The sequence below is a fragment of the Prevotella sp. P3-92 genome (genome assembly GCF_002251205.1).
GTDB lineage: Bacteria > Bacteroidota > Bacteroidia > Bacteroidales > Bacteroidaceae > Prevotella.
In genome coordinates, this window is the sequence record NZ_NPJE01000004.1 from 1 (window position 1) to 57,671 (window position 57,671).

General features: G+C 46.2%; 46 protein-coding genes and 2 tRNA genes. 31 read left to right on the plus strand and 17 right to left on the minus strand.

Translation table 11 applies throughout. The annotated features are described in order from the left end of the window. The 5 genes from CIK93_RS13525 to CIK93_RS00555 form a co-directional block, all read left to right on the plus strand. Window positions 1-1,128: hypothetical protein (locus tag CIK93_RS13525; protein WP_094446268.1), on the plus strand; the 1,128-nt coding region annotated here is incomplete at its 5' end. 14 nt (window positions 1,129-1,142) lie between these two features. Beyond that, the gene (locus CIK93_RS00545) at window positions 1,143-2,075 is read left to right on the plus strand and encodes a CHC2 zinc finger domain-containing protein (protein ID WP_158214687.1); all 933 of its coding nucleotides are present in this window, start codon (window positions 1,143-1,145) and stop codon (window positions 2,073-2,075) included. A gap of 433 nt (window positions 2,076-2,508) precedes the next feature. Next, complete coding sequence (locus tag CIK93_RS00550; RefSeq protein ID WP_094390502.1) at window positions 2,509-2,727, plus strand: DUF4248 domain-containing protein; 219 nt, start codon at window positions 2,509-2,511, stop codon at window positions 2,725-2,727. Between the two features lie 533 nt (window positions 2,728-3,260). Then, window positions 3,261-3,371: a smalltalk protein gene (locus tag CIK93_RS13530; RefSeq protein WP_158214686.1), complete on the plus strand. Its 111-nt coding sequence runs from the start codon at window positions 3,261-3,263 to the stop codon at window positions 3,369-3,371. Between the two features lie 49 nt (window positions 3,372-3,420). Next, window positions 3,421-3,918 carry a hypothetical protein gene (locus tag CIK93_RS00555; RefSeq protein WP_094446269.1) on the plus strand — a complete coding sequence of 166 codons (498 nt, stop codon included), beginning with the start codon at window positions 3,421-3,423 and terminating at the stop codon, window positions 3,916-3,918. Window positions 3,919-4,283: 365 nt separating this feature from the next. Here the strand turns inward: CIK93_RS00555 and CIK93_RS00560 are convergent, their stop codons facing one another. Genes CIK93_RS00560 through CIK93_RS00570 form a run of 3 tightly spaced genes read right to left on the minus strand, consistent with a single transcriptional unit; the run spans window position 4,284 to window position 5,211 of the window. Next, on the minus strand, window positions 4,284-4,505 hold the full coding sequence (locus CIK93_RS00560) for a hypothetical protein (protein ID WP_005847932.1): 222 nt from the start codon (window positions 4,503-4,505) through the stop codon (window positions 4,284-4,286). A 2-nt stretch (window positions 4,506-4,507) separates the two neighbouring features. Beyond that, complete coding sequence (locus CIK93_RS00565; protein ID WP_254046699.1) at window positions 4,508-5,020, minus strand: DUF3990 domain-containing protein; 513 nt, start codon at window positions 5,018-5,020, stop codon at window positions 4,508-4,510. After that, on the minus strand, window positions 4,987-5,211 hold the full coding sequence (locus tag CIK93_RS00570) for a DUF3791 domain-containing protein (protein WP_094434045.1): 225 nt from the start codon (window positions 5,209-5,211) through the stop codon (window positions 4,987-4,989). Before CIK93_RS00570 ends, CIK93_RS00565 begins: the two co-directional genes overlap by 34 nt. Before the next feature lie 388 nt (window positions 5,212-5,599). Between CIK93_RS00570 and infC the strand changes: the two genes are divergently transcribed. The 15 genes from infC (at window position 5,600) to CIK93_RS00650 (ending at window position 25,155) form a co-directional block, all read left to right on the plus strand. Beyond that, window positions 5,600-6,286, plus strand: a complete 687-nt coding sequence (infC, locus tag CIK93_RS00575) for a translation initiation factor IF-3 (RefSeq protein ID WP_094390500.1) — start codon at window positions 5,600-5,602, stop codon at window positions 6,284-6,286. 73 nt (window positions 6,287-6,359) lie between these two features. Further along, complete coding sequence (gene rpmI, locus CIK93_RS00580) at window positions 6,360-6,557, plus strand: 50S ribosomal protein L35 (RefSeq protein ID WP_022159100.1); 198 nt, start codon at window positions 6,360-6,362, stop codon at window positions 6,555-6,557. A 37-nt stretch (window positions 6,558-6,594) separates the two neighbouring features. Then, entirely contained in the window at window positions 6,595-6,939 is a 345-nt protein-coding gene (rplT, locus tag CIK93_RS00585; protein ID WP_094390499.1) for a 50S ribosomal protein L20, read from the plus strand. Between the two features lie 1,313 nt (window positions 6,940-8,252). Continuing rightward, a complete protein-coding gene (gene abc-f / locus CIK93_RS00595; RefSeq protein ID WP_094446272.1) occupies window positions 8,253-10,193 on the plus strand; it encodes a ribosomal protection-like ABC-F family protein in 1,941 nt (646 codons plus the stop codon). Window positions 10,194-10,214: 21 nt separating this feature from the next. Further along, complete coding sequence (locus CIK93_RS00600) at window positions 10,215-12,254, plus strand: M13 family metallopeptidase (protein WP_094446273.1); 2,040 nt, start codon at window positions 10,215-10,217, stop codon at window positions 12,252-12,254. 132 nt (window positions 12,255-12,386) lie between these two features. Continuing rightward, entirely contained in the window at window positions 12,387-13,328 is a 942-nt protein-coding gene (locus CIK93_RS00605; protein ID WP_094446274.1) for a zinc ribbon domain-containing protein, read from the plus strand. After that, window positions 13,325-16,288 (plus strand): protein kinase, encoded by a 2,964-nt coding sequence (locus CIK93_RS00610; RefSeq protein ID WP_094446275.1) that lies wholly within the window; start codon window positions 13,325-13,327, stop codon window positions 16,286-16,288. The genes CIK93_RS00605 and CIK93_RS00610 overlap by 4 nt, the downstream gene beginning before the upstream one ends. 2 nt (window positions 16,289-16,290) lie before the next feature. Further along, entirely contained in the window at window positions 16,291-19,599 is a 3,309-nt protein-coding gene (locus tag CIK93_RS00615) for an AAA family ATPase (RefSeq protein ID WP_094446276.1), read from the plus strand. A gap of 50 nt (window positions 19,600-19,649) precedes the next feature. Next, window positions 19,650-20,240: an FHA domain-containing protein gene (locus tag CIK93_RS00620; protein ID WP_094446277.1), complete on the plus strand. Its 591-nt coding sequence runs from the start codon at window positions 19,650-19,652 to the stop codon at window positions 20,238-20,240. 14 nt (window positions 20,241-20,254) lie between these two features. Continuing rightward, window positions 20,255-21,010 (plus strand): PP2C family serine/threonine-protein phosphatase, encoded by a 756-nt coding sequence (locus tag CIK93_RS00625; RefSeq protein ID WP_094446278.1) that lies wholly within the window; start codon window positions 20,255-20,257, stop codon window positions 21,008-21,010. A gap of 60 nt (window positions 21,011-21,070) precedes the next feature. Next, window positions 21,071-21,988: a homoserine O-succinyltransferase gene (metA, locus tag CIK93_RS00630; RefSeq protein ID WP_094390491.1), complete on the plus strand. Its 918-nt coding sequence runs from the start codon at window positions 21,071-21,073 to the stop codon at window positions 21,986-21,988. Then, window positions 21,985-23,811: a U32 family peptidase gene (locus tag CIK93_RS00635; RefSeq protein ID WP_094446279.1), complete on the plus strand. Its 1,827-nt coding sequence runs from the start codon at window positions 21,985-21,987 to the stop codon at window positions 23,809-23,811. Before metA ends, CIK93_RS00635 begins: the two co-directional genes overlap by 4 nt. Further along, window positions 23,792-24,763 carry a zinc ribbon domain-containing protein gene (locus CIK93_RS00640; protein WP_173815103.1) on the plus strand — a complete coding sequence of 324 codons (972 nt, stop codon included), beginning with the start codon at window positions 23,792-23,794 and terminating at the stop codon, window positions 24,761-24,763. Before CIK93_RS00635 ends, CIK93_RS00640 begins: the two co-directional genes overlap by 20 nt. A gap of 199 nt (window positions 24,764-24,962) precedes the next feature. Beyond that, window positions 24,963-25,049, plus strand: a tRNA-Ser gene (locus CIK93_RS00645). 31 nt (window positions 25,050-25,080) lie between these two features. Next, window positions 25,081-25,155 (plus strand) — tRNA-Glu (locus CIK93_RS00650). 449 nt (window positions 25,156-25,604) lie between these two features. Here the strand turns inward: CIK93_RS00650 and pheS are convergent. Continuing rightward, the gene (pheS, locus tag CIK93_RS00655; RefSeq protein ID WP_094435924.1) at window positions 25,605-26,642 is read right to left on the minus strand and encodes a phenylalanine--tRNA ligase subunit alpha; all 1,038 of its coding nucleotides are present in this window, start codon (window positions 26,640-26,642) and stop codon (window positions 25,605-25,607) included. Window positions 26,643-26,769: 127 nt separating this feature from the next. Between pheS and CIK93_RS00660 the strand changes: the two genes are divergently transcribed. From CIK93_RS00660 to CIK93_RS00670, 3 genes are read left to right on the plus strand one after another with little or no spacing between them, the layout of a single operon-like run. Next, the gene (locus CIK93_RS00660; protein ID WP_254046306.1) at window positions 26,770-27,612 is read left to right on the plus strand and encodes a DUF4348 domain-containing protein; all 843 of its coding nucleotides are present in this window, start codon (window positions 26,770-26,772) and stop codon (window positions 27,610-27,612) included. Window positions 27,613-27,631: 19 nt separating this feature from the next. Beyond that, a complete protein-coding gene (gene murB, locus CIK93_RS00665) occupies window positions 27,632-28,633 on the plus strand; it encodes a UDP-N-acetylmuramate dehydrogenase (protein ID WP_094446280.1) in 1,002 nt (333 codons plus the stop codon). Continuing rightward, window positions 28,630-29,388 (plus strand): MBL fold metallo-hydrolase, encoded by a 759-nt coding sequence (locus tag CIK93_RS00670; RefSeq protein WP_094446281.1) that lies wholly within the window; start codon window positions 28,630-28,632, stop codon window positions 29,386-29,388. Before murB ends, CIK93_RS00670 begins: the two co-directional genes overlap by 4 nt. Window positions 29,389-29,564: 176 nt before the next feature. Here the strand turns inward: CIK93_RS00670 and CIK93_RS00675 are convergent, their stop codons facing one another. Genes CIK93_RS00675 through CIK93_RS00700 form a run of 6 tightly spaced genes read right to left on the minus strand, consistent with a single transcriptional unit; the run spans window position 29,565 to window position 35,850 of the window. Continuing rightward, window positions 29,565-30,380, minus strand: a complete 816-nt coding sequence (locus CIK93_RS00675) for an SDR family oxidoreductase (RefSeq protein WP_094390486.1) — start codon at window positions 30,378-30,380, stop codon at window positions 29,565-29,567. Beyond that, a complete protein-coding gene (uxuA, locus tag CIK93_RS00680; protein WP_094446282.1) occupies window positions 30,373-31,605 on the minus strand; it encodes a mannonate dehydratase in 1,233 nt (410 codons plus the stop codon). Before uxuA ends, CIK93_RS00675 begins: the two co-directional genes overlap by 8 nt. A gap of 42 nt (window positions 31,606-31,647) precedes the next feature. Further along, window positions 31,648-32,124, minus strand: coding sequence for a hypothetical protein (locus CIK93_RS00685; protein WP_144007245.1), 477 nt, complete (start codon window positions 32,122-32,124; stop codon window positions 31,648-31,650). Window positions 32,125-32,134: 10 nt separating this feature from the next. Then, window positions 32,135-33,616: an ATP-binding cassette domain-containing protein gene (locus CIK93_RS00690; protein WP_094446283.1), complete on the minus strand. Its 1,482-nt coding sequence runs from the start codon at window positions 33,614-33,616 to the stop codon at window positions 32,135-32,137. Next, window positions 33,604-34,161, minus strand: a complete 558-nt coding sequence (gene ruvC / locus CIK93_RS00695; protein ID WP_094390482.1) for a crossover junction endodeoxyribonuclease RuvC — start codon at window positions 34,159-34,161, stop codon at window positions 33,604-33,606. Before ruvC ends, CIK93_RS00690 begins: the two co-directional genes overlap by 13 nt. A 36-nt stretch (window positions 34,162-34,197) precedes the next feature. Beyond that, entirely contained in the window at window positions 34,198-35,850 is a 1,653-nt protein-coding gene (locus tag CIK93_RS00700; protein WP_094446284.1) for a glycoside hydrolase family 10 protein, read from the minus strand. Window positions 35,851-35,957: 107 nt separating this feature from the next. Here CIK93_RS00700 and CIK93_RS00705 point away from each other — a divergent pair, with 107 nt between their 5' ends. The 4 genes from CIK93_RS00705 (at window position 35,958) to CIK93_RS00720 (ending at window position 42,241) form a co-directional block, all read left to right on the plus strand. Further along, window positions 35,958-37,421 (plus strand): carbon starvation protein A, encoded by a 1,464-nt coding sequence (locus CIK93_RS00705; RefSeq protein WP_094446285.1) that lies wholly within the window; start codon window positions 35,958-35,960, stop codon window positions 37,419-37,421. Between the two features lie 21 nt (window positions 37,422-37,442). Beyond that, window positions 37,443-38,291: a carboxylating nicotinate-nucleotide diphosphorylase gene (gene nadC / locus CIK93_RS00710; RefSeq protein ID WP_094390479.1), complete on the plus strand. Its 849-nt coding sequence runs from the start codon at window positions 37,443-37,445 to the stop codon at window positions 38,289-38,291. 50 nt (window positions 38,292-38,341) lie between these two features. Beyond that, on the plus strand, window positions 38,342-39,988 hold the full coding sequence (locus tag CIK93_RS00715; protein ID WP_094446286.1) for a dipeptidase: 1,647 nt from the start codon (window positions 38,342-38,344) through the stop codon (window positions 39,986-39,988). A 237-nt stretch (window positions 39,989-40,225) separates the two neighbouring features. Continuing rightward, window positions 40,226-42,241, plus strand: a complete 2,016-nt coding sequence (locus CIK93_RS00720) for a HAMP domain-containing sensor histidine kinase (RefSeq protein WP_094446287.1) — start codon at window positions 40,226-40,228, stop codon at window positions 42,239-42,241. A gap of 96 nt (window positions 42,242-42,337) precedes the next feature. Here CIK93_RS00720 and CIK93_RS00725 read toward each other — a convergent pair whose 3' ends face one another. Beyond that, on the minus strand, window positions 42,338-42,697 hold the full coding sequence (locus CIK93_RS00725; protein ID WP_094390476.1) for a hypothetical protein: 360 nt from the start codon (window positions 42,695-42,697) through the stop codon (window positions 42,338-42,340). A 303-nt stretch (window positions 42,698-43,000) separates the two neighbouring features. On the opposite strand from CIK93_RS00725, the gene CIK93_RS00730 reads away from it, so the two are divergent. Both CIK93_RS00730 and aroC read left to right on the plus strand, forming a co-directional pair. After that, window positions 43,001-43,633 carry a peptidylprolyl isomerase gene (locus CIK93_RS00730; protein WP_094446288.1) on the plus strand — a complete coding sequence of 211 codons (633 nt, stop codon included), beginning with the start codon at window positions 43,001-43,003 and terminating at the stop codon, window positions 43,631-43,633. A gap of 19 nt (window positions 43,634-43,652) precedes the next feature. Beyond that, a complete protein-coding gene (gene aroC, locus CIK93_RS00735) occupies window positions 43,653-44,729 on the plus strand; it encodes a chorismate synthase (RefSeq protein ID WP_094390474.1) in 1,077 nt (358 codons plus the stop codon). 213 nt (window positions 44,730-44,942) lie between these two features. Here the strand turns inward: aroC and nifJ are convergent, their stop codons facing one another. Beyond that, the gene (gene nifJ / locus CIK93_RS00740; protein ID WP_094446289.1) at window positions 44,943-48,521 is read right to left on the minus strand and encodes a pyruvate:ferredoxin (flavodoxin) oxidoreductase; all 3,579 of its coding nucleotides are present in this window, start codon (window positions 48,519-48,521) and stop codon (window positions 44,943-44,945) included. Window positions 48,522-48,556: 35 nt separating this feature from the next. After that, window positions 48,557-49,744, minus strand: coding sequence for an ATP-binding protein (locus CIK93_RS00745; RefSeq protein WP_094440683.1), 1,188 nt, complete (start codon window positions 49,742-49,744; stop codon window positions 48,557-48,559). A 118-nt stretch (window positions 49,745-49,862) separates the two neighbouring features. Here CIK93_RS00745 and CIK93_RS00750 point away from each other — a divergent pair, with 118 nt between their 5' ends. Then, window positions 49,863-50,948, plus strand: a complete 1,086-nt coding sequence (locus CIK93_RS00750) for a hypothetical protein (protein ID WP_094446290.1) — start codon at window positions 49,863-49,865, stop codon at window positions 50,946-50,948. Window positions 50,949-50,989: 41 nt separating this feature from the next. Continuing rightward, window positions 50,990-52,621, plus strand: a complete 1,632-nt coding sequence (locus tag CIK93_RS00755; protein WP_094446291.1) for a glycoside hydrolase 43 family protein — start codon at window positions 50,990-50,992, stop codon at window positions 52,619-52,621. A 639-nt stretch (window positions 52,622-53,260) separates the two neighbouring features. Here the strand turns inward: CIK93_RS00755 and CIK93_RS00760 are convergent. The 4 genes from CIK93_RS00760 to CIK93_RS13330 all read right to left on the minus strand — a co-directional run bounded on the left by CIK93_RS00760 (window position 53,261) and on the right by CIK93_RS13330 (window position 56,871). After that, window positions 53,261-53,905 (minus strand): MBL fold metallo-hydrolase, encoded by a 645-nt coding sequence (locus CIK93_RS00760; RefSeq protein ID WP_094446292.1) that lies wholly within the window; start codon window positions 53,903-53,905, stop codon window positions 53,261-53,263. Beyond that, complete coding sequence (gene rsmG / locus CIK93_RS00765) at window positions 53,899-54,522, minus strand: 16S rRNA (guanine(527)-N(7))-methyltransferase RsmG (protein ID WP_094435834.1); 624 nt, start codon at window positions 54,520-54,522, stop codon at window positions 53,899-53,901. The genes CIK93_RS00760 and rsmG overlap by 7 nt, the downstream gene beginning before the upstream one ends. 17 nt (window positions 54,523-54,539) lie before the next feature. Then, a complete protein-coding gene (locus tag CIK93_RS00770) occupies window positions 54,540-55,331 on the minus strand; it encodes an RsiV family protein (RefSeq protein WP_094446293.1) in 792 nt (263 codons plus the stop codon). 1,261 nt (window positions 55,332-56,592) lie between these two features. Then, window positions 56,593-56,871, minus strand: coding sequence for a hypothetical protein (locus tag CIK93_RS13330; RefSeq protein ID WP_144007559.1), 279 nt, complete (start codon window positions 56,869-56,871; stop codon window positions 56,593-56,595). Window positions 56,872-57,671 lie beyond the last annotated feature (800 nt).

Below are 57,671 nucleotides of genomic sequence, written 5' to 3' on the forward strand. Positions count from 1 at the left end.
ATAGATGCACTTTCGGCAGGTTCTGCAGGCGGAAAAGGCCAACTGCAGGGATATGTTGAAGCGATGATGCGTTTCGCGCGAAAGCATGATGAAGTGGAGTTACAGAAGCTCGTGGAATGGCAAAGAAACATGAAGTCGAAAGGTGCCAACAAGGAGAAACCTATTCGTCCTGATGTCTCGTTTTGGTTTCCACCTTCCGATGTGACCAATGCTGCCTTCATACAGAATGCGATGGCATGTGAACAGGGGAACGCACACACGCAATACTATAACATGCCGGAGGTAGAGATGGCTGACAAGATATGCGGCGGTCATAAGCAGGTGACGCAGACTATCCGCAACATCTATGACAAGGCCAGGGCTGGTGCACTTCGTGCCACGGCTGAGGGTGTGACGGGAAATCCGGTGCTGCGTGTCAACATGAATATTTCATGTACTCCGGGTGAAGCAAGGAATTTCTTCAAGCGCGACTTGTTTAACGGTACGCTCGGACGTGTGGCTTTCTCCTATAAGGCTCGCGGCAATCGCGATGGGCATATTCCACGACAGGGGGAGTATGATGAGGATTTCCTCAAGAAACTCGATGCCTATATCGTGCGCCTGCAGGCTTGCAAAGGACGCCATGTCGTGAAACCGCTCAACAAACTGGCTGATAGACTGGCGCTCGACATGGCGGCGCTGGCTGACCTCACGGATGATGATACCCTGTGGGATATGAGTAAGCGGTCTATCGTGAATGCATGGAAGAAAGGGTGCGTGCTCTATATCCTGAACGGCATGACATGGACTAAGGGCATGGGCGATTTCGTGGAATGGCTGGTGTATTACGACCTCTGGTCTAAATCGCAAATATTTGGAGATATGTTCAAAGAGGGTAGCGACAGTTTGGGTGACGCACAGAAGAGTGGTCCGAAGAACATGCTGTGTGACTTGCCTGATACGTTTAACGAGGCGCAACTGGAGGCTCTCCGCGTCTCTCTCGGCAAATCGAGGGAGGGGACCAGAGGCCAGTTGCATGTTTGGACTCACCGCAACTTCATCACCTATTCTGCCCAGACGGGGCTGTACTCCAAGACGCAGGAGTATCTGACGGGGAATGTTGCCGGACGTGGTACTAAAAGGAAATAGCCATGCTCGACAGAATGAAGATTGAAAAGCTTCGCGCACTGCCCATTGAGGCGGTGGCGGAGCGCCTCGGACTGCGGGTGACGCGACATAAATGTCTGTGTCCGTTTCATGATGACCATCATGCGAGTATGACGTTTCTCGCAAGGACTAATAGCTTCAGGTGTTTTGCCTGTGGGGCTCACGGCGGCACGATAGACCTCGTGATGCGCCACCTCGACAAGGATTTCCCCAGGGCGTGCCGTTGGTTGGCTGACGATGCTAACGTGGTGATCGACGAATACCGACCGCGCACGCCTGTGGCGGAGAAAGCAATGAGGCCGTTTGATGCCTCGCGCTATGCCCGCAACTTCGAACATCCGTGGTTGAGCAGCGAGGCGCAACAGTTCCTGTTTGCCGAACGGAAGATCAATCCGCGTGTGGTGCGCTGGTGTCGCCTGTCGTCATGGACCGACCGTCTGGGCATCCATTGGTTGCAGACGCCGTATTTCGACACGACGGGGCAGCTCATCGGTTTGCAGAACCGCAACCTCGACTACCACAAGGGGGACGTGACGCCTCGCTTCCGCTTCCCCTACGGGGCGCGCTGCACCATCTACAACCTGCCTGTGGTGGCGATGCTGCGGCCTGAGGAACCGCTCTACATCACGGAGGGATGCTCCGACTGTTGGGCGATGCTCTCGGCGGGGCATAAGGCAGTGGCGATTCCGTCTGCCACCTTGCTCTCCGTGGCAGACAAGGAGTTGTTGAGCGATCTGGCAAACCGGTTGGGTACGTCGTTCCACATGTTTCCCGACCGCGATGCGCCTGGCGAGCGTCTCTTCATGCAGTTGCGTGAGGTATTGCCGACGCTCCATCACCACCAGTTGCCGGCAGGGTGCAAGGATTTCTCTGATTATTATGTTTCATCTATTAACAATTCAAGTTTCGCAACTGAGGGAATTGATTGAAGTTAAAGAAGTTATCTTAACTTCCCCACATGCGCAACTGAGGGAATTGATTGAAGTTAAAGAAGTGATCACTCCCTACGGTCGTTCGGGAAGTTAAGAGACAATAGCCTTTTGCCGTAAGACGTAGGACATTAGTCCCTTAACTTCTCTCTAACTTCCCTAACTTCCCTTAACTTCCCCACATGCGCAACTGAGGGAATTGATTGAAGTTAAAGAACGTTTTCGTTAAGCCAAATGAGCAGAATAAAGCTCGCTTTAATTCTGTCATGGCGAGAAAAGGTGCCATAAAATGGAAGTGATCACTTCCTACGGTCGTTCGGGAAGTAAAGAGACAATAGCCTTTTGCCGTAAGACGTAGGACATTAGTCCCTTAACTTCTCTCTAACTTCCCTAACTTCCCCACATGCGAAAGTTCAGTTAACAACAACACGCTATGAACGATTTTGAAATTCGGTCTTATACCAAAAAAGATTTGGCGCTCAGATATTTCCCGTCTGCCACGCCGCACACGGCGGTCAACCGCCTGATGTCATGGATCTGCCGCTGTCAGCCCCTGACGGCTGCCCTTGCGAAGCAGGGGTACAGGAAAACGAGTAAGTGGTTTTCGGCACGGGAGGTCAGACTCATCGTGGAATACCTGGGTGGGCCGTGATCCATCGGATCATCGGATCATCGGATCATCGGAATTTATACGGAATTTACACGGATGTTTTGGGGGTTGCATACGGCAAGAAATCTTTGGGGGAAATCTTGTTTAAAAAATGGCCTTTGGCCAGAAATCAATCATCGGAATTTAAACGGATATTAGACGGAAATAAAATCTTTAAATAAAAATCCTAACTGAAAATGCGCTCGAATACCTCGCTTTTGGGGAGGGTTTTATTATGGATCGCATCGGAGATGCTCGAAATCTTAACGAAAATCTTTAGAATAATCTTTAAGTCCCTTAACTTCTCTCTAACTTCCCTAACTTCCCTTAACTTCCCCACATGCGAAAGTTCAGGAATTTAAAAGAAAATGTCCTCGAATCGCAGGAAACGTATAGAAACGTATGATTGATTTTTGGGGATGTCGTATCTTTGCAACAGAAACAAAAAAGGCTGGCAGAAGCCGAACGCATCTCGGAGGCGCCCCGAATGTAGCAGGTGACAACAGCCAAGTAAGTAACTTTAATGATCTAATACCATGAGTAACACAAAAAACAAAGAAACGCTCAAGACTGTACTCCAGTTTATCGTAAGCGTGATCACAGCACTCCTCGCCACACTCGGCGTTCAGAGTTGCGTCGGCATCTGACAACCACATGCGAAAGTTCAGTTATTAACCTTAAAAAAACACAATTATTATGGCTACAATTCAAGCAATCGACATCATCAAGGGTATCAGTGGTAAGTATGGTAACAAGTCTAACGACTACTTCGCCACTAACAAGTCTAGTAACAAAATCCATCTCGCCAAACTCGCCAACCCATACAAGGGTCCTGCTACCGAGAAGCAGAAGCTGCAGCGCGAGAAGTTCGCCAAGCAGCAGGCTGCCTGCAGCGCATGGCTTAAGGCTAACCGCCCGAACGAGAAGAACGGCATCAAGGGTACTCCTATCTACCAGTATGCCCTGAAGCTGAAGCGTACCTTCGCCTTCTCTAACGTCAACCAGGTGTTGTTTAAGTACATGGACAAGGAGTTTAACATCAAGTTGCCTGACTCCATCGATGCACCTAAGGTGGACGGCGAGGATACCGGTTCTACTACCAATCCTGGCAGCGGCGACCAGGGTACTGAGCAGAAACCCGGTGGAAGCGACCAGGGTACAGAACAGCCTGGTGGCGGAGGTCTGGAGGGTTAGTCTTCCGTTTTCTTCTTAACCATAATTCCTTCATCGTCACAGCGCTCCTTGTTGTCAAGGGGCGCTGTATTCTTTATCCACGGAGGACACGGATGACACAGATTTGATTTGTGTTCCGTGGATTATTTTAGTTGCCTACGGCAAGAAATCTTGGAGGAAATCTTGTTTAAAAATGGCCTATGGCCAGAAATAATAATCTTTAAATAAAATCCTGACTGAAAATGCGCAACAGTACGTTGCTTTATGGGAGGGATTTTTTGGGGATCGCCTACGGCTCGACATCTAAACTAGAATCTTGAACAAAATCTTTAACTAGAATCTGTGTGCTCCGTGTGTTCCGTGGATTTCAGTTGCTTCGCAAGGATTCATTTTACCACTCCAGTTTCCATCTCATTCTCCAAATAGGAGAATACATACACTGCTCCTTCGTAATACAAGCCACAGGCAGGATTACACAGGCGCTTATAGGTTTCTGAAGAATACAGCTCATCCAGAGCTTTCTTCATATCCCATCCATACTTCTGCATCAGCATCTCAACCAATTCTGTAGAGAGACATTCTATCTGAAACTGTATATCTTCATTCATAATCAAATCTTCTTTAAGTAACTAACAGCTTTTTCTGTTCCAAAGAAATACTGAACAGCAGGCTTTTGAAATCGCAGTTCTTCAATCATTCTGTCAATACTGATATAGCCCTGGATAAAACGACGCATTTGAAGACCTACCGTATCGTCTGCAATCGGACCAATAACTATATCATAAGGATGAGCAGGCGTAGAAGAGATATTCCTTCTATTCATCAAAATGAATTCTGCCCATTCTTCAGAATAATTTTCAAAGACTTTAACGGATAAAACCGTTGAATCTTCCATAAGCAAGCTGTCATCAAACAAGTAAGCATTAACTACAGGTGTTCCCTCCTGTAGTCTTTGGGCAGTACGAACTGCCATTTCCCTTGCTTGCGATTCATTTGGATTCAGATAAAAGCCACATCCAAAATCCTTGCCTTTTCGTGAAAGACATAAATCTATTTTATCTATCACGACATTGCTACCATGATATAATTTTAGCATCCTAATCGTCCTCCATTCTTTTGACATAATATGGTAATATCCTCCACCGCATCCTCTATTGAAAGAGTATGCTCAGCCGCATAGCAATCAACAAGGAAGTCTATTCCTTTAAATCTACGCAGATAGGCGTACGAATCTGCCAATGAAAGCTTAAAACGATTCGCAAAAGCACCCACGCAGCAGTTCACGTATTCAATTATATTATGAGTCAAATCCATATTTCCCGCTTTTAAAAATTTTTAATGCAAATATAACGAAATATTTAGAAATCACCAACTTTTCCCGGTATTTTCTTTTATAAAGAGAAAAAAATAAGGGGGGTGAGGGATGAAGTCTGAGGTCTGAAGGCTGAAGTCTGAGGTTTGTCATCCTACGAAAATCTTAAAAATAATCTTTAACCTTTAACCTCTAACCTTTAACCTTTAACCTTTAACCTTTAACCTTTAACCACTAACCTATAACCTAAACGCTCCTTGTGCGACAAAATAGGGTGGGGAATAAAATTATGTGAGAAATAATGAAAAAATAATGCGAAAAGTTTTGTTAGTCCGAATAAAAGCAGTAACTTTGCAGCCAATTTGAGTAATTACACCGAAAATATAGTCGATGAAGAATGACAACATGAAGAATCAGTACCGCGTCAACGAACAGATTCGTGTGCGTGAGGTACGTATTGTGGGAGACGACGGATCAACAGTAGTTCCCACTCGTCAAGCATTGGATATGGCTCGTGCAGAGGGCGTTGACCTCGTTGAGATATCCCCAAATGCCAACCCTCCCGTTTGTCGCATTATCGACTATTCGAAGTTCCTCTATCAGCAGAAGAAGCGTCAGAAGGAAATGAAAGCCAAGCAGGTGAAGGTGGAAGTGAAGGAGATTCGCTTCGGACCTCAGACCGATGAGCACGACTACCAGTTTAAGCTGAAGCACGCCAAGGAATTCCTGGAAGATGGTAATAAGGTACGCGCATACGTATTCTTCCGTGGACGTTCTATCCTGTTTAAGGAACAAGGAGAAGTGCTCCTGTTGCGTTTCGCAAACGATCTGGAGGAATACGGTAAGGTAGAACACATGCCTTCACTCGAAGGTAAGAAGATGTTTATCTATCTCGCTCCTAAGAAAGCAGGTGTGGCCAAGAAGAGTCAACAGGCTCGCGACAGAGAGGCTTCTGCAGCCGAGATCAAAGAGGCAGAGCAGCAGCAGGCCAAAGAGCGCGTGGAAACGAAAAGCGGTATGCTGGCAAACGCCAAGATTAGCGCAGACGCTCTCGAAAAGTTGAAAAACAATATCTGAACGAAAACAGGTGCGTAACGCCCGGTATATGCGTTGCCACCATATTATTAAATAACAATTAAATAACAAAACAATGCCAAAAGTAAAGACAAATTCCGGCGCAAAGAAGAGATTTCGTTTCACCGGTACAGGTAAGATCAAGAGACACCATGCTTACCACAGTCACATTCTGACTAAAAAAACTAAGAAGCAGAAGCGTAACCTGGTTCACCAGGCTATCGTGGACAACAGCAACTTGAAGCAGGTTCGTGACCTGTTGTGTCTCCGTTAATTCACCTATTGTCAAACATTAAAGTAAGAAGAAAACTATGCCAAGATCAGTAAATCACGTTGCTTCAAGAGCAAAACGTAAAAGAATTCTGAAACTCACTCGCGGTTACTTTGGTGCCCGCAAGAATGTTTGGACAGTAGCGAAGAACACATGGGAAAAGGGTCTTACCTACGCTTACCGCGACCGTAAGAACAAGAAACGCAATTTCCGCGCTCTGTGGATTCAGCGTATCAACGCTGCTGCCCGTATCGAAGGTTTGAGCTACTCTGCTCTGATGGGCAAGCTCGCTCAGGCTGGTATTGAAATCAACCGTAAGGTGCTTGCTGACCTCGCTGTCAACAACCCTGAGGCTTTCAAGGCTATCGTCGAGAAGGTTAAGTAAAGTCTTATTCTCGTAAGAGAACGAAAAAATGCAGGAATACTCGCAAGGTGTTCCTGCTTTTTTTATCTCACACGGATTTATTCTTTTGCTGGTTCCCTCCCTTTTTAATGTCACACAGAAATCATGGATGTTTTTTGGGGTTGCGCGAGCGCAAGAAATCTTTGGAGGAAATCCTATTTAAGATATTGCTTCGCAAGAAATATTTTTTATCATCGGAATTTAGACGGAATTTATACGGATGTTTTTGGGGTTGCCTACGGCAAGAAATCTTTGGAGGAAATCTTTTTTAATAAGATGTTGCTTACGCAAGAAATATTTTAGGGTTGTCGGATTAAAACTAAATATAGATTTCTGGACCGTTTAGGTCCTTAGATTTTACATGAAGATTTCCTCTAAGATTTCTTGCGTAAGCAACACAAAATAAAATCTTTAACGAAAATCCTAACTGAAAATGCGCTCGAATACCTCGCTTCTGGGAAGGGTTTTTATGGGGATCGCATCGGAGATGCTCGAAATCTTAACGAAAATCTTGAGAATAATCTTTAACCTCTAAACTATAACCTATAACCTAAACACTCCGTGTTCTCCGTGTGGTCCGTGGATTTTTTCGGAGCACCAACGTTTCTGAGATTTCTGACATTATTAAGAAAAATGCACTGTGCATGGTGCAAATTATGTTAAAAAGTGCACTGTGTGTAGTGCATTTTTCGTATTTATTCGTATATTTGCAACCACAGTAAAATAAATAAGGATTTTTTTATGATAAGGCTGAAGAGGTTGTATGTGAATACCGCCTCTTCTTTTTGTATGATCATCGGATGTTAGATGGATTTTTTGGGGTTGCCTACGGCAAGAAATCTTTGGAGGAAATCTTGTTTAAGATGTTGCTTCGCAAGAAATATTTTAGGAAGATAACAATATTATTAAATAGATTTCTGGACCGTTTAGGTCCTTAGATTTTTACCAAAGATTTCCTCTAAGATTTCTTGCCGACAGGCAACTAAAAATATAATCATTAACAAAAATCCTTGACTGAAAATGCGCTCGAATACCTCGCTTTTGGGAAGGGTTTTTATGGGGATCGCCTTACAGGCTCGAAATCTTAACGAAAATCTTAAAAATAATCTTTAACCTTTAACCTTTAACCTTTAACCACTAATCACTAATCACTAATCACTAACCCATAACCCATAACCTAAACACTCCGTGTACTCCGTGTGTTCCGTGGATAAAAATTTCCTTGTAATCCGTGCGACCTTTTCGGTGGGAATACGGGAATAATTTTGTAACTTTGCATGGTAAATATAAATAGAATGATATCAGTAGAAGGATTACAGGTGGAGTTTGGGGTCAAACCCCTCTTCCAGAATGCCAGTTTTGTGGTCAACGACCGCGACCGTATTGCCCTTGTGGGTAAGAACGGAGCTGGTAAATCAACGCTCTTGAAAATACTGTGTGGCTTGCAGCATCCTACGGCAGGAACTGTCAACGTGCCCTCCGACACCACTATCGGCTATCTGCCACAGGTGATGGTGTTGCAGGATGATACGACCGTGAAAGAAGAGGCGATGAAAGCCTTCGCCAATGTCACACGACAGCAACAGTTGATAGACAAACTCAATCGCGAACTCGCAGAACGTACGGACTACGAGAGCGAAAGTTATTTGGCGCTGGTGGAACGCTTCACGCAGGAGCACGACCGCTACATGATGATGGGAGCGGACAGTAATGATGCCGAAGTGGAACGCACCCTGACAGGTCTCGGTTTTGTAAGAACAGACTTCGACCGTCCCACACGCGAGTTCTCAGGAGGTTGGCGCATGCGTATCGAACTGGCAAAGATTCTGTTGCAGAAGCCCGACGTGCTGTTGCTCGACGAGCCTACCAACCACCTCGACATCGAGTCGATACAATGGTTGGAGCAGTTTCTTGCCCAAAGTGCGAAAGCCGTAGTATTGGTCAGTCACGACCGCGCCTTTATCAACCATGTGTCTAATCGCACCCTGGAGATATCGTGTGGACACATCATAGACTATAAGGTGCGCTACGATGAATATATGGTGCTTAGAAAGGAACGTCGCGAACAACAGCAGCGTGCCTACGAGAACCAGCAGAAGGAGATAGCCGAGATGCGCGCCTTTATCGAGCGCTTCCGCTATCAGGCCACCAAAGCCGTACAGGTGCAGCAGAAGGTGAAACAACTGGAGAAGATAGTACCTATCGAGGTGGATGAGGTGGATAACTCCGCCATGCACCTGAAATTCCCACCCTGTCTGCGAAGCGGCGACTATCCCGTCATCTGTGAGGACGTCAGGAAAGACTATGGCGCCCATACCGTATTCTCGCATGCCAACCTGACCATCAAAAGAGGGGAGAAGGTGGCTTTTGTGGGAAAGAACGGCGAAGGAAAGTCAACCCTCGTGAAATGTATCATGGGCGAGATACCCTACGACGGTATGTTGAAGATAGGGCATAACGTACAGATCGGCTATTTCGCACAGAACCAAGCCCAGCTCCTCGACGAGTCGCTCTCCGTATTTGAAACGATAGACCGTGTGGCAAAAGGAGAGGTCAGACTGAAGATCAACGACATCCTCGGCGCTTTCATGTTTGGAGGCGAAGCATCTGACAAGAAAGTGAAGGTGTTGAGTGGCGGCGAACGCAGTCGTCTGGCCATGATCCGGCTGTTGCTCGAACCCGTCAACCTGTTGATCCTCGACGAGCCCACCAACCACCTCGACATGCCCTCGAAAGACGTGTTGAAGGAAGCCATCAAGGCCTTCGACGGCACAGCCATCATCGTGAGCCACGACCGTGAATTCCTTGACGGCCTGGTCACCAAGGTCTATGAGTTTGGCGGAGGACGCATCAGAGAACACCTCGGAGGCATCTACGATTTCCTACAGTCGAAGCGTATTGACGAACTGAGCCAGTTGGAAACGAAGCCTGCGGCAGAAAAGACACCCAAGGCAGCAGAGAAAAAATCAGACGAAAAATCGCCAGCCCTGTCGTATGCCGAACGCAAAGAACAGCAGAAGAAGATCAGTAAGGCAGAAAAGGCCGTAGCCGCTTCGGAGAAGAAGATCAGCGAGATGGAAGACCGCCTGAAACAGTTGGACCAACTCCTCATGGACCCCGCACAGGCATCCAATATGGAACTGGTGACCGAATATACCAATATCAAGGCAGCCCTCGACGAAGAAGTGGAGCGCTGGGAACAACTCTCAGAAGCGTATGACGCATTAACGAAATGACGAACAAAGATCAATAATATTATGGAAATGAAAAAATTACTTCTAATGATGGCAGTTACAACGATGGCCATTCCTTCGATGGCCCAGCAACAACTGAAATCGGGATTGTCTCTGGCCGACATGGATCAGAGTGCCCGTCCTGGAGACGATTTCTTCACTTATGCCTGTGGCGGATGGATGAAAGCCAACCCTCTGCCGGCAGCCTATTCACGCTATGGAAGTTTTGACCGCCTGGCAGAAAACAATACTAAGCGCATCAACGGCATCCTGAAGGAGCTGCAAGAGAACAGCTATGCCGAAGGAACGGTAGAGCGTAAGTTAAGCGACCTTTACAAAATGGCTGTAGATACAGACCGCAGAGAAAAAGACGGACTCTCGCCCGTACAGCCCATCCTCAAGCGCCTTGAAGCCGCCAAGACCACCAGTCAGCTCTTTGCCATCCAAAAGGAAATGATGCCCGCAGGAGCACCTATGTTCTATGGCGCCGGTATCGGAGCCGACGAGATGAATGCTACGCAAAACATCCTCGGCGTCAACCAAGGCGGACTGACCCTCGGACAGAAAGACTACTATCTGGAGAATGATCCCGCCACGACAAAAATCCGTGAGGCGTACAAGCTCCACATCGTGAAAATGTTCCGACTCTTCGGATTCAAGACGGGGGCGGCACAGAAGAAGATGCAGAACGTCATGAAGATAGAGATGGCTTTGGCGAAAGTATCACGATCAAATACCCAGCTGCGTGACCCGAAAGCCAACTACAACAAGATGACGCTCCAGGAGTTTCAGAGCAAATATCCCCATCTGCAACTGGAACAGCTGATGAATGCCAAAGGCATAGACAGCAAATACCTGCAGACACTCGTCGTAGGCCAGCCCGACTTCATGGCAGGTGCCGAGAAAGTGATTGCCGGTCTCTCAGCTCCGGCATACCGCGACTGGATGGAATGGCGCATCATCAACGGCGCCGCCAACCTGCTGAACGACGAAGCCGCACAAGCCAGTTTCGATTTCTACGGCAAGGTGATGGCAGGACGCAAGGAAAACCATCCCCTCTGGCGCAGAGCCACCTCGCAGGTGGAAGGCGTGATGGGTGAGGCCCTTGGAAAAATCTATACAGAGAAGTATTTCCCCGCCTCTTCTAAGAAGCGCATGACCACCTTGGTGGAAAACCTCCGTATCGCCCTGGGCGAGCGTATTGCCGCACAAACCTGGATGGACGACAGTACCAAGGTGAATGCCTTGTTGAAACTCAACACCTTCTATGTCAAGATAGGATATCCCGACAAATGGACCGATATGAGCGAGCTGACTATTGATCCGTCGAAATCGTATTATGACAATATGAAGGAATGTAACCGCTTCTGGAACAAATGGCAGATCAACCATACCGCAGGAAAGCCTGTTGACAAAGACGACTGGTATATGAATCCGCAGACCGTCAACGCCTATTATAATCCAACCACCAACGAAATCTGTTTCCCTGCCGGCATCCTTCAGCCCCCGTTCTTTGACCCAGAGGCAGACGACGCCTTCAACTATGGTGCGATCGGCGTGGTCATCGGTCACGAAATGACCCATGGATTTGACGACCAGGGACGACAATACGACAAAGACGGTAATATGCATGACTGGTGGAAGGCTGAGGATGGGAAGAATTTTACGGAACGTACCGACCGCTATGTGGAATTCTTCAACAATATCAAAGTATTGCCCGACCTGAATGCCAACGGACGTCTGACCCTTGGTGAGAACCTGGCCGACCATGGCGGTCTGCAGGTGGCCTATTACGCGCTGAAGAACGCCACCAAGACCCAGACCCTTCCCGTGATCGACGGACTGACACCTGAGCAACGCTTCTTCCTCGCCTACGCAGGAGTATGGGCAGGAAATATCAATGAAGCCGAAATCCGCAACCGCACCAAGAGCGACCCACACTCCCTCAGCCGTTGGCGTGTGAATGGTGCGCTTCCCCATATCGACATGTGGTATGAGGCATTCGGCATCAAAGAAGGAGATAAGATGTTTATTCCGAAATCAGAACGGTTGGAACTCTGGTAAACACCCGATTTGAGGCATTTATAAAAAGAAATTATAAGAAAAACCGCTGTAGATGATAATTTACAGCGGTTTTTTTAGTATATTTTCAAAAAAAATAAGTATCTTTGCAACAATATTACAACGTTTGTAGTAATGATAGAAGATAACCAGATAATTAGAAACCAAAACCAGCGCACAGTACGTCCGCAGGAAATGTTGCCAAGCCAAGAACTCCAAGAAGATCAGGTTTTGCAGCAGGCGGAAATGCAAACCTTGCGTGCCAAAGTCAAAGTATGTCCGTATTGCGGCGCAGAAAATGAAGAAGAATCCATCTTTTGTGCACAATGTGGACAACCCATAGGAAAACTTACGTGTCCCTATTGCGGAGCAGAAATGGACCCAGGAGCAGATTTCTGTGAGACCTGCCATCGGTATGTGCGCAAAGACGTTTGTTCGTACTGCGGCTATGCGCTCCACGGCAACGAAGCCTACTGTCCCGAATGTGGAAGTCCGAGAGGAGGACTGGTTTGTCCGACCTGTCATACGATGAACGATTTTGCTTTCTGCAAGAAATGCGGCACTCCGCTGACGGCAGAAGCCAAGGAGATGGTGAAGCGATTGCAGAAAGAGCCCGATTATATCCATCTGCAAGAGATCGTCAAGGAGTACAACCTTCTGGAAAGCATCCTGCCTGCCTGTACGGAGAAAGACCGTCTGCGCGACAAAAAGAACGATGAGTTGAGAAAACGCGTGTTGACGCTTCTCGCGAAAGACTCGGGGATGCCTGAGGAAGACATCGTGATTCCATCGCGCAACCGCATGACCGATAAACAGTTGGAGAAGTTGAAACAGCAAAATATGGAGGCGCTGGCAGAAGCGTTGGAAAAACTTGCAACCAGACCTACCGAGTCGCCTATCATGGCCAGAAACTACACTATGGCCTGCAAGCCACAAGGCATACGCCTCGCGTGGGTATGCAACTATAAAAACGCCATGCACAGCAGTCCTTGCGGATGTGCCAAGCCACAGCTTGGAGGCAAATGGGTGGTATTGGGAAAAAAGAGCAGTTCCGACATAAAAGATGATAAGAAATGACAGACAAGACCATCGTAAATCCGGAACAGACACAACGGGTCCAACAGGCAACGTTTCGTGTACAGGCATCTGCCATGGCGGATGACCAAACCATTCGTACCAATAGAATTGCCAATGACGATGAAGAAAAGACAGGAGATTTCATTCTCAAAGGCAAATGTTATCAGAATATCAAATGTCTGAGCGACCATTCTGGTGAAGCACAGGTGTTTCTGGTGAAAGACGGAGAAGGGGAGAAGGTGCTGAAACTCTATTACCCCAACTTCAGCATCAACAAGACGTTGATGCGCATCATTCAGAACTTTGACATGGAAATGGTTGTCAAAGTGCAGGATTACGGCAAGACATACGTTGACGGCAAAAACCGAGACTACGAACTGATGGAATATCTGCGAGGAGGTAATCTTGGAGAATACGACCTTGACGGTAACTTCAATCAGTTCAGACGTATTGCCCTGCAAGCCGCAGCAGCCTTGGAATATTGCCACAACAACAATATCATCCACAAAGACATCAAACCTAGTAATTTCTTCTTCCGCGATGAGAATCACACGCAATTGGTGCTGGGCGACTTCGGCATCTCAAGTGTGATACGTGACGATGAAGATATGCATAAGACCACACAAGCGCGTACCCCTGCCTATGCAGCACCGGAGATGTATAACGACGTGATTGACGGCCAGGTGGAGATTACGCCTTCGGTAGATAGCTACTCGCTGGGAATCGCCTTGATGACCCTGTGGCTCGGAGAGAGTCCGTTCAGCCAAAATGAGCGCGTGATGATGCGCAAGAAAAACGAAGGACGTCTGCCAAGAATCAACGAACTGCCAGAACGCGTCAAGATGATCGTACTGGGTCTGACGGCTGTCAACCCAAAGAGCAGATGGGACTACAATCATGTGGAGCGCTGGTTCCTGGGAGAGAATGTCCCCGTGGATATTTCATCGCCACTTCTGAAATATCGCAGTTTCGTGGTAGATCCAGAGCGCAACCTTGTGGCGGATAATGTGCATGAACTCATCCCCTTGTTGGTAGATAACGAGAAACTTGCCATCAACTATCTCTATAACGGTCACATTACCAGTTGGTTGGAACAATGTGGTAATGTAAAACTTAGCGCTACGTTGAAGGATATCGTCAGCAATCGCTATCCTGTCGATCAGACAGCAGGTCTGATGTCGGCCATCTACGCCATGGAGCCTACCTATCCGTATCGGGACCTCCGAGGCAAGCTATGTGACAACCTTCACAGTGTGGTCATCTCTGTACTTGCAGCCTCCGATGAATATGCGCTGGCCCTGAAGAACGAAAATGACAGCCTGTTCCTGTATCTTGAAAGCCATTCAACAGCTAATATTGAACGCCTCAGAAGTTATTTCCGCGAAGACAGCCACTTAGACTCGCGTAAGGCGATACTCCAGTTGGCCTATGAGGTAGATAGCGAAATACCGTTTCTTCCGAAATATCCATCATCCAACATCTCGGAAATCGTCAGAGCCTACGGGTATGAAGACTGTACAGACGACGAATGGATGGCGCTGAGCGACGGACGCCTGCTGTCGTGGATGTATGCACACGAAGATCGCATGGCCTGTGAGTCGTTGCGCATCATGACAGAAGGACAGCAGCCTTCAAAGGCGCTGGGGTATAAGGTGTTGTATAATATCGACCGCAACGCGGCATTCGACCTGCGCGAAGCACAAACTCCAGGTGCCGTTGGCGCCTGTCTTCTCGCTTTGCTTCACGATACCCAGCATAGTAATGATGAGGATTTTGCGGCAGCCATAGCCGATTACTCAGACCCCGACGGCCGATTCCATTATTTCGCACAGTTGCACGGATGGATGGAACAAATCAATATGGCACGTTCATGTTTCGACATGTCGAGCGATGAGAATACCGAACGCCTGGGAGTTTACGACCTCCGTACGGCAGCCTATCGCTTCTGCATGATGCTCGGCGTCTGTCCAACCTATATGTTGGAGGACGGTATCGAACTGCATGATGTCAAGGCGATGCAGCAGTATGGGAAACGTACAGTACTCATTGGCGAACTCCAACGGGGTGCGTTGAAACAATGGATGTCGATCTTCTACCACGAGAATCCGAAAAAAGACTTCCGCGAGTCATACAGTTACGAACGGAGTCTGGAACAATGGATACTGGCATTAGGAGAGATAGACCAGACGCAGACCTATTATAAAAGGTATTGTGAGGCGAAAACACAAACCGCGCAGAAATTTGAACGCGTGCATGGCGATTATATCCGCGCCAATATGAAGGAACGCATGTTGCGCATGGTCTTTTATGCGCTATGCGTACTGTGGATTCTGATGCTGGCGGTCTGCGGCATCAGCGGACGCGAGTATTTGCTGGAACATGCCGGACTCACCATCGTACTGCCTGTGGGAGGAATCATGGCACTTATCATAGCCATGAGAGCCTATTTCCACGGTTTCGGATTCGTGCTCTCGGCATTATGGGGAAGTCTGGGACTCTTCTCTACCTATATTCCTGTGGCCATTCTGCGGCATACGCAGAAAACGGCCCCCGCTATGTTTGTCCCGGTAGTAATCGTCATTACAGCCGTATATATGGCCATCTGCTATTTTACCGACTACCGGAAGGAAAGACGTAATGACGGAAACCTGATAGACGAGGTGATGGACGACGACATCAAGACCTCCCTGCTGGAACCCTTGTACTTCACCTTCAGACAGAAGAGTTATCGGTTTAAGGGTTCTAAGTTCGGACTGTTGGACGATGTCTCCAATCAGATACGTTCCATCAGCGGAGAGTCGGTAGCCCACTACCTGCTGTGGTCTGTCATGGTGCTCATCATGGTCATGGAACTGCTGGTCTATAGTCCGAAGCTATTGAATGTGAAGAATCCTGATTTGGACAACTGGCGGCTCAATCCTACCAAAGTTGTCAATCAGTTGCAAAGAGATGTAGAATAATTATGGTCTGTGAGAAATGTCATAAAGAAAATCGCTCGGTAGCGAAATTCTGCAAGTGGTGCGGCCAACCTCTTGCCACAAAACACGTGCTTGACCGCATGGTCGGTCTTGACGAGGTGAAGCGTCAGTTGAAGACCGTAGTAGATACCTATACCTATTTACAATCGCGCAAGGATATTGTCAATATCCGGTTGAGCATCAATACCATTATTATTGGTGAGACAGGTACGGGAAAGACCGCCTTGGCCGAGGTCATTCGCGACTATTTCTATCAACATAAGATTATCGAGAAACCCAAGTTGACCATGGTTGACGCCGTGGATTACCAGCGTTTCGTGGATAAATGGGACGATAATGTGAAAAAGGCGCGCAACGGTATTCTCTTCTTTGACAACGTACAGAAACTGTTGCCAGACCGTTATTCCAATCAGGTCAACCCGCTCGACAAGTTGTTTGTGGAAATGGACAAATGGAACGAGAATCCTATCGTGATCATTTCGGGACTTCCCAAGGGACTTGACGATTTCCTGAGCAATAATCCTGCGGCGCAGAACCGCTTCAAATATACTTTCCGGTTGCCTGCACCAGGCTATGCAGAACTCTGTGAGATCTGTAAACTGGAGTTACGGAAGAAATACGCCATAACCTCCTTTACCCAGGCAGCAGAACATAAGTTGCAACGGTTCTTCCAGTATCAACTGAAGATCAAGGACGATACCTTCGGATACGGACATCTTGCCGTGAAGACCGCAGAAGATATCTTCACCTCTTTCATCAGCAGGGGAGCCCTAGCCGATACCGTTGAGGAGTGTGACATCAGAGGATATGTTCCTGCAGAACGTTCTGTGGATGACATTCTCAAAGACCTTGACTGCTTCATCGGAATGGATGAAGTCAAGAAGACCGTGCGCGAGATTGCCTATAGCGTGAAGAATAGTGTGGAACGTGCACAACGGGGACTCGGCGATCAAGAGAAAGCCGGCATACATATCGTGCTGACGGGTAATCCCGGAACCGGTAAGACGACCATCGCCCGGAAACTGGGCGAGATACTGGAGTCGATAGGTTATCTCGACAGCGGTCATGTGGTAGAAGCCGACCGGTCGAAGATGGTGAGTCCATACCAGGGCGAGACTCCGAAGATCGTAGATCGCCTGTGTGATAAGGCTATGGGCGGCATCCTTTTCGTGGACGAAGCCTATACGCTGGCGCCACTCAGTCAGACGGGCGAGCGCGACACGCAAGGAGCGCAGGCCCTTGAACAGCTGATGAAACGAATGGAGGACGACCGCGGCAAATTTGTTGTTATTGCTGCAGGTTATCGGTCGGAGATGGAAAATCTGTTCCGTATCAACGTGGGTTTCAGAAGTCGATTCAGCTATTTCCTGAATATAGAAGACTACTCTCCAGAGCAACTTTTCGACATCATGAACATGTTTGCCAAGGAGAAGAAATACGAATTTAGCGAGGCGGCAGAAGGATTGGCGCGCAAGATGATCAAGGAGATGTATCAGTCGCGCGACAAGGATTTTGCCAACGGCCGCACGATGCGTCAGTTGTTTGACAAAATCTGTACCCGTCAGGCAGAACGTCTGCAACGCCTTGACATCAACAGTCTCGACAATCAGCAGTTGATGACGATAGAGCAGGTGGATATTCCCTATCAGGCTCCCAAGAGTGTCAACTACGACGAGTGTCTCGAGAAGCTCCATGGCATGGTGGGTCTTGCTGCGGTAAAACAGGAGATTTCCAATCTTGTCTCGTTTCTCAATCTGCAGATTCGCCGTGGAGAGACGGATACATTCCAGGGAAAACACTATGTGTTTACAGGAAATCCGGGAACCGGTAAGACTACCGTTGCCCGCATCATGGCAGAAGTGTTTCGTACACTCGGAATCCTGTCGAAAGGTCAGCTTGTAGAAGCCGACCGCAGCAAACTCGTAGCGGGCTATTCCGGACAGACAGCTATTAAGACCAACCAGGTGATCGATTCAGCCTTGGGAGGCGTATTGTTTATCGACGAGGCCTATACGCTCAAGACCAGTGATGCCGACACATTCGGTAGTGAAGCCATAGACACCCTGTTGAAGCGTTTGGAGGATGACCGTGGAAAGTTCATCTGTATTGTTGCCGGATATACGGACCAGATGCATGATTTCATCAGTTCTAACCCCGGACTGAAGAGTCGTTTTACCCAGACCATCCATTTCGACGATTATACGCCTGATGAGTTGACGCAGATATTCATCAATATGGCGACGGCAAAGAAATTCACCATCGATGCATCAACCACCAACGCCATTCACCGGCAGTTTGAGCAGATGTATCTGCGACGGGATAAGAATTTCGGTAATGCGCGAGAGGCACGCCGCCTTTTCGACTCGGCAGTAGAGAAACAAAGCCAGCGCCTGATGAAACAGATGAGCGATCCGAATTTCAATCAGGAAGATATGTTCAAAATCGTGGAAGACGATTTGGCAGACGGACGTAACGAGCAAGCACGCCCATTGGACGAAGTATTGTCAGAACTGGACGAGTTTGTGGGCATGCGTTCGGTCAAGAACATGATCCGTCGTCTGGCAGTACAGAGCATGTTCATGAAGCAACGTGCCGCCATGGGCGCAGGAAAAGTGCAGCAGATGTCTATGAACTTCATCCTGATGGGTAATCCCGGAACGGGAAAGACCACTATCGCCCGTAAGATGGGAGAAGTGTTGCAAAGCATGGAGATTCTCCCGACAAGTCACGTGGTGGAAGTGAGTCGTGCCACGTTGGTAGGAAAATACATGGGCGAGACTCCCAAGATCGTCAATAATATGTGTGACAAAGCCATGGGCGGCATCCTGTTTATCGACGAAGCCTATACGCTATCGGCAGAAAACGACCAGTATGGTAAGGAAGCCATCGATACGTTGATGAAGCGGATGGAAGACGACCGTGGCAAGTTTGTGGTTATTGCTGCAGGCTATAAGGATCAGATGGAAAATTTCCTGATGACCAATCCAGGTCTTGCCAGCCGTTTCACACATAAGATGCAGATAGACGACTATAATGAAGACGAGTTGCAGGCCATTTTCAAGAAGATGGCACAGAAAGACAATTACACCTTGTCGCCAGCAGCTGAATTTAAGTTGATGGACCTGATCTGCAGAAAAGTGGTATCGAAGGATCAGAATTTCGGTAATGCACGAGAAATGCGCAACCTGCTCGATGCAACCATCCAGCAACTCTCCGTCAGAGTCAGCGGTATGCAGGAGGTGACCAAAGAAACCTATCAGACCATTATGCCAGAAGACATCTGTGACGTGTAGGTCGTGAGGGGAATTGCAAATAAAATAAGAATCTACGTAGAAAAGAAATTATGATAATATGTCCTAATTGTAAAGAAGAGATCGACGACGATTCGCGCTTCTGCGATCAATGTGGTCAGGCATTACTCTATTGCAGCAGTTGTGGTAGGGTAGGACTGGGTCATCGCTGTACCCATTGTGGCGGTCTGATGATCAGTTACGATGAATTACAGAAGAAGCGGGAAGAGCGCAATAATATGACCTCCTTGTCAACGTCGTTTGTCAGCCAGTCGGTAAGCATCGGTCAGGCAACGAAGGGCAATATGGAAACAATTCCCAACGATGTCCCGCAAATCAAGGGAATGCCCATGCTGTTGTTATACAACTCTTCTTTGGCCATCCGTATCGTAGGAGTGAACGGGGCTGTCATAGGACGCCGCCAAGGTCCATACGCAAAATTCTTCAGCAACAACATGTATGTATCGGGTGTTCATGCCCAACTGCTCTTCAAACAAGATTCTGGATGGTGTGTCATAGACAAGCATTCTTCAAACGGAACGAAGCTGAACCAACGGGATCTGTTGCCCGATGTGCCGATGTCTGTTAAGAATGGAGATATTCTGACCATAGCAAATGTCAGTTTACAAGTAAGTATAAAATAATGATAAGATAAGATATGAGTAAGATAACGATAACTGCATCGAGTCGTGTCGGATGTATTCGAAGCAATAATGAGGATATGATTCTGGTGGAAAACAAGTATGTAAGGAGTGAGGCCTGTGACTTGCAGTTCTTTACAGAAAACAAGGATCGTTTTATTGTGGCTTTGGCAGACGGAATGGGCGGACATAATGCCGGAGAAGTTGCCAGCGAGGAGACGCTAAGAAATCTACATTTCTTCATCCACGACCTACCTGCACATCTGAGCGAAGGTGCCTTGTGTGAAGCTATGGTGGAGTGGCTCGTTTCCATCAATAAGATGATCTCTTCGCGTGGTGTTGAAGACCGCACGCTTCAGGAAATGGGTACCACACTCGTTGGAATACTATATTACGAAGGAAACTATTTCTGGATGAACTGCGGAGACAGTCGTCTGTATATGCTGTCAGATGGTAAACTGAAGCAAATCACGACAGACCACAGTCTGAACGAAATGACTGGTGTAAAACGCCATTCCAACGTCATCACCAACTGTATCGGAGCAGGATGTACCACCTCGTTTCTCGACTTTACCGAGTTTACCAATGATGTAAAAGCTGGTTGTACCTTCCTGTTGTGTTCTGACGGACTCAGCGATATGGTAGATGATGAAAATATAGAAAAATTACTCAATGAAGGGAAGGATGCCAACGCTTTGTGTGAGGCAGCTATCACAGCCGGAGGTTTCGACAACGTGTCGGCTTGTGTTGTTGCTGTTGCTGAGAGCCATTGAGGATATATAAAAAAGATTGTATTGAAAAAGATTGTGTTGAAAAAGTAAACTGAAAGAAACATGCCTTTAAAATTACCAGATCAATTACCGGCAATAGAGTTGCTGAAAAAGGAAAACATTTTTGTGATGGACGATTCACGCGCCCACATGCAGGATATCCGCCCGTTGAAGATTGTGATTCTCAATCTGATGCCATTGAAGATAACTACTGAGACAGACTTGATCCGTCTGCTTTCAAATACACCTTTGCAGTTGGAAGTGAGCTTCATGAAACTCAGAAGCCACACGCCAAAGAACACCCCAATCGAACACATGATGATGTTCTACAGAGATTTCCAGCAGATGCGCAAGGAGCGTTATGATGGCATGATTATTACCGGTGCACCCGTCGAGACTCTTGATTTTGAAGATGTCACCTATTGGGATGAAATGACAGAAATATTCTCATGGGCACGTACGCACGTGACTAGTACATTATATATCTGCTGGGCTGCGCAGGCGGGATTGTACTACCATTACGGAGTGCCGAAATACCAGTTGCCCAAGAAAATGTTTGGCGTATTCCCCCAACATACATTACAGTCCAAGCTCCCTATCTTCCGAGGCTTTGACGATGTGTTTCAGATGCCGCATAGCCGACATACCGAGATTCATCGCGAAGACATAGAAAAGCAGCATGAGCTGAGTCTGATTGCCGAATCACCGGAAAGCGGAGTGAGTATTGTGATGGCGCGAGAGGGTAGAGAATTCTTTATTACCGGCCATCTGGAATATGCTCCCAATACTCTTGACAAGGAGTATCGACGAGACTGTGGCATACGTGACGATGTGGATTTGCCCAAGAACTATTATAAAGACAATAATCCATCCAACGAGCCCCTTGTCACATGGAGGGCCCACGCCAATCTGTTTTATAACAATTGGATCAACTATTACGTATATCAAGCAACACCGTTCGATATCAATACTATACGATGAGAAAACTGGAACTGCTGGCACCTGCCAAGAACCTTGCCTGCGGTATTGCAGCTATTGACCATGGGGCCGATGCCGTATATATCGGAGCATCACGTTTCGGAGCAAGGGCTGCTGTGGGAAATAGTGTGGACGACATCAGACAGTTGTGCGACTATGCCCATCTGTTTGGTTCAAAAGTCTATGTGACGGTCAATACCATTATTTATGATGGTGAACTCGACGACACGCTGTCACTTATCCGCGAACTCCATGGGGTGGGGGTTGATGCCATTCTCGTACAAGATATGGGACTGCTCAAACTCCAGTTGCCTCCTATAGCGCTTCATGCCTCAACACAGACCGACAATCGTACGGCAGATAAGGTGAAATGGCTGGCAGAATTGGGATTTCAACGGGTGGTCTTGGCACGCGAACTATCGGTAGAGGAAATCAGAAGCATCCATGAGGCTGTGCCAGATGTCGAACTCGAAGTGTTTGTTCATGGAGCCTTGTGTGTCAGCTATAGCGGTATCTGCTATGCGTCGCAATACTGTTTCGGACGTTCTGCCAACCGTGGAGCGTGTGCGCAGTTCTGTCGTATGAAATTCGACCTTGTCGATGCAGAAGGACGCGAAATCGAACACCAGCGCCACCTCTTGTCGTTGAAAGACCTCAATCAGGCGGATGTGTTCGATCAACTCGTCGAAGCAGGAGCCACCTCATTCAAGATAGAAGGAAGGTTGAAGGATGTCACCTATGTAAAAAATGTCGTGGCTGCCTATAACCTTCGCCTCAATAAGATTGTTGCCAATCAGCCTGATCGCTATTGCCGCGCTTCGAAGGGAACGTGCAGCTATACCTTCACACCCAATCTGAAAAAGACCTTTAACCGTGGTTTTACACATTATTTCCTGAATGGACGCCAACCAGACATCTTCTCTCCCGATACACCAAAGGCCATGGGCGAGTATGTGGGATATGTGAAAGAGATACGCAACAACTCCTTTAATGTTGCAGGAACAGCTGCATTTGCCAATGGTGACGGATTGTGTTTCATTACGGGAGACCGCGAACTGGAAGGATTCCGTGTCAACCGAGCGGAAGGCAACAGACTCTATCCTCAAAAGATGCCTCGGAATCTTCGTCCAGGAATGGCACTCTATCGTAATAACGACCAGGAATTTGAAAAACTACTCTCTCGTCCGAGTGCAGAACGCAAGATTCCCATCATCATGCGGTTGGCAGCCGACGAACAGGGCTTTAATCTCTCGGTTGGCGAGGTTTCGGTAGGTATTGCCTGTGAGCATCAGGCTTCAGAGAAACCACAACGCGACAATATCGTCAGGCAACTCTCGAAACTCGGAGGAACGCCTTATCTTTGCGAGCAAGTGGAGATGGGCGATGATTTCAATTATTTCATCCCCAGCAGTTTCCTCGCAGATCTGCGCAGGCGTCTTGTCGAAAAACTCATGTTGTCCACTCCTCAAGCGGATGGTCAGTCTAAAGTTTTACCGGCCCACATTCCCGCGTCTGTGTCGGCCCTTTATCCGTATGACTATCTGTATAATATCTCCAACGCAAAGGCACGCGACTTTTATATCTCACAAGGGCTTCATCCTTCCGAACAAGCATTCGAACTCCAGTCATCACGACAGAAGGCTTCCTTGTTGATGCAATGTCGCCATTGTCTGCGCTATGCGCTTGGCGGTTGTGTGAAACATGGCGGGACAAAGGCCCATTGGAGGGAACCCTTGTTTCTGCGATTGTCTGATGGTCGTAGGTTTCGTTTAGAGTTTGATTGTCGTCATTGTCAGATGAATGTCTATGGAGAAAGTGAAAAATAGCCTGTTGTGTGTGATCGTCCTGTTGTTGTCTGCCTGTTACAACCATGGACCTGTTTCGCCTGACGCATGGGACCTTACCGAGCGTCAGATAGACTCCTTGTCGTTCTTTACTACCCATCATTATTCTCAGAACTATAACTTCGTGGTTAAGGCCAGCCAGATGCCCATTTCCGATGAGGCAGGATCTCAGGCTTTCGATACGCTATATGTGTCGAAAGGCGATCCCCTTGTTGTGGCCGACATCAAGACCATCTCGTCAGATACGATAGATTCCGTTTGGGTGAAGGTGGCGCGCGACCAGATGACACAGGGATGGATTCGTGAGAGCGAGATGTTGCCTTGCGTATCGCCCAACGACCCCATTTCCCAGTTTATAGATTTCTTTTCAGATACCCATCTGTTGCTATTCCTGGCATTATTGGTTGTTGTCGTAGTGGCATACGGTCTTCGTCGTTTGATGCGCCATAATGCGCGTATAGTTCATTTCAACGATATTGATTCGTTCTATCCTACATTGTTGTGCATACTCATCGCCTCTTCTGCAACGCTCTATGCATCCATACAGATGTTCAGTCCCGAATCGTGGCGACATTTCTATTATCACCCTTCGCTCAACCCGTTTTCGCTACCGTGGTTCCTTGCACTCTTTATTGCCTCCGTATGGGCCATCCTTATCGTAGGTGTGGCGACGATAGATGATGTAGTGCATCGTTTGGAGCCTTCTGAAGGGTTGCTTTACTTATGCGGACTTGCTGGAGTATGTGCAGTCGATTATGTTCTTTTCAGCATCACTACCTTATATTATATAGGTTTCTTATTCCTTGTTGTCTATATCATCTTTGCCCTGTGGCGCTATTTCCGGTATTCGCATTATCGGTATGTTTGTGGCAATTGTGGCGCAAGGATGCATCGCAAAGGTATCTGTCCGAAGTGTGGGGTGGAGAATGTCTAAGGGATGTGCGGAAAACTCAAGAATCGTCAATATATGGCTCAAGAGGGTAGGGCTTGCGGTGGAAAAGCAGAAAAAATGGGCATAATACAGAAAAAAATCAGAAAAATTTTTCAAAATATTTGGTGTTCTCAAAAATATGTAGTACCTTTGCACCGCGTTTGAGAGAAAACGCCTAAGGTTAAGAAAGAACAACCGGTTAGGAAGTTTGGGTGAGTGGCTGAAACCAGCAGTTTGCTAAACTGCCGTGCGGGTTACCGTACCGGGGGTTCGAATCCCCCAGCTTCCGCTGGGCTTTCCTAAAAAGACAAAAGAATGATGGTCGATTCATCTAATGGTTAGGATACAAGATTCTCAATCTTGGCATAGGGGTTCGATTCCCCTATCGACTACCAACAAGCAGCGTAAATGATGTATTTACGCTGTTTTTTTTTGTTCAAAAGTAGTATGTGTGACACCTTTTGCAGATTAGTCTCTTATGGTGATGCCGTGTAAAAAAAGTAAATCTAGAACTCGCAATTTTTCGGAAAGTTCCCTAACAGATTATTTCTTATCGAATATGGTCTTTCTTTTCTACATTCTATAGCTGTTCAACCTTTCTGTTGATTATGGTTTGAGAAGCGTAAGACTACTACCTCTATCCGTATTATTCCTATAAGGAGAGGATGATACTTTTGTTTGAATGATTGGAATGATTATTCTTGTGGCGCAAAAGTAATTTTCATGGAGCCTTGAAACGGTTAGAACTTTGCCGTACAGACGAAAGACTATGGTTGAGTATAGCAACAAAAAAAGAAGGCTCGCTGATGACAGGAGCCTTCTTGAATATGTTGGTGTGATGAAATTAGTCGGCTGACTCGAATTCGTGGAGGAAGCGGACGTCGTTCTCAGAGAACATGCGGAGGTCGCTTACCTGGTATTTTAAGTTGGTAATGCGTTCAACACCCATACCAAAGGCATAGCCGCTATAAACGCTTGAATCAATACCGCATTGTTCGAGAACATTGGGATCGACCATACCACAACCGAGAATCTCTACCCATCCTGTGTGCTTGCAGAATCCGCAGCCTTCTCCGCCACAGATGAAGCAAGAGATGTCCATCTCAGCGCTGGGCTCGGTAAATGGGAAATAGCTTGGACGAAGACGTATCTTGGTATCTGCACCAAACATTTCACGTGCAAAGGACAACAATACCTGCTTGAGGTCGGTAAACGATACGTTCTTGTCGATATACAATCCTTCTACCTGATGGAAGAAACAATGAGCACGGGCGGTAATGGCCTCGTTACGATATACGCGTCCGGGGCAGATGATGCGGATAGGAGGCTGGGTAGTCTCCATCACGCGAGCCTGTACACTTGAGGTATGGGAACGGAGCAGGATATTTTTGGTGACATCGTTAGGATGTTGTGACACAAAGAAAGTATCTTGCATGTCACGTGCAGGATGGTCTGCAGCAAAGTTCATACGGGTGAACACGTGGAGGTCGTCCTCTACTTCAGGTCCATCGGCTAATACAAATCCCATACGCGAGAAGATGTCGATAATCTCGTTGGTAACAATAGTGAGCGGATGACGTGTACCCAATCCGATGGGGTAGGGTGTGCGTGTGAGGTCGATATGTTGCGCATCGCATTCTACTGTTTCGGTATCAGTCTTGAGTTGGTTGATGCGCTCCTGTGCTATTTGCTTGAGTTCGTTGATTTTCATGCCCACAGTCTTTTTCTGGTCGGCTGGAACATTGCGGAAATCGTTCATCAAAGCTGTAATGGCACCTTTCTTGCTGAGGTATTTCAGTCGTAACTGCTCTACCTCTTCTGCGTTGGCGGCCGTCATTTGCCGCACTTCGTCTAAGAGTTGGTTTATCTTGTCGAGTATCATAATCATTGATATAAAACTAAATTTTCTGCAAAGGTATAAAAAAAATAAGAATTATGGATTAGGAGTTGGGAGTTTTTTGTACCTTTGCCGAAAAATTGAGAGAAGTTTATAAAATAGATGGAGGTCAATGATGAAACGATATTGGATTGCGTTTTATGTTATGGTCTGTTTGCTGGCTGGTTGCCAGGGTAACAAAACGGTAGAATCTACCGAAGAAACGGTTGCTGACACTACTGCGACTGTTGACTCTACAGTTGCTGACAACGAGATGAAGGCAATCGAAGAGGAGCCGATGCCAAAAGCGGCTGATGAGTTGTTTGATGATTTTGTATTCAATTTCGCCGCCAATAGGAAATTACAATACAGCCGTATTAAGTTTCCACTACCTGTCGTACGTGGAGACGATATTGAATTGTTGCCTAAAAGCAAATGGCATATGGAGAATTTCTTCATGCGACAAGATTTCTATACGCTGATTTTCGACAGCGAGAAACAATTGGAAGAAACCAAGCAGATTTCTGTCTCACATGCTGTGGTGGAGAAAATATATTTTCACTCGAAATCCATCAAACAGTATGTCTTCGACCGTATTAACGGAAGATGGATGATGCAGAAGATCATACACATTCCTTTGCATGAATCACATAATGCATCGTTTCTTGACTTTTACGAGCATTTTGCTTCTAATGCCGACTATCAGATGCACCATCTCCGAGAGACGGTAGATTTTGTGGGACCGGATCCTGACGATGACTTCAATGAGATGGAAGGAGTGATAACACCAGATACGTGGCCAGCTTTTGCACCTGAATTACCTACGGATATGATTTATAACATTATCTATGGTACCAATCATAAAGCAGGAAAATGTAAGGTGTTCGTGCTGAGAGGTATCGCTAATGGTTTGGAGACAGAACTGACCTTCCGACACGAAGGAGGAAAATGGATGCTGTCTAAACTCTCAACCTAATATAAATAGGAACAACGCTATGAAAGATATTCATGACTATAGTTTGAAGCAGCACAATACCTTTGGTATTGAAGCCCGTTGTGACCGCTTCTTGGAATATTCGACTGCCGATGAAGCAAAAGCTGTGGCCGACATTCTTCGTCAGTCAGCCCAACCTTTTCTGATTATTGGAGGTGGAAGTAATCTCCTGTTGACACAGGATTTCAAAGGCATTGTCGTGCGCTCAGCCATCAAAGGCATAACACCACAGAAGGACACCCTACGCTGTGGAAGCGGCGAGGTATGGGATGATGTAGTAGATTATAGTGTGAAGCATGGATATTACGGCATGGAGAATCTCTCGTGGATTCCGGGTGATGTGGGTGCCAGCGCGGTACAGAACATCGGTGCCTATGGTGTTGAGGTGAAAGACTTTATAGAGACCATTGAAGCCATCGAGATCGCTTCGGGAGCGTTACAGCTCATTGATGCCGCTGCTTGTCGGTACGCATATCGTCAGAGTCGGTTTAAAGGAGAATGGAAGAATCAATATCTGATCACCCATGTGACCTATCGTACCCAAAGAGATTTTCAACCTAAACTCGATTATGGTAACATTCGCAGCGAACTTGAAAGGCGAAACATGACTCATCCCACAGCAAGTCAATTGAGAGAGGTCATCATCGGCATACGACAAGAGAAACTGCCTGATCCTGCTGTTATGGGAAATGCAGGAAGTTTCTTCATGAATCCCATTGTGGAACGATCACAATATGAGGCTTTGGCATCACAATATGAGAATATGCCACACTATACCATCGATGCAAATCACGAGAAGATTCCTGCAGGATGGATGATAGACCAATGTGGATGGAAGGGACGTACCGTAGGACATGCAGGCGTTCACGATCGTCAGGCCTTGGTGTTGGTGAATCGTGGTAATGCTACCGGTCAGGAGATTGTTGATCTTTGCCGGATGATCCAGCGCGATGTGAAAGAAAAATTCGGAATAACCATCAAACCAGAAGTGAATATTATATGACAATAACCTTCCTCGGTACTGGAACATCGTGTGGCGTTCCTACCATTGGATGCCAATGTCCTACCTGTAGCAGTCAAGATCCACATGATAAAAGGTTGAGATGTTCGGCGCTGTTAGAGGAGGGAGACACACGCTTGCTTATCGACTGTGGGCCAGACTTCCGTCAACAGATTATGCCCTTGCCATTCAGTCGGATAGATGGAATCCTTATCACCCATGCCCACTATGACCATGTAGGAGGACTTGATGATGTCAGGCCTTTCTGTCAGTTTGGAGAGGTGAACGTCTATGCGGACCCTATTGCACGTCAATCGTTATTGAAGATGCTTCCATATTGTTTTGGAGAACATCGCTATCCCAATACTCCTGTCATCAGACTTCATGAGATTCATCCTCATGAGGTGTTTAACATCAACGGTATTGATATCATGCCGATACAGGTGATGCATCACGACTTGCCCATTTTAGGTTATCGGATTGGTGGATTGACATATATTACAGATATGAAAACCATTGCAGATAGTGAATTGGAATATCTGAAAGGAACAGAAGTGCTGGTGGTTAACGCGCTTCGCCGTACTCCGCATCATTCACACCAGACGCTTGATGAAGCGGTGGCATTTGCGAAAAAGATAGGAGCACGTCAAACATGGCTTACTCATGCGGCACATAGCATAGGTAAACATGATGAGGTCAATAATATCTTGCCTCCTCATATTCGCATGGCATACGATGGACTTGTGGTCAACATATAATGAGTCGCAGGAGGTTCTCTGCCTTGAGAATCTCTTTTTGTCTTATACCGTAATCATAACTCTCTTTTTATAATCATACACAGAAAATTTAAGAGGAATACTAAAACTTTCTGGAAAAAGAAAGTGAGTCACACGAGGTGTGGCTCTCCTTTGGAGTATGATGTATTGTTTGGAACTTACATGGCAAAAGCATTAAAACCTCCGTCAACAACAGCAACGGTACCGGTGACGAATTTTGCAGCTTCTGACATCAGATAGTGGATTGTGCCACAGAGTTCTTCAGGATCACCCATACGGCCGAAGGGAGTCTGACGAATCACATCCTGACCACGCTGTGTGAAGGTACCATCGGGATTGGTCAACAAAGCACGGTTCTGTTCGGTAATGAAGAAACCGGGAGCAATGGCGTTGACGCGAATTCCTTCGCCAAACTTCTTGGCACATTCTGTTGCCATATATGCTGTGAAATTGCTGATACCAGCCTTGGCAGCAGCATAACCACATACGCGAGTCATGGGACGGAAAGCAGCCATCGAAGAGAAGTTGATGATGCTACCTTTTCCCTGAGCTACCATGGGACGAAGAAATACTTGGGTGGGGATGACCGTTCCTGTGAGGTTCAGATTGAGAACAGTCTGGAACTGTGAGGCATCGAGGTCGAAGAAGGTTTTATCGGGAGCGATGGTAGCGCCCGGCATATTACCTCCCGCAGCATTGAGGAGAGTGTCGATACGTCCGTATTTACGCATGATGTCGTCGCAGTTTTGCTGAACGACCTCTTGGTTCATGACGTCAGTTTTCATAAACTCACAAACGCCACCTGCTTCGCAGATGTCAGAAGCAATTTTCTGTCCAACCTCTTCCTTACGGCCGAGGATGATGACTTTGGCTCCTTCAAGGGCCAGATACTTAGCGATTGCACGTCCAAGAACGCCTGTTCCACCTGTGATGACAACAACGTTGTCTTTAATGTTGAAAAGGTTGTTATTCATAAAATCCGGGTTGTTTGTATTCTATTCCTAATTCACGGTCAACGGTGGCGAGAATGCCTTGTACTTGTCCCATGGCAAACATACGTCCGAGGAACGAGTAGCCTGCATTATAACCTTTAGTCTCGTCGCCAAGCATTGTCATGCCGTGATCCACACGCATGGGCAACGCAGGATTCTCTTGTTCGAAAATACGTGCCAGTTCGATGATATCGGCACGTCCTCCAAGGTGTGAGGCTTCTGTAAAGTCGCCATTGGGGAAGATATGACAAGAGCGGAGGTGTACGAAATGGGTGCGTGGTGCAAATTTACGTGCCATCTCCACCACATTGTTATAAGCGCCAGCAGAGAGACTCCCAGCGCAGAAGGTCAGTCCGTTGTGCTTGTTAGGAACAGCATCAAGGAACCATTGGATATCTTCTTGGGTGCGTACGATGCGTGGGAGGCCGAGAATCTCGATGGGGGGATCGTCGGGATGCACACACATGTTCATATCACACTCTTCGCAGGTAGGCATGATAGCGTTGAGGAAGTATTTCATGTTTTCCCTCAGTTGATTCTTGTCAATACCATCATAGTTTGCGAGCAACTGGTGGAAGAGTTCGAGAGGGTGTTCGTCGCCCTCTTTGAAGTTGCCACTTACAAAACCTTGCGTTTTGATAACGATGTTTTCTACCAGTTGATGGTCTTTCTCTGGAGTCATGGTTTTGGCGAGTGCATCAGCCTCTTCCAGTACGTTACGTCCTTCACCTACGCCAGCTGGGAATTGGAAGCGTGCCCATTCTTCGCGTGCGCCTTGTCTTTTGAGTATATAAATATCGAAATAGGCAAATTCTGCATAAGAGAAGAATAGGTTTGACGAACCGTTAGGATTCGCGTGAAGCAAGTCTGTACGAGCCCAGTCGAGTACGGGCATGAAGTTGTAACAGATGGTATGGATGCCTTCAGCCGATAGGTTGCGGAGCGATTCCTTATAGATTTCTATCTGTTGGTCACGGTCAGGACCTCCGTATTTGATAGTCTCTACCACGGGTAATGATTCCACGACGCTCCATCGCATGCCGTAGCTTTCGATATATTCGCGGAGTTCTTTGATTTTTTCTCTGGTCCAAACTTCACCAAGAGGTACGTCGTGAAGAGCAGTTACGATGCCTTCCACACCGATTTGTTTTAGCATGGCAAGCGTTATCTTATCGTTTTTGCCAAACCATCTCCATGTTCTTTCCATAGTTGTTGATCTGTTTTTGTTATTGTTAGTTTTTGGGTAATGTTAGTCTTTCAGTTGTGCTTGAACAGCAGCCAAAGCCCGAGGCCAGTCGGTATCGAGTGAGAATCGTGTGATGCTGCTGGCATTGTTTAGATAGCTGTGTGCAGGTTCTTCTTCCTTGTCGTTGAAGAGCGGGTTTGACACGGAGGCATCGATAAAAATCTTGGTGATCTTCACTTGTGCAGCATCGGGCATATTATTCATTTTTACCAGTTGCATGATATATGCTGTAATGAAATTGTTCAGTCCTAATGCCTGTTCGTCAAGATAGAGTACTGGTGCGTCTGGCATCTGTTCCTGCATGCTTATTGCAAGATAATTGAGCGCATCGAGTTTAAACTGATTGATCTGTTTCATGATTGGCAAAGTCTGTTCGTTGCTCACAGCATCGAAGGCTTTGTGTTTAATCTCGTTGAAGATCTCCTGTGCTTGCGCATTAGCACAGAACGCCATCATTAGTACAATAAATAACTTCTTCATATATAATATGTTATTGTTGTTTGATTAAGTAAATCTTGTTAGTGATATTATTGGGTAGTTCCTCTTCGTAGTGGGTCACCATGACCATTGTTTTGTGTGGACGTTGGCAGAAGGTTTCTATCACATCTTTCACCAAACGGCGATTGTAGAGGTCGAGCCCGTGGAGTGGTTCATCAAGGATAATGAGTTGTGGGTCTTTAACGAAGGCACGAGCCAAGAGTACGAGTCGTTGTTCACCACTTGACAGTTTGAGAAAGGGTCTGTCGTAGAGTCCTTCGAGTCCGAAGATATCCATCCACCATCTGCATATTTCGTATTCTTCGGGATTGGGTTTGACGTAGAGTCCTACAGAATCTTTCAGTCCGCTTGCTACGATGCGAACGGCAGGAAGGTCTTTTTGATAAGCTCTATGCATTTCAGGAGATACATATCCAATATGTCGTTTGATGTCCCAGATGCTCTCTCCCGATCCGCGTTGTCTGTCGAAAAGTTTTATGTTGCAAGCATAGCTTTGAGGGTTGTCGGCGCATACCAGAGAGAGAAGAGTGGATTTTCCGCTTCCGTTCTGTCCGCTGAGCGCCCAACGCTCTCCATCGCATACCGTCCAATCGAGTTCTTTCAAGATGGTTCGTTCTTCATAGCGTATGCCCACCTGATGCATGGCAATAACCTGATGTGCTGTATAGTCATTGGCTTTGTTGGGCAATTGGATGATAGCTTCGCGTTTCTCTTCGGAGAGGACGTGTGAAGGTATAGTTGGTTGTCTGTTGTTGTATTCTTCTAATGTGCATTTGGGTTGTACCACTCCTTGTTTGACCTCCACGACATGCGTGATGAAGTCTGGAATGTCATCAGTTTTGGAGAGCACAAGGATGATCTGTAGCGCGCGCTCATGAGCCAGGGTGCTCAGCAATACTTTGAGTTGATCGCGTGTTGTGGCATCTAGTCCAATAAACGGATTATCCATGATTAGTACGCGAGGATCTGCAAGGAGCGTCTTAGTGAGCTGGAATTTGCGCAGTTCACCACTCGACAGACTGATGATATATTTATCAGTTAGCTGTTGGATATGGAAGAGTTCGTATAGATGTTGTTGTAAACCTCGATGTTCTGGTGTATCTTCGCCTGCCATTTGGTATGCCTCTTCCAAGAGGTCACCCACACGTGGAGTCTCAGGGTCTATATCGTGTTGATTCCATCGTTGTTGGAGATAATATGCTCCGTCAGACGTACCGTATGAATCGCGAAATGTGATGTATCGTATGTTGTCTGAAACCAACGGTTTTGTACTTGGTGAGAAATCGTATTTAGGAGGCTGCAACCGTAAAGGATGTCTGCCGGTAATGATATCTACGAGCATGGATTTTCCACTGCCGTTGCGTCCTACAATGGCGATATGTTCGCCGTCGAGAGATTGGAAATCGACGGGTTGAGCCATTCGCCATTCTTCCATACGGGTGACACCCTGTTGTATATCAATTATTTTTTGCATATTCTATTCTGATTTTTATTGGCGAAGTCTTTCCAGCTACGATAGTTGGCCTGTGATTCTGGTCTTCCCATTTGCAGAAAATGGCAATAGGCTGCGGCCAGCGCATCTGTTGCATCCCGGAATTTTGTTAAAGCGTCTGCATCAAATTTCAACATTCGTTGTAGCATTCCTGCTACCTGTTCTTTGGATGCCGAACCGATACCTGTTATTGCCATTTTGATTTTCATCGGAGCATATTCATGAATAGGAACTCCATGATGGATGGCTGCAGCGATGGCTGTACCTTGTGCACGTCCGAGCTTCAGCATGGTCTGTGCGTTCTTTCCGAAGAAAGGTGCTTCAATAGCCAATTCGTCGGGCAGATAGGCATCGATGATTCCCGTGACTCGCTCGAAGATGTGTCCGAGTTTAAGGTAGCCATCTGGAAATTTTCGCATATCGATAACTCCCATCGTCACCATTTCGGCGTGATGGTCCACCACTTTCAGCACACCATATCCCATGATATTCGTGCCAGGGTCGATACCTAATATGATTTTTTCCATTTATTTTGTTTTGCAAAGTTAGTCAATTCGTTTGAATTATTTCCCTTTTCTGATGACAAAATATCCAATATGTTGTTGGTTGTCGTGTTGTCGTGGCGAAACAACCTCATATACGCCATCTGGCAGAAACCCTACGGGGATTGCTGTGTCAGCGGGATGGGTGGCAAGTGTTTGTCCTTGCATAGAACAAATGGCAATTGTGGTAATCTCCCCAGTCAGCAGTTCGGTAGGAACGTGAAGAGTTGTACCATCGCAGTCGAGTAGGGAAGTCTTAGCCTCTTGTTGAGCAGTCGTTCGGTTAGGTTGAGCAGGCTGGCTCTCCTGTCCGTAGCGATCTACTGCTGATACTGCGAAGTGAAGTGGTGCTTCTGTTTTCTGTCGTTTGATTTCTATTGTCGTATCTTGCCAACGGATGGCGACTATGTTGTTGGCATCATTTGTGTTGACAGGATAGTGAGTAGAAGCATAGACGGTATAGACGATGTATTCGTTGGGATGCTGTGAGGTAACAGGAGCCCAAGACAACCGGTAGCCCGATGGAGACGGAGTTGCCGAGAAGTGCTGTGGAGCCGCAGGCGCAGGTGTTGATGTCTTGAGGGCAGGGGTGAGCGCCAATGTGGCATCGAAACGACAAACGAAGTCGTATATGCCCTTCACATTGTCTGTGAGGAATTCTGTACGGAAGTAAGCATGTCCCAATCCCATTTGTCGTGCCACATTCATTTGTCTTTCAACAGCCGACAGCGACCAGTTGCGCTCTTTGGGTGAGAGCATATAAATGCCCAGTCCTGCTGCTGTTTGTCCATCATAACGGTTGTCGCTCCAATCGCTGGCAAAAGGATAAAAGTGTTTGCCGTCGAAATACATCATCGGATAGAGTTGATCCATTATTCCGTCACGTAACCATTGCTGTGCATCTTGACAAACGCGTGTGTATGCATTCCACCCATAGCTTTCTTGTCGGTCGAGGTCTTTGTATTTTCCGATAGGAGAACAGCTCATTTTTACCCAAGGTTTGATGGATTTCACCCTTTGGCTAATTGCCTGTGCGATGCGAGTAATATACGTACGTCCCGTCTGCCTGTTGATATTAATTTTCCATGTTTCTGGGTAGCGGATGTAGTCGAGATGGATTCCGTCCACATCGTAACGCTTAGTAATGTCGCCACAAAGGTCTGCCAGATAGTCTGCAGTACCAGCCGCTTCAGGATTCATATATGCCTCGTCTCCTATACGTTTGACGAGGCGTGGGTTGCGTCGCATTAGGTTGCGAGCTCCAGCTCCATTCCATTTACCTATCGGAATGGTGACCACCCAAGCGTGCAGTTCCATACCTCTGCGATGACATTCATCGATGGCAAACTGCAAGGGATCATAGCCGGGATTTTGACCGGGATTGCCCGATGTGCATCCGTCCCATGGCTCTTGTGTAGAGGGGTAAATGACAGTGCCGCGGATACGCGTCTGAAAGAGCACGGTATTGACGTGAGCCTCTTTCAGAAGGTCGAGGGTGCGACATAGTTCTTCTTGTTGCCGACGTATAGATTTAGGAGACTGCGCATAGTTATGCGGCCAGTCTAATCCACCTACTGTGGTGAGCCATGCTGCCCTTAATTCATGCTTCGGCTGTGCTTTACAGGAGAGCGCAAAGAGTGCGATGAGGATATATAAAAAGGTTGTCCGTTTCAATTTATTAGAGTTTTTGTGCACAAAGGTACAAAAAAGTTGGTAGAACGGCGTTCAAACTATAAAGTTTTTATTATCTTTGCACGAAGTTTATAAATAACAACTAAAAAATGGTATCTTTTATATTGAGTCTTGTGGCTCTGATTTTGGGATATCTTCTCTATGGACGCTTTGTGGAGAAGGTATTCGGTCCAGACGACCGTCTGACGCCAGCTGTTGCTAAGGCTGACGGTGTTGACTACCTTGTACTTCCTGGATGGAAGATTTTCATGATTCAATTTTTGAACATTGCCGGTACTGGTCCTATTTTCGGCGCTATTCTGGGCGCGAAGTTTGGTCCTGTGGCTTATCTGTGGATTGTGCTCGGCTGTATTTTTGCCGGAGCTACGCACGATTATCTCAGTGGTATGCTTTCCATGCGTAATGACGGAGCCAGTCTGCCTGAACTTATCGGCAAGTATCTGGGCCGCAATGCCAAGATGGTGATGTTGGCCTTCACCGTACTGTTGCTTATCATGGTCGGTACGGTATTTGTATATTCCCCAGCCGAGATCCTTCATTCGATATGGGGTTCGAGTCTGTTTTGGATTATAGTCATTTTTGCTTATTATGTAATTGCAACCATGTTGCCAATCGATAAGATCATAGGAAAGATCTATCCTCTTTTCGCTTTTTCGTTGCTTTTTATGGCAGGCGCTCTTATGGTGATGCTCTTTGTGAAGATGCCTCAGCTTCCAGAGCTATGGACTCATTTTTATAATATGGGTGCAGAAGCCGAACCGGAGAAATGGACAGATCAGATATTTCCTTGTCTCTTTATCACTATTGCCTGTGGTGCCATTAGTGGTTTCCACGCTACTCAAAGTCCATTGATGGCTCGTTGTGTGAAAAGTGAGCACATGGGACGCCCCATCTTCTATGGTGCCATGATTACCGAAGGAGTTGTTGCCTTGATTTGGGCTACCGTATCATCTTGGTTCTTCTATGGCAGTCCGGCTCCTGGATACGAACTGATTGCTGCTGTGAATACAGGATTTTCGACATCAGCCCCTGCGGTCGTAAATATCGTTTGTAACGACTGGTTGGGTGTGGCAGGTGCTATTCTTGCCTTGTTGGGTGTCGTAGCTGCCCCTATTACCAGTGGTGATACTGCATTCCGTTCTGCCCGTCTGATCATTGGTGAATGGCTTCATATCGACCAACGTCCAATCATCAAGCGTCTTGCCATTTGTCTGCCCTTGTTTATATCCTCCATCGCCATGTTGGTTTGGCAGATAGAAAATCCTGATGGCTTCAATATCATTTGGCAGTATTTTGGATGGGCAAACCAGACGCTTAGTGTATTTACCCTTTGGACATTAACGGTGTATCTTGTACGCCAGAAGAAACCCTATATCATCACGCTCATACCTGCGTTGTTGATGACAACGGTGTGTACCACATTCCTCTTTGTCTCCAAACAAGCATTCCACCTGCCTGAAAACATCGGATATCTGTTAGGCATCCTCTGTCTGGTTGTAGGTCTTGTGTGGTTTATTGTCTGGTACAGAAAAGAAAAAAGCAAATTAGTATAAACTCTTAAATACAAAAACATTATGTTAAGTGTAGAACAACTCGTGGATCAACTTATTGATCTCTCCTTTGCCGAAGATATTGGCGATGGTGACCACACCACTTTGTGTTGTATTCCTGCTGACGCCATGGGAAAATCGCATCTACTCATTAAGGAAGATGGTATTCTTGCTGGTGTAGAAGTTGCCAAAGAAGTGTTCCGTCGCTTCGACCCAGAAATGCAGGTAGAAGTACTGATGGGTGACGGATCGAAAGTGAAGAAAGGCGACATTGCCATGGTAGTAACAGGTAAGGTGCGCTCTTTGCTTCAGACAGAGCGTCTGATGCTTAATATCATGCAGCGCATGAGTGGTATTGCCACCATGACCAATCGTTATGTAGAACGCTTGCAAGGTACAGGAACACGCGTGCTCGATACCCGTAAGACCACACCAGGTATGCGCATGTTGGAGAAACAGGCCGTGAAGATTGGCGGTGGTGTGAACCATCGTATTGGCTTGTTTGACATGATTCTGTTGAAAGACAATCATATAGATTTCGCAGGAGGCATTGTTAATGCTATTGACCGCTGCCACAAGTATCTTGAAGAAAAAGGACTCCATCTAAAGATAGAAATTGAGGTACGCTCGTTTGATGAATTGCAGCAGGTTCTCGATCATGGCGGCGTAGATCGCATCATGCTCGATAATTTCTCTGTTGCTGACACCAAGAAGGCGGTTGACATTATCGCACATCGTTATGAAACAGAGTCGAGTGGTGGTATTACCTTTGATACCATTCGCGACTACGCCGAACAAGGTGTTGATTTCATCTCGGTTGGCGCTCTGACCCATTCTGTCAAGGGATTGGATATGAGTTTCAAGGCTTGTTAGATGTTGATGTATAACTATGAAATTTCACGATAATGTTACAATGTAAACGAATGATTCTTTCGGTGAGCATGCTGATGGCAACCATGATGGCCACCGAAGTGGAAGCTTGCACCAATTTTATTGTCGGCAAGAAAGCCAGTGTTGACGGATCGGTCATCTGCAGTTATAGTGCAGATTCCTTTGGCTCTTACATGCCACTTTATCATTATGCAGCAGGTAAACATGCTAAGGGTACCAAGCGTAATGTTTATGAATGGGATACCAATAAATATCTTGGCGAGATTGATGAAGCAGAAGAAACCTATAATGTAGTTGGAAATACCAATGAATGGCAAGTTACTATTGGTGAGACTACGTATGGCGGTCGTGAGGAAATGGTTGATTCTACAGGTATCATCGACTATGGTTCACTCATTTATATCGCCCTGCAACGTTCACGCTCAGCTCGTGAGGCCATCCGCGTAATGACCTCTCTTGTAGAACAATATGGTTATTGTTCAGAAGGTGAGACATTCACCATCTGTGATGCTGACGAAGCATGGATTATGGAGATGCAGGGATGCGGTCCTGATCGAAAGGTATCCAAAGAGCGTACCGTATGGGTTGCTTTGCGTATTCCCGATGATGCTATCTGTGCACACGCCAACCAGAGCCGTATCGGACGTTTTAATATGAAGGACAATAAAAACGTTCTCTATTCAAAGAATGTGGTGAAGTATGCCCGTAAGATGGGATGGTACACTGGTAAGGATGAAGATTTCTCATGGAAATGGACTTATGCAGCTCCCGATTTCTCTGGTCGCCGTATTTGTGATGCTCGTGCATGGAGTTTCTTCAATCACCATAAGAAGGGAATGGAACGCTATCTGCCATGGGTACTCGGTAAGGACAAAGATGCCGAGGATATGCCTTTGTGGTTAGTACCTGACAAGAAACTGAGTGTTGCCGATGTCATCAACGACATGCGTGATCACTATGAAGGCACCCCGTTGGCTATTGATTCTACCGACATCGGAGGAGGAATCTGGCAGATGCCTTATCGCCCGACACCTCTTTACTATAAGGTTGATGGTAAAACTTACTTCAACGAGCGCCCAATCTCAACTCAGCAGGCATCCTTCGTATTTGTTTCGCAGATGCGTTCTTGGTTACCTCGTGAGGTAGGAGGATGTTTCTGGTTTGGCAACGATGATGGCAATATGGTGGCATTCGTGCCTATCTATTGTTCGATGACCCAGCGTCCGGAATGCTTCAATGCACCAGGAGCTGATGCCATCACTTTCAGCGACCGTAGTGCTTTCTGGGTGTGCAACTGGGTGAGCAATATGGTTTATCCCCGTTATTCAGCTCTCTTCCCCGACTTGAAACAGGTGAGAGACTCTTTGCAGCAGTCTTATTTCGACCAACAGGCAGAAATAGAGGCGAAGGCACAGACGATGGAACCTGCACAGATGCAGAAGTTCCTCAATGACTATAGTGTCAATAAAGCACAGCAGATGCTTGCTCGTTGGAAGCAGTTGGCTACCTATCTTATCGTTCGCCATAACGACATGGCAGTCAAACCTGTAGATGCTCAGGGACGATTCTTGCGTAGCGAGTATGGTTTTGGTAAAACTGTTGAACGTCCTGGTTATCCTCAGCCGTTTGCTCGTCGCCTTGTCAAAGAAGCTGGCGATCGATATAGTAAACCTGAATAAAAAAGCTACAATAAGCCTAAATCCGGTCATAAGGATTTGGGAGAGATTAAATAATCAGCACACTGGTTTCCCCGACCGGTGTGCTTTTTTTTATTTGCTTGTCCAGGAATGCGATAATTTTAAGGTTTTGTATAAAGAAAAAAGATAAAAAACTTGGTAGTGAGTCAATTAGTTTGTATATTTGCATATTGGTTAACCACGACCATATCATATTACTAACACCTAACCAGATAATATATGACCAAAATCGTAACTGTTTCAACCTCTGTGCTTGTCAAGAGTGTTTTGACGATATTTGTGTTGGCAATAGCATTGTTAGCCCAAGCAAAAAGTCAATATGACGGCTTCAAGACCGCCCACCTTCAACAGTTGTATAAGAATGCAGAAGCAGCCATTTATAATGATAATGCCATGCAACTTTCACAAATGCTGATGAGAGAAGGAAAGAAGCAGAACGATACGCTTGCCATTACTGAAGCCTATACGCAGCAAGTGTATATTTATGCGCTGAAAGATAAAAATCCTAATAAGGCGCGTGAAATCCTTTACGAACTGAAACAGCACTATCCTAAGCGTATGAATGCCATTTTCAACTGCTTTCGCTTTGTGATGTATGGTTATCAGAACAACGGACTATTCCATACTGCAATGGTCATAGCACGCGAAATGACAAATATTTCCCAAGAACCTCGCTGTGTGATAGAAGGCAAAAGTGCTATCTATGAACACTATAATGATACCAATAATGAGCAAATGGCATTGAATACTATGCAGGAACTCTGTCAATATATTGACCGCACCTTCCCAGGTGAAAAGATCAAAAAAGCCTATATGGCAGCGACCATATTCTCTGAAATGGCATTAGCGGCTTGCAGCAATGGTAAGAATGCTTTGGCGTTGAAGTATCTGAAGCGTACTAAGGAACTCTACGATAAGTATAAAGATGACTATGAAAAGCGCGACCATCCATCGCAACATTGCCTGTGGGCATTTCAATTGAATCGGTATTGGTATATTTATGGCACCTATTGTTTGCAACATGATACAAAGAATAGCAAACCGAAAGGTGACAACATAGAATTGTCAACCGTGCTAAAAACATTATTAGCAGACAAAAGCGATGATTCAAAGCGCTATTACTATAATCTTGTTATGGAACAGGCTATGAACCAAGGCAAATGGCACCAGGCTTTACAAGCTTCCGATTCTATTGTCGCTATCAAGAAACGTATGGAAATAAATCCATATACCAGTTTGTATTTTAAGAATCGTGCAGAAATATTGGAACATCTGAGAGACTATAAAGGTGTCGTAGAATGTTATAAGAAACTGGTGGAAATCAACGATTCTAATCGTCTGGCGGAGGCACGTAGCAGTACGGAGGAATTCTCACAACTTCTTGGATTGCATGATCTTCAACGCCGCAACTCTGCTATTCAGGAAGAACTCGAACATAAGAAATTGCAAGAGGCATATTTCTTTATCTTTGTCTCTGTTGTCATATTGATCGTATTAGGATTGTGGCTCTTCTCGGTATTAAGGGCACGCAAAAAATTGCAGAGAGCTTATAATGATGTGTCGTGTGCACTTGAAATGAAAACCAATTTCATCCGTAATATCCAACATGAGATTCGTACGCCGCTCAACGCCATTGTGGGCTTCTCTCAGATTGTAGATATGAATTATGCAGATAATCCTGAGTGTAAGGAGATGACCAAACTCATCGTCGATAATGGCGTCTTATTGACTAAATTGATCGACAATATTATTGATGTGTCGGATGTTGAGAGCAGACAGTTGAAGGTAAGTACTTTCAATCCGGTAGCATTACTCCACGATACAGTACGTCAGATGGAACATCATACAGAATGTTCGTTTGAAATAACAACGCAAATGGAGCCAAATTCCGACCAGACATTCTGCAGTGATATGGATCTCATAGGCAAAGCGTTAGCACTCGTTATTGATAATGCTACAAAATTTGCAAAAGAAGGTCATGTGGTGTTGAACTGTGCCATAGATGGAGATCTCTTACGTTATACGGTGACCGATAACGGTCCTGGTATTCCTGCCGATAAGCAAGAATGGGTTTTCGAACAGTTTACAAAGATTAATCCGTTTACTGTAGGTACGGGTATTGGACTTCCTCTGTGCCGTGCCATAGCCCGCCGCTTGGGAGGCAATGCAAAGATAGATGCCAGTTATACGCAAGGATGTCGCATCATTATAGAAGTGAAGCGTATGAAAGGGTAGAGGAATTGTATAACAGAGCAACAAAAAAAATCGCTGTCCTCATCATGAGAACAGCGATTCCATTGTCTATATTAACCTTTTCACATCGGAGGCTGATTATTTCAGACCACGGTTGGCCATGGTCGCGTTCAGCAGCATTACATACTTTTTGTACTGTTCTTCATTAAGTACGGTGTGCATGTAAGCCAAGTCCTTGTTGATGGCTTTGTTCATCATAGTACCACGCTCTTCCTTGCTTGACTGTCCGGCAAAGTCCATTTCTGCACAGAATACCTTGTGGATGTCAGCAACGCTTGCCTTTTGGTCACCAGTCAAATCAAGTGCACGTGAGAGCATGTTCATGTTGATGTTCATGTTGTAAGCCTCAGCATTGTTTACGCTGTTAGTGTTCTCATTGTCTGCAAAAGCCATTGTCATGCTCAACATTGCAGCTACTGCAAAAATCATTCTTTTCATTTTAGTTACCCTTTCTTTTACCTTAAATTAATAATGTTATCCTTACTTGTCTTCAGGTCTTTTTCCTGTTTGACGATGCAAAGATAGAGAGTATTTTGATATCATACAAGTGGTTTTGTATGTTTGTGTGCGCAAACAGCTTGTTTCTTGATTTTAATCAAATAACAGCGAATATAGAACACATTTTATCAGATTTTCACGAAAGCGCATAGAATATTTGTTTTTCCATCAAATTATGCGTACCTTTGCATACAAATTGAAAATAGAGTTAGAAACATAATTGTAATACAAATAGATAAAGATATGAATAACGCAAACAATAAGTTTATAGCCCTCACTTACAAACTCTATGTGGATGGTGATCATGGTAAAGAAATGGTAGAAGAAGCTAAGGCTGAAAGACCATTCCATTTTATAAGTGGATTTGGATTTGCCCTCGATGCTTTTGAACAACAGGTGATTTCCTTGGAAAAGGGTGCGCAGTTCAGCTTCTCTCTTTCTAAAGACGAAGCTTATGGTGATTATGACGATCAACAGGTTGCATCGTTGGACCGTACCATATTCCATGTGAATGGCAAATTTGATAGCGAACATATATATGAGGATGCCATTGTTCCCTTGCAAAACGCAGAAGGGCAACGCTTCTACGGTCGTGTATTGGAAGTGGGCAACGATAAGGTGAAAATAGATATGAATCACCCTCTGGCTGGCGAGACCCTCTATTTTGAAGGTGAGATTCTGGAAAACAGAGATGCTACAGAAGATGAGGTTAAGAAACTGATTGCTCATCTCAGCGGTAAAGGTTGCGGTGGCGGTTGCCATCACGACGGTGAAGGATGTTGTGGCGGTGGATGTGGAAACCACGACGGAGAAGGTTGTTGCGGAGGACACGGCGATGGTGAATGCAGTTGCGGTGGCCACTGTCATGAAAACTAATCATTAAAACGATATTAAGGTGAAAAATACGTTTGGACATCTTTTCACGCTTACCACATTCGGGGAAAGCCACGGTGAGGCAATTGGCGGTGTGGTAGATGGAATGCCTGCGGGCATTCTCATCAATCCTGATTTCATCCAACAGGAACTTGATCGCCGACGTCCGGGACAAAGCAAGATAACCACGGGACGGCAGGAAGCCGATCGTGTCGAACTGCTTAGCGGTGTCTTTGAAGGACGTTCGACAGGATGTCCTATTGGTTTTATTGTACGTAACACCAACCAACATTCGTATGATTATGACAACATGCGTGATACATTTAGACCATCGCATGCTGATTATACCTATCAACAAAAATACGGACTGAGAGACCATCGCGGTGGTGGACGTTCGTCAGCTCGCATTACCATCAGTCGGGTTGTAGGAGGTGCATTGGCTAAACTTGCTTTACAACAGTTGGGTATTTCGGTCGAGGCGTTCACCTCTCAGGTAGGGGATATTGCCTTATTGCATGATTATACCCATTACGATCTATCGTTACGGGAGAATAATATCGTGCGTTGTCCAGATAGCGAGAAGGCTGCGGAAATGGTGCGCTTGATAGAAAGCGTCAAAGCTGATGGCGATACTATTGGTGGCATTATCACTTGTGTGGTAAAAGGGTGTCCTGCTGGATTGGGTGAGCCTGAATTTGGAAAATTACATGCTGCTCTTGGTAGTGCCATGTTGAGTATCAATGCTGCCAAAGGTTTTGAATATGGTGAAGGTTTCAGTTGCGTCAACTCACGTGGTTCTCAGCAGAATGACATCTTCGTCAATCGAGATCATCACATCACCACATTAACCAACCACAGTGGTGGAATTCAAGGTGGCATCAGCAATGGAGAAGATATCTATTTCCGTGTTGCCTTCAAACCAGTGGCTACCATTCTGCGCGAGCAACAGACTGTCAACATCGAAGGACAGGAAACAACGCTTTTAGCGCGTGGCAGACACGATCCTTGTGTATTGCCTCGTGCCGTACCTATTGTAGAAGCAATGACGGCAATGACCATCTTAGACTATTATCTGCAAAACAAGGCAACGACTTTGTAAATAAGGCATAAGAGTCAATTCGTCCAAACACAGATTGAATAGGAATAGCAAACAGGTGTCAGTTTCTGATGCCTGTTTTTTTTTCGACTATAGAAAGATGAAACTGGTGCGGTTTCTATATTTACAAGAATGAGTATGTCATGACTTGACAGCGCATAAAAAAAGGCAAGGCCCATATAGAGCCTTGCCAATGATTATAGAGAGGAGAGGGGATTAGTCTTCCCAGTTCTCCTGAGTCTTGCGAACATAGGTCTTGTAACGCTGCTGAGCCATCTTCTGTGCCTCGGCAAACAGTTCTTCGGCCTCGTTAGGATAAGCCTTCTTGACAGAAAGGTAACGAACCTCACCAAGCAGGAAGTCGTGGAAGTTTGCCCAGTTAGGCTCCTTAGAGTCGAGTGAGAATGGGTTCTTGCCCTCGGCAGCCAACTCTGGGTTGAAGCGCCACAGGTGCCAGTAACCACATTCTACAGCCTTCTTCTCCTCAGCCTGGCTCTTACCCATACCGCCCTTGGCCTTCAGACCGTGGTTGATACATGGAGCGTAAGCAATGATGAGTGAAGGTCCGTGGTAAGCTTCTGCCTCGCGGATGGCTTTAAGGGTCTGAGCGTGGTCAGCACCCATAGCAATCTGAGCAACATAAACATATCCATAGGTAGTGGCAATCATACCGATATCCTTCTTCTTGATGCGCTTACCCTGTGCAGCAAACTGTGCGATAGCTCCGAGAGGAGTAGCCTTTGAAGCCTGACCACCGGTGTTAGAGTAAACCTCGGTATCAAGAACGAGAATGTTCACATCCTCACCGCTGGCGATAACGTGGTCGAGACCGCCGTAACCGATATCGTAAGAAGCACCGTCACCACCGATGATCCACTGTGAACGTTTCACGAGATAGTGGTCGAGTGTCTGCAGTTCTTTGCAGATATCGCATCCAGCCTCTGCACCTGCCTTGATGCAAGCCTTGAGTTTTGGAGCAATCTCCTTGGTCTTTTCAGCGTCTTCCTTGTTGTCAATCCATTCCTGAGCAAGAGCCTTGTATTCGGCAGGTGCATTCTCGCTGGCGATGATTTCGCCGAGCAGGATGGCAACGCGCTCCTTCATCTTCTTGTTACCCATAGTCATACCAAGACCGAATTCGCAGAAGTCCTCAAACAATGAGTTGTTGAAGGCAGGACCCTGACCCTTTTCGTTGGTGGTGTATGGAGTAGAAGGAATTGATGCAGAGTAGATTGAAGAACAACCGGTAGCGTTGGCAATCATCTGACGGTCACCGAAGAGCTGAGACAGCAACTTCACGTATGGAGTCTCACCGCAACCAGCGCAAGCACCTGAGAATTCGAAGAGAGGCTGAGCAAACTGTGAGTTCTTCACGTTGCTCTTCACGTCAACGAGATCCTGCTTAGACTTCACGTCCTTCACAAGTTTCTCCCAGTTCTTAGCTTCCACCTTCATATCCGCAGCATCGGGGTTGAATGGAGCCATGGTGAGAGCCTTGCCGAGTTTTGGATTACCTGGGCAGATATCAGCACAGTTACCGCAGCCAAGACAGTCGAGTACTGATGTCTCGATACGGAAGTGCATGCCCTTCATAGCGGCAGGAGCCTTCATCTGGATAGTCTTGAAGTCGTCGCCGAATCCTGCAAGTTCCTCGTCGGTCAGAACGAATGGACGGATGGCAGCGTGAGGACAGATGTATGCACACTGGTTACACTGGATACAGTTGTCTGGATTCCAAACGGGAACGAAGGCTTCTACACCACGCTTCTCGTAAGCAGCAGTACCAACCTGCCATGAACCGTCAACGGTGTTGTGCTTCACAAAGTCGTTCACAGTCAGCAGATCGCCGGCCTGGGCGTTGATGGGGCGAACAAGCTCCTTAACGAATGCGGGAGCGTCGTCCTGCTTCTCGGCATCATCAGCCAAATTAGCCCATTCGGGTTTAACCTCGAATTTCTTGAATTCACCACCACGGTCGATAGCAGCATAGTTTTTGTCAACAACGTCCTGACCCTTGGCACCGTAAGACTTCAAGGCAGCAGCCTTCATCTTTTCAACGGCTAATTCTACAGGGATAACCTCTGTGATACGGAAGAAGGCACTCTGTAGGATGGTGTTGGTGCGGTTACCCAGACCGATTTCCTGTGCAATCTTGGTAGCGTTGATGGTATAGACAGTAATGTTGTTCTGTGCGAAGTAGCGCTTAACCTTGTTAGGCATGAATTTCTCCAGTTCAGCATCATCAAAGATGGTGTTCAACAGGAATGTACCGTTCTTCTGCAGACCACGTGTTACATCGTACATGTGGAGGTAAGCCTGAACGTGGCAAGCTACGAAGTTAGGAGTAGTTACCAGATAGGTAGAACGGATAGGAGTATCACCGAAACGCAGGTGCGAGCAGGTGAAACCGCCAGACTTCTTAGAGTCGTATGAGAAGTAAGCCTGGCAATATTTGTCGGTGTTGTCACCGATAATCTTTACAGAGTTCTTGTTGGCACCGACAGTACCGTCTGCACCCAGACCGTAGAACTTAGCCTGGAACATGCCGTCGCCACCGAGTGCGATTTCCTCTACTGCAGGCAGAGAGGTGAAGGTCACGTCGTCAACGATACCCACGGTGAAGTGGTTCTTGGGCTCTGGCATGGCGAGGTTGTTGAATACAGAGATGATCTTGGCGGGAGTAACGTCTGATGAGCCGAGACCGTAGCGGCCACCTACGATGAGAGGACGGTTTTCCTGGTCGTAGAAAGCTGCCTTAACGTCGAGGTACAGAGGTTCGCCGTCGGCTCCTGGCTCCTTGGTGCGGTCGAGTACAGCGATGCGCTTTACGCTCTTGGGAACTGAAGCGAGCAAGTGCTTCACTGAGAAAGGACGATAGAGGTGTACGCTGATCATGCCGACTTTCTGTCCGTTGGCGTTCAGATAGTCGATAGCCTCGCGTGCAGCGTCTGTTGCAGAACCCATGAGGATAATCATTCTGTCTGCATCCTCAGCTCCATAGTATGAGAAGAGGTGGTATTCACGACCGGTAATCTTAGAAATCTCACCGAGATACTTCTCTACTACTTCAGGTACTGAATTATAGTAGCTGTTGCATGCTTCACGGTGTGTGAAGAATGTTTCGGGGTTCTCAGCGGTACCGCGAGTAACAGGGCGCTCAGGGCTCATAGCACGGTCGCGGAAGCGCTTGATGTATTCCTCGTTGACGAGAGGACGGATATCTTCCTGATCCATCAACTCAATCTTATGATACTCGTGAGAGGTGCGGAAACCATCGAAGAAGTTAACGAAAGGAACGCAAGTCTCGAGCGTTGCGAGGTGGGCAACGGCAGTCATATCCATCACCTCTTGAACAGAACCTTCGCAGAGCATGGCGAAACCGGTCTGGCGGCAAGCCATGACGTCCTGGTGGTCACCGAAGATACACAGTGAATGTGAAGCCAGAGTACGTGCAGAAACGTCGAATACGCATGGGATAAGCTCACCGGCAATCTTGTACATGTTAGGAATCATCAGGAGCAGACCCTGTGATGCGGTGAATGTGGTGGTGAGAGCACCGGCCTGCAGTGAACCGTGAACGGCACCTGCGGCACCAGCCTCAGACTGCATTTCCTGTACTGCTACGTTTTGTCCCCAGAGGTTCTTACGACCACGAGCAGCCCATTCATCGACGTGCTCCGCCATTGGAGATGACGGGGTGATGGGGTAGATAGCAGCTACTTCCGAGAACATGTAGCTCACGTGAGCAGCAGCCTCATTACCATCACAAGTGATAAATTTCTTTTCTTTTGCCATTGTTTTAATAAAAATATTAAATGATAAAACTTTGTTTAGTATAGGAATCCCAGAAGCCATAGTGGTATCTGGTTGTCTTTTCCGATTTCTGTATTATAGCGTGCATAGATGGTGTCGGGCGAGTTTCGGGTCTTTCCTGATGCTTCTGCATCACAGACGCGGAACTTCAAGCGTTCATCTACCATATATAAGGAGTCGCGCGAACCTTGATTTACCTTATGGTCTTTCCACAGCGAATTGACGAAGAAGGTCTCCATGGCATTCTGCTTTTCTACGTGGATGGGGTAGATGGCATAAAGCAGATTGGAGTTGTGCAGCATGATTTTTGCCGGTTTCTTGGGGAAATCCTGTCCCACAGGGTAAATCATGTTCAGCAGTCTGGCGTCAGTAAGATATTTCACGTAGTTCATGACTGTGGCGCGACTGGTCTCTATCTTGTTGGCCAACTGGCTGACGTTGGGCGCTTTCGGACCTTCTTCTGCCAGGAGGTAGAACAGTTGTTTGATTTTCGTGAGATATTTCAGTTCAATCTGTTTGATGAGCAGGATATCCACTTCTGTCATCATGTTCATGGTTTTCAGCAGGTTTTCCGAATAGTTGCGCTGTTCCTGATAGAATGGATAGAAACCATGATGAATATAATCTTGGAAGTATTTGTTGGGTGATACTTTTGGTAATATTTCCTTGATGATGTGCTCGTGGTCGGCAAGAATCTCTTCAAGCGTATAGGGATGGAAATTGTTGCCGGTTTGGAGGTTGATGAATTCACGGAAGGAGAAACCTCTGAGGTTATAACTCTTCACGATGCCGTTCAGTTCGGGGTTTTCCTCTTTCAGTCGCATCACGCTTGATCCGGTGAATACTATTTTCAGTCCGGGATGCTCGTCATAACATCGACGAAGCTCCTCCGACCAGTTGGGTTGTTTGAAAACCTGGTCAACCAACAATACGCGTCCTCCTCTGTGATAGAATTCTCCTGCAAAATCTGCAATGCCTCTCTCCTGAAAATAGAAATTGTTCATGTTGATATAGAGACATTGGCGGTCTTGAATGTCGAATTTCTCTTTTGCATATTGCAACAGGAAGGTTGTCTTTCCGATACCACGCGTTCCCTTGATGCCTATCAAGCGGTCGTTCCAGTTGATTTCGTCCATGAGGATTCTGCGAACGGGTGCGTTCGTGTGCTCAACCAAATATCGATGTGTTCGAAAGAATGCTTCCATTGAAAAGTACGATTTGTTTTAAAACGTTTGCAAAGTTAATAATTTATTTGTAATTTGCAAACTCTATATTGCAAAATATCAAAAAAAAGTTGTAAATTTGCATCCGAAACAAACTATTATGAGTAATTTCTGCCTTTTCAACCCAGAACATGAAATTGCTTTAGCGAGCAATTTGATGAATTTCACAGCCCCGAAGGCTGGACGTATGCTACGTGCCGACTTGGGATTTCTGCCTGTTTTTTGGGCGGAAGAGGGGGATGTTATTCTTGTGGATGATGTTGACAGTTGTCAAAACGCCTTAGACGATTTCCTTTCTGACTGCGCATGGTGGTTGAAAACTGCAGACAAGCATCTGCCTCATGTCGTATGGACTGATGGTCGCAGGATGGATCGTATTCCCCTGCCGTCTTCCATCGACCCTTGGGGATGGGATCCGGCTGTTTGGAACAGATTGTCGCGTATCGCCATAGACAAGGCCTTGTTGCCGTCGCTGCATCATATCGAACAGATACGCCTGTTGGCACATCGTCGTACTGCTGCCCGACTGCTGGCGCAGTTGTCGGGAACGGGAATTGTCGGTGAGGCTTTTGAGTGTCATATGATAAAAGAAGTCGAGGACCTGGTCGCTCGTTACAAGCGTGTCATGATCAAAGCGCCTTGGTCGTCGAGTGGGAGAGGGGTGCGCCCCTTTACTTCTGATAAGCTGTTGGAGGCTCCGCAAAAAAAGTGGATAGAAAACCTTCTCCACCAGCAAGAGTCTGTCATGGTTGAACCCTATTATAATAAGGTGAAGGATTTTGCCATGGAATTTACGATGACCCATGATGGTCAAGTCAGGTATGAAGGTCTGTCGCTCTTCCATACCGACCATACTGCCTATACGGGTAATCTCTTGGCTACAGAAGCGGTGAAGCGAAAATCCATAAGTACCTATGTTTCAACCCAACTGTTGGATGATATTAAAGTGAAGATTTGTAACTGTTTGGCCTGCCTCTTAACTCCTGTTTATCAAGGTCCTTTAGGCATTGACATGATGGTCGTGGAAGATGGCAACGGTCATTTGCTCTTGCATCCCTGCGTCGAAATCAATCTCCGCCGTACCATGGGACATGTGGCTTTATCGCTTTCCCCTACGCATGGTGATGAGGTTGCCATGATGCAGGTTGTTTACGATCAGCATTACCAACTCAAAATTACCAAGTAACAAGTATTTCGAAATCTCATTTATCAAATAACAAAAAAAACATGAAAAGAAAAACTCTTCTACTAACGCTGCTGGCAGTTACCCTGTGTGGTCATGCGCAGTACAAATCTCAGGTGTGGTCACCCGATAATGGTGACGGAACATACACCAACCCCGTAATCAATGCCGATTATAGCGACCCCGATGTCTGCGTGGGATCTTCTGGCGATGATTACTATATGACAGCATCCAGTTTCCAGTGTATTCCCGGTTTGCCCATCCTTCATTCCAAGGATCTCGTCAACTGGCAGTTGGTGGGACATGCGGTGAAGGAACTTGAACCCAAAGAGGTTTTCGACAAACCGTCACACGGTAACGGTATCTGGGCGCCTTCCATCCGTTATCATAACGGCGAATATTATATCTATTGGGGAGATCCTGACTTTGGCGTCTTTATGGTAAAAACCAAAGATCCCGCAGGAGAATGGAGCAAACCACATTGCGTGATAGCAGGCAAGGGAATGATCGACACCACGCCGTTGTGGGATGAAGACGGACGCTGCTATCTGGTCAACGGATGGGCAAGTTCAAGAGCTAAATTTGCATCGATGCTGTGTGTGCGTGAACTCTCTGCCGACGGAACACGCGCCATCAGCGACCCTGTCATTGTCTTCGACGGTAATGGTACGGAAAACCGCACTTGCGAAGGTCCTAAATTCTACAAGCGCGACGGATGGTACTGGATTTTGTGTCCTGCCGGCGGCGTACCTACCGGTTTCCAGTTGGCTATGCGCAGCAAGTCGCCATACGGTCCTTACGAACATAAAATCGTATTGGCACAAGGCAAAAGCAATATCAACGGACCTCACCAAGGCGGATGGGTACATACGAAATATGGGGAAGACTGGTTCCTGCACTTCCAAGACAAGGATGCCTATGGTCGTGTGGTTCATTTGAATCCCGTTGACTGGTCCACAGGATGGCCTATCATGGGCAAGAAGGGTGAACCTGTCACCACTTACAAGAAACCCAAGTCGTCATCATCGGTTATTGTCAATCCGGAAGAGAGTGATGAGTTCAACAAGCCGACGTTGGGTCTCCAATGGCAATGGCACGCTAATTATCATCAGTTCTTTGGAATGCCTACTGCTTTCGGCACCATGCGTGTTTTCACATATAAACAGGATGGAGGTGCGAAGAATCTTTGGAATGTGCCCAACATGCTGTTGCAGAAGACCCCTGCCGACCGTTTTACCGCAACAACCAAACTTCGCCTCACCGCTAAGGCAGACGGTCAGTATGGTGGTTTTATCATGATGGGACTTGATTATTCAGCATTGGTAGTGAAACGTGTCGGTAATGAGTTCCGTCTGATACAGATGACCTGTAAATCGGCAGACAAGGGAAATGCGCAGAGCGAGACACTCATCGCCACGCTTCGTCCTACCGCTGTTGACAAGGTAAATTACAAACCAGCTATTCACGAAGATATTTACCTCCGCATGACCGTCAACGATGGTATGATGCAGTTTGCATGGAGTCAGAACGGTAAGAAATTCACCACCTGTGGCGAACCGTTCAAGATGCGTGAAGGAAAATGGATTGGTGCGAAGATCGGTTTCGTAGCAGCAGATACAAATCCCAATACGGATAAAGGTTGGATTGATGCCGATTGGATTCGCTTCACCAAATAATCATTTCAGCAAAGACACTCTTAGATGATAGCATTTCCGCACCACTTGGACGTTCTTCCAGTGGTGCGGATTTTTTTAGTACGTGGCATGAAAATCCACGGAATACACGGAGCGTTTAGGTTATAGGTTAGAGATTATAGATTATAGTTTAAAGGTTATAGGTTAAAGGTTAGAGGTTAAAGGTTAAAGGTTATAGATTATTTTTAAGATTCTCGTTAAGATTTACACCATAGGTTATTTTTGTCGTGACTCAGCATAGTGAAAGCGAGCTTTCACTCTGTCTTCGCTACTCCAAAAATTCGAGCCTGTAAGGCGATCCCCATTAAAATTCTTCCCAAAAGCGAGGCATTCGAGCGCATTTTCAGTCGAGATTTTCGTTAAAGATTTCAAGTCTCGCAACTGAGGGAATTGATTGAAGTTAAAGAAGTTATCACTCCCTACGGTCGTTCGGGAAGTTAAGAGACAATAGCCTTTTGCCGTAAGACGTAGGACATTTGTCCCTTAACTTCTCTCTAACTTCCCTAACTTCTCTTAACTTCCCCACATGCGAAAGTTCAGTAAAGATTTTATTTCCGTCTAATATCCGTTTAAATTCCGATGATTGACTTCCGCGTGATACATTTCCGGAGTCACCATGGATTAGTATATCAGATAGGGATTGGAGCGCAGCTCGTCCGCCATACTTGTTTGTGGTCCATGACCACATAAGAGTATAGTGCTTTCGGGCAGACTGCGCAGCAGTTTCAAACTCTCCTTCATTTGCGCATAGCTACCGCCAGGGAAGTCAGTACGTCCGATACTCTGTTTGAATAGCGTGTCGCCCGTAAACGCCACCTTTTCTTCTTCGCAGTAGAACACACATGATCCTGGGGTATGGCCAGGCGTGTGAAGAATCGTAAAAGAATGGTTGCCAAACGCCACCGTTTCTCCATCAGTAAAATAATGTCCTACGGGAGCGTACTCCTTTTGAAGCAACATGCCGAGCATCGACGATGCCTGATCAGCCAGGTTTTCTATGAGCGACCGGTCTTCAACCCTTAGTTCAACATTCAGTTTAAACTCCTTGTATATGACGTCGTTACCGATATTATGGTCGAAATGTCCGTGGGTGGCAATTAGGTGCACAGGCGTCAGCTTGTTGTCGTGGATGAACCGTGAGATGGCTTGATGCTCCTCAGGGTAAAAAGCCCCACAGTCTATGATGACACACTCTTTTGTTTCGTCATAGACCACATAACAGTTTTCCTGCAGCATGTTGCAGGTGAAGCGTTGGATATTCAGCATGGCAGATATACGATATTTTTCTCTTGAAACCATTCCTCATCAAAGAAGGAACTGATGTCTGTTATTTCCACGATATTGCGGAACGGTTTTGTTTCCTCTTCCAGATGCCCGCCCTTAAGACAGATGATGCCGTTGGGCAGACTGTTGCGTTGATCGCGTGAGATATTCTTCTTCACTATTTTATAAAGGTCAGTCAACGGCATGACAGCGCGACTCACCACAAAATCATACTTGCCCTTTTCCTCTTCACCCCGGAGGTGGGTAGGGTGGCAGTTGGTCAGGCCGATAGCTTGGCAAACCTCCTGCGCCACGCGGATTTTCTTTCCCGTACCGTCGATGAGCTTGAAGTCGCATTCAGGAAACAGTATGGCGAGGGGTACACCGGGAAATCCGCCACCTGTGCCGAAATCGAGAATGGTAGAACCGGGAGTGAAGTGCGTCACTTTCCCGATAGCCATCGAGTGGAGCACATGGTGCTCGTAGAGGTTGTCGATGTCTTTACGTGATATCACGTTAATCTTCGCATTCCACTCCCGATAGAGTGCGTCAAGCGCCTCGATTTGCTCCTTCTGTCTGGAGGTGAGATCAGGGAAATACTTGAATATAATGTCTGTCATCTTGATTATTGAAGCGTTTATTGTTTTTTCATTATAGCCTTGAGTTGTCCATAGGAAATCGTCAGTTCGGTATCGCCCGTGGCGTATGGAGCTATTTCGTATGGATTATAGTGGAACGTCACCTCTTTTGTGCCCAATATATAGTTGTCAGGCACATAGAGGTCCATGGTCATCAGATACCCCTTGTCGTGCAGCTCATCCATGTTCTTCGAGTTTGTTTTGCGCATCAGTTCCGAAAGGAGCATGTCGCAGAGCGGTTGCTCATAACCCGTCACGAAGATATCGTTGAGTTTCAGCAGTTGTCCACTGTCAGCATCGAAGTTCATCACCATGGTCTGGTGGTTAGGATGCGCTCCGCCTTCGTATGTCATGAGTTCCACCCGATAGACGATGGCATCGTTCAGTCCAGGTGTTACTGTCGTTCCCAGTTTATACTGGTATTCGTACCATCCCTGTCGTTCCGTGTCGTGTTGGTCATCCCTGTAGAGCGGCATCATGTTTTCCCGATAGCTGTCAGCGTATTGCTTCACAAACGCGTCAACAGCCTGTTGCATGCTCAGTTGTTGGAGATTGAAGATCCGTTGTTCTATGGTGTTATTGATGCGTTCCGCCCTTTTGCTTTTTTCATCCAGGTATTTCACTTGGATATCGATGGTGCATGCAGGACTGTGTGGAGCATCAGTCAGTGCCATATTCCGGTTGACAACAACCTCTTTGAAAAGGCTGTTGACATCGTCTTTGCTTTTACATCCGCATAGCACCAAGCAAACAGCCAATGCAGTGTATATAATCTTCTTTACGTCTTTCATCGACTTGCAAAGTTACGCATAAGGGTTTGAAAATGCAAATTATTGCAATAATAGTTTCTCTTTCCCATTCGTTTTTTGTATTATCCAAAAAAATCCACGGAGCACACTCTAAGCAATCATCGGAATTTAAACGGATGTTTTTTTGGATTCTTCGCAAGATTTGATATACAAGCAACAACGGGCTGAAGGCCCAATGGCTTCCTTAGCCCAGGGTAACACCCTGCGGACTTGATGTAACATATACACCTACGTCCTGTAAGGACAAAAGTATTTACCTAGACAGGCTGATATCAAAAATCTTTAACTATTCTTGTAAAGATTATAGTTAAAGATTCTTGTAAAGATTATAGTTAAGATGTCGAGCCGTAGGCGATCCAAAATAAAACCCTTCCCAGAAGCGAGGTATTCGAGCGCATTCTCGTCAAGGATTTTAGTTAAAGATTTTGTTTGCTGCCTCCCTGAATTACAGATTATTTCTTGCGAAGCAACCAAAAAAATACCGTTTCTCAAAACTGTAATACTGTAACTGTAACGCAAAAATCGTTTTTGGAAACTGTTATATTGTTATATTGTAACGCTTGGTGTTGATGTCATTGACCTGTCCCTGTGACATTTTTTATAAATACTTATTTTTCTCCACGCTGGGCGATGTAAAGAATAACCCAAAGTACAGGTAAAAGTGCTAATATCTCCATAGTTGTTATGTATTTAATTATTTATTTTTCACAAAGTTATGTTTATTTCTTCATATTTACAATTTTTTTATTGATTATTTTTAATAAAAACAAAAAATCCCCGATTCACATCGAGGATTTTTCGTTTAAGATTATTTTTCCGTCTAAATTCCGATGATCCGAAAACTGTAATACTGTAAGCTGTAAGAATTGTAAGTCATGATGTCAATGACATGTCCCTGTGACATCTTTAAAAAACGTGTGCTCCAAACTGCCTTGGAAATACCAAGGCTATCATCAAGAAATGGAAATCAGTGGAATCTGTAATCCGTATGATTATTTAATGTAATGTAAGGTTATGGGATGTGTTATGTGGTATCATTGTAAAGTTACTGTACTTGTATTTGGTAAAGTGATGGGAATGGGGTTTTGGGTGGTTTTGGGTAATGGTTTCATTTTATGGCACCTTTTTCGCCATGACAGGGTTAGAGTGCACTTGACTCTGCTCTCTGACTTTATGAAAACGTGGTGTTTGGCCTACTATTGAGGTCGTGAAGGGCTGTGTTTAGGTGCTTGCGAGAGGGTGTTTAAGACGGGTAGGGCGTGTCTTTGGTGGTTGTTGGGCGGTGTGGCGGCGAGGTTTTTTTAGAGCCTGTGAGGGGCTTTTGTGGTGGGTTGGAATGTACAGAATGGGTGGAAAAGGCTTGATTCGCCGTGAGAATGTCCTGGGTGGGGCTGAAAGTGCTACTATCTGCCTCGGCAGGAGATGGGTGAGGGGCAGTATGCTGGTTTGTGGTTGCAGAAGGGTGTTCTGCCAGCCATGACGGTGGCAACTCGTCGAGTTGCCGATAGTTTCTCGTCGGCATCTCGATCGATATTCGTTGCTCTTTCGTTCGTTTTTTGCTTGTTTCTCGTTCGGTTCTCGATCGGTCTTCGATAGACTAACGAATAACCAACGAGAGACCAACGAGAGACGAACGAGAGACGAACGAGGACCTAACGAGAAGTTAACGGAAACCGAACGAGAAGCGATCGGGAAACCGTTGTGTCTCTGTCGGGACCAGATTGCGTGTTGAATTACTTGTTTTGTAAATATAAGTGGCATTTTGGTTGTAAATTATTTGTTTGACTTTTGGTTTGAAGGTTTCTTTCTTGTTTTTGGAAATCATCCTCGGCTTGAGATACAAATATACAACATGGCACCCCCGGAATGCAAGAGTTTTGGCACTATTTATATCTGAATTTAGTTATATTTAACCAAAACCAGTATCGGTTTAACATAAATTATAATATCAGTATATTTGCTATCCCCAAAAGCGAGTTGTTTAAACCCATTTTTTAAGTTTGGATATTGATTTTAGTTGAGCGTATAATGGCATCAAGTCACAGCGTTACTGATAACAGTATAACAGTTTTTTTTTGAAAAGCAAAACAGCTTCGATGTCTTAGGCATGTATCTATGGCATCTAAAAATTGGTGGTTTTAATTTGCTTATTACAGTGATTATTTTTGTAATCTCTGATTTTTGCTGTATCTTTGCATGCGGATTGATTCGCCTTCGGGCGATGATATATGTTTTTGTGGGTTAAAAAAATAGCGTTTGCTGTTTATTCGACAATAATGTTCCTGAAGTTTGGTCGCAGAAAGAACATAAGCCATTGGATAA

Coding starts and splice junctions, on each gene's coding strand:
- CIK93_RS00545 (WP_158214687.1), top strand. CDS start 1,143: ATGAAGATTGAAAAGCTTCGCGCACTGCCCATTGAGGCGGTGGCGGAG.
- CIK93_RS00550 (WP_094390502.1), top strand. CDS start 2,509: ATGAACGATTTTGAAATTCGGTCTTATACCAAAAAAGATTTGGCGCTC.
- CIK93_RS13530 (WP_158214686.1), top strand. CDS start 3,261: ATGAGTAACACAAAAAACAAAGAAACGCTCAAGACTGTACTCCAGTTT.
- CIK93_RS00555 (WP_094446269.1), top strand. CDS start 3,421: ATGGCTACAATTCAAGCAATCGACATCATCAAGGGTATCAGTGGTAAG.
- CIK93_RS00560 (WP_005847932.1), bottom strand. CDS start 4,505: ATGAATGAAGATATACAGTTTCAGATAGAATGTCTCTCTACAGAATTG.
- CIK93_RS00565 (WP_254046699.1), bottom strand. CDS start 5,020: ATGTCAAAAGAATGGAGGACGATTAGGATGCTAAAATTATATCATGGT.
- CIK93_RS00570 (WP_094434045.1), bottom strand. CDS start 5,211: ATGGATTTGACTCATAATATAATTGAATACGTGAACTGCTGCGTGGGT.
- infC (WP_094390500.1), top strand. CDS start 5,600: ATGAAGAATGACAACATGAAGAATCAGTACCGCGTCAACGAACAGATT.
- rpmI (WP_022159100.1), top strand. CDS start 6,360: ATGCCAAAAGTAAAGACAAATTCCGGCGCAAAGAAGAGATTTCGTTTC.
- rplT (WP_094390499.1), top strand. CDS start 6,595: ATGCCAAGATCAGTAAATCACGTTGCTTCAAGAGCAAAACGTAAAAGA.
- abc-f (WP_094446272.1), top strand. CDS start 8,253: ATGATATCAGTAGAAGGATTACAGGTGGAGTTTGGGGTCAAACCCCTC.
- CIK93_RS00600 (WP_094446273.1), top strand. CDS start 10,215: ATGGAAATGAAAAAATTACTTCTAATGATGGCAGTTACAACGATGGCC.
- CIK93_RS00605 (WP_094446274.1), top strand. CDS start 12,387: ATGATAGAAGATAACCAGATAATTAGAAACCAAAACCAGCGCACAGTA.
- CIK93_RS00610 (WP_094446275.1), top strand. CDS start 13,325: ATGACAGACAAGACCATCGTAAATCCGGAACAGACACAACGGGTCCAA.
- CIK93_RS00615 (WP_094446276.1), top strand. CDS start 16,291: ATGGTCTGTGAGAAATGTCATAAAGAAAATCGCTCGGTAGCGAAATTC.
- CIK93_RS00620 (WP_094446277.1), top strand. CDS start 19,650: ATGATAATATGTCCTAATTGTAAAGAAGAGATCGACGACGATTCGCGC.
- CIK93_RS00625 (WP_094446278.1), top strand. CDS start 20,255: ATGAGTAAGATAACGATAACTGCATCGAGTCGTGTCGGATGTATTCGA.
- metA (WP_094390491.1), top strand. CDS start 21,071: ATGCCTTTAAAATTACCAGATCAATTACCGGCAATAGAGTTGCTGAAA.
- CIK93_RS00635 (WP_094446279.1), top strand. CDS start 21,985: ATGAGAAAACTGGAACTGCTGGCACCTGCCAAGAACCTTGCCTGCGGT.
- CIK93_RS00640 (WP_173815103.1), top strand. CDS start 23,792: ATGGAGAAAGTGAAAAATAGCCTGTTGTGTGTGATCGTCCTGTTGTTG.
- pheS (WP_094435924.1), bottom strand. CDS start 26,642: ATGATACTCGACAAGATAAACCAACTCTTAGACGAAGTGCGGCAAATG.
- CIK93_RS00660 (WP_254046306.1), top strand. CDS start 26,770: ATGATGAAACGATATTGGATTGCGTTTTATGTTATGGTCTGTTTGCTG.
- murB (WP_094446280.1), top strand. CDS start 27,632: ATGAAAGATATTCATGACTATAGTTTGAAGCAGCACAATACCTTTGGT.
- CIK93_RS00670 (WP_094446281.1), top strand. CDS start 28,630: ATGACAATAACCTTCCTCGGTACTGGAACATCGTGTGGCGTTCCTACC.
- CIK93_RS00675 (WP_094390486.1), bottom strand. CDS start 30,380: ATGAATAACAACCTTTTCAACATTAAAGACAACGTTGTTGTCATCACA.
- uxuA (WP_094446282.1), bottom strand. CDS start 31,605: ATGGAAAGAACATGGAGATGGTTTGGCAAAAACGATAAGATAACGCTT.
- CIK93_RS00685 (WP_144007245.1), bottom strand. CDS start 32,124: ATGAAGAAGTTATTTATTGTACTAATGATGGCGTTCTGTGCTAATGCG.
- CIK93_RS00690 (WP_094446283.1), bottom strand. CDS start 33,616: ATGCAAAAAATAATTGATATACAACAGGGTGTCACCCGTATGGAAGAA.
- ruvC (WP_094390482.1), bottom strand. CDS start 34,161: ATGGAAAAAATCATATTAGGTATCGACCCTGGCACGAATATCATGGGA.
- CIK93_RS00705 (WP_094446285.1), top strand. CDS start 35,958: ATGGTATCTTTTATATTGAGTCTTGTGGCTCTGATTTTGGGATATCTT.
- nadC (WP_094390479.1), top strand. CDS start 37,443: ATGTTAAGTGTAGAACAACTCGTGGATCAACTTATTGATCTCTCCTTT.
- CIK93_RS00715 (WP_094446286.1), top strand. CDS start 38,342: ATGATTCTTTCGGTGAGCATGCTGATGGCAACCATGATGGCCACCGAA.
- CIK93_RS00720 (WP_094446287.1), top strand. CDS start 40,226: ATGACCAAAATCGTAACTGTTTCAACCTCTGTGCTTGTCAAGAGTGTT.
- CIK93_RS00725 (WP_094390476.1), bottom strand. CDS start 42,697: ATGAAAAGAATGATTTTTGCAGTAGCTGCAATGTTGAGCATGACAATG.
- CIK93_RS00730 (WP_094446288.1), top strand. CDS start 43,001: ATGAATAACGCAAACAATAAGTTTATAGCCCTCACTTACAAACTCTAT.
- nifJ (WP_094446289.1), bottom strand. CDS start 48,521: ATGGCAAAAGAAAAGAAATTTATCACTTGTGATGGTAATGAGGCTGCT.
- CIK93_RS00745 (WP_094440683.1), bottom strand. CDS start 49,744: ATGGAAGCATTCTTTCGAACACATCGATATTTGGTTGAGCACACGAAC.
- CIK93_RS00750 (WP_094446290.1), top strand. CDS start 49,863: ATGAGTAATTTCTGCCTTTTCAACCCAGAACATGAAATTGCTTTAGCG.
- CIK93_RS00755 (WP_094446291.1), top strand. CDS start 50,990: ATGAAAAGAAAAACTCTTCTACTAACGCTGCTGGCAGTTACCCTGTGT.
- CIK93_RS00760 (WP_094446292.1), bottom strand. CDS start 53,905: ATGCTGAATATCCAACGCTTCACCTGCAACATGCTGCAGGAAAACTGT.
- rsmG (WP_094435834.1), bottom strand. CDS start 54,522: ATGACAGACATTATATTCAAGTATTTCCCTGATCTCACCTCCAGACAG.
- CIK93_RS00770 (WP_094446293.1), bottom strand. CDS start 55,331: ATGAAAGACGTAAAGAAGATTATATACACTGCATTGGCTGTTTGCTTG.
- CIK93_RS13330 (WP_144007559.1), bottom strand. CDS start 56,871: ATGCCGACGAGAAACTATCGGCAACTCGACGAGTTGCCACCGTCATGG.